Genomic DNA, 56497 nt, shown 5'->3' with positions numbered 1-56497 from the left:
ACCAGGGCGCCGGCGCAGTCCGCGCTGCCGCCCGCCATGCCGCCGGCCACGGGGATGTCCTTGGCGATGTGCAGGTGCACGTCGGGTTCGCGGCCGTACCGCTCGGCGAGGGCGAGGGCGGCGCGCGCCGCGAGGTTGGTGCGGTCGAGCGGGACCTGGTCGGCGTCCGGGCCCTCGCAGGTGACGCGCAGGGCGCCGGCCGGGGTCGCGGTGACCTCGTCGTACAGGGAGACCGCGAGGAAGACGTTGGCCAGGTCGTGGTAGCCGTCGGCGCGGGCGGCGCCGACCGCGAGCTGGACGTTGACCTTGGCGGGGACGCGGACCGTCACGCTCACTTGCTCGTCACTCCTTGTGTTCGGCGATACGCGCGAACTCTTCCACGGTCAGCGCCTCTCCGCGCGCCTGCGGCGACACGCCCGCGGCGACGAGGGCGGCCTCGGCGGCGGCGGCCGACCCGGCCCAGCCGGACAGGGCGGCCCGCAGGGTCTTGCGGCGCTGGGCGAAGGCGGCGTCGACGACGGCGAACACCTCGCGCCGGGACGCGGTGGTCTTCAGCGGCTCGGTCCGCCGGACGAGTGACACCAGTCCGCTGTCGACGTTCGGCGCGGGCCAGAAGACGTTGCGGCCGATGGCGCCGGCCCGCTTCACCTCGGCGTACCAGTTGGCCTTCACGGACGGCACGCCGTACACCTTCGAGCCGGGTCCGGCGGCGAGCCGGTCGGCGACCTCGGACTGGACCATGACGAGGGTGCGCTCGATGCTCGGGAAGGTCTCGAGCATGTGGAGGAGGACGGGCACGGCCACGTTGTAGGGCAGGTTGGCGACCAGCGCGGTCGGGGCGGGGCCCGGCAGCTCGGTCACCTGCATGGCGTCGGAGTGGACGAGCGCGAACCGGTCGGCTCGCCCGGGCATCCGGGCGGCGACGGTGGCGGGCAGGGCGGCGGCGAGGACGTCGTCGATCTCGACGGCGGTGACCCGGTCGGCCGCCTCGAGGAGGGCCAGGGTGAGCGAGCCGAGACCCGGTCCCACCTCGACCACCACGTCGTCGGGGCGTACCTCGGCGGTGCGGACGATACGGCGGACCGTGTTCGCGTCGATGACGAAGTTCTGGCCGCGCTGCTTGGTGGGGCGCACGCCGAGGGCGGCCGCGAGTTCACGGACGTCGGCGGGGCCCAGGAGGGCGTCGGGGGTGGGGCTGCTCACCCGGCAAGGGTAGCCGGGGGCGCTCCCCGGCCGTCCGGGGCGGCCGGGCAGCGCCGCTCAGTAGCCGAAGGCGCGGGCCGTGTTCGCCGCGAGGGCCTTGGCCAGGGCGTCCTCGTCGATGCCGCGCACGGCGGCCATCGCCCGCACCGTGACCGGCACCAGGTAGGGGGCGTTGGGACGGCCCCGGTAGGGGGCAGGCGTCAGGAACGGCGCGTCGGTCTCCACCAGGACCAGCTCCAGCGGGGCGACCGCGAGGGCCTCGCGCAGGTTCTGCGCGTTCTTGAAGGTGACGTTGCCGGCGAAGGACATGTAGTACCCGGCCTCGGCGCAGATCCCGGCCATCTCCGCGTCGCCGGAGTAGCAGTGGAAGACGGTGCGCTCGGGGGCGCCCTCCTCCTCGAGGACGCGCAGGACGTCGGCGTGGGCGTCGCGGTCGTGGATGACCAGGGCCTTGCCGTGCCGCTTGGCGATCTCGATGTGGGCGCGGAAGGACCTCTCCTGGGCCTCCTTGCCCTCGGGCCCGGTGCGGAAGTAGTCCAGGCCCGTCTCGCCGACCCCCTTGACCTGCGGCAGCGCGGCCAGCCGGTCGATCTCCGCGAGGGCCTCGTCCAGTGCCGCGTCCCCGCCGGGCTGCCGCGCGCCCTGCCGGGACCAGCCGTCGGGATCGCCGTGGACGATGCGCGGGGCCTCGTTGGGGTGCAGGGCGACGGTGGCGTGGACGGCCTCGTGCTCCGCCGCCGTCTCGGCCGCCCAGCGGGAGCCGGCGAGGTCGCAGCCGACCTGGACGACCGTGGTGACCCCCACCGACGCCGCCTTCGCGAGGCCCTCCGCCACCGTGCCCGACTGCATGTCGAGGTGGGTGTGCGAGTCGGCGACCGGTATCCGCAGCGGTTCGGGGAGCGGCGGGGCGTCGTTCTTGTCGGTCCGGTCCGAGGCGTTCGAAGGCATGCCCCGATCCTACGGAAGGAGCGTGCCCGTACGGATCGCCCGAGGGCCCGGGGCGGTCAGCCGGCCCTGCGCTGGAGGTGGAGGGCCCGCAGCAGGTCGGACAGGTGCCAGTGCCGGTGCCCGGGCGAGAGCCCCGGCGCCCCCGGTCCCGGCTGCTCGGGCACCCGGGGGACCTGCAGCGGCCCGGCCGGCGGCACCCGGTGCACGCCGGCCGCGGCGCCGCGCACCGAGGCGACACGCCCCGGCCGCATGATCCGTACGACGTGGTTGTCGCAGACGGCGCACGTGGGCCGGCTCAGCGGGGAGGGCACCGGGCGGCCGTCCGCCCGGTAGAGCACGAACTCGTGGCCGTCGGCGTCCCGGTGGTGCTCTATCTCGAACGACTGCTCCCAGCCGTGCCCGCAGCGCATGCACGCGAAGGAGTACGACTCGTGGACGACGGCGGTGACCCCGGCCCGCAGGCCGGTCCGCCGGGTGATGTCACTCATGCCAGCTCCTGCTGTCCGCTGGACGCCGGGGACGGGTACGTCCCCCTTCGTCCAGTGGACGCCTCGTCCGACCGGAATGCATCAACCCTGTCGAGTATTGGAGCCTTTTTGGGCGTTCCTTGCCCGTTCGCCCCCGGCGGGCGGGCCGGGGCTTTGCCTTGCGGGCAGGCTGTTTGCCCGGCCATGGGGCGCAGGCGCGCCCGGGCGGCACTCCCCCGCGCGGGCGCCCTCGCGTCCCGCCGTCACGCGCCGGCGTGCTTGGCCGCCACCACCGCGTCGAAGACCTCCCGCTTGGGCACGCCCGCCTCGGCGGCCACCGCGGCGATCGCCTCCTTGCGCCGCTCGCCGGCCTCCTCCCGCACCCGCACGCGGCGCACCAGTTCCTCGGCGCCGACCTCCTCGGGCCCGGCGTCCGGCGCCCCCTCGACCACGACGGTGATCTCGCCGCGCACCCCTTCGGCGGCCCACGCCGCGAGCTCGCCGAGGCCGCCGCGCCTGACCTCCTCGTACGTCTTGGTCAGCTCCCGGCAGACGGCGGCCCGCCGGTCGGCGCCGAACACCTCGGCCATCGCGGCGAGGGTGTCGTCGAGGCGGTGCGGGGCCTCGAAGTAGACGAGGGTCCGGCGCTCCCCGGCGACCTCGCGCAGCCGGCCGAGCCGTTCGCCGGCCTTGCGCGGCAGGAAGCCCTCGAAGCAGAACCGGTCGACCGGAAGCCCGGACAGCGCGAGCGCGGTGAGCACGGCGGACGGGCCGGGCACGGCGGTCACCCTGACGTCCCGCTCGACGGCCGCGGCGACCAGCCGGTAGCCCGGGTCGGACACCGACGGCATGCCGGCGTCGGTCACCAGCAGCACGCGCGCGCCGCCCACCAGTTCCTCGACCAGTTCGGGCGTACGGGCGGACTCGTTGCCCTCGAAGTACGACACGACCCGCCCCCTGGGCGTCACCCCGAGCGCCTGGGTGAGCCGGCGCAGCCGCCGGGTGTCCTCGGCGGCGACGAGGTCGGCGCCCGCGAGTTCCTCGGCGAGCCGGGGCGGGGCGTCCTGGACGTCGCCGATGGGGGTGCCCGCCAGTACAAGGGTTCCAGTCACGTCCCCCATCCTCCCAGGGGTGCGCGGACGGGGACGCATCCGGACCCGTGAGGGCCGTGCGCGGGACGCGCACAGAACGGTTCCCTACGATGGCGCGGTGACCAGTACCGCGTCCTCCACGGACCTCCGGCAGGACCAGGCCCCGCCCGGCGAGGGGCCCACCTGGCAGCAGCGGCTGCGCCGCTTCGGCCACACGGCGGGGCAGCCCGCGGGCGACGTCCGCGACCGGCTGGTGCCGCCGTACACGCGGCCCGGCCCGCGGCTGTGGGTCTTCCTCGGCCTGTCGAAGGCGGCGGCCGACCGGATCGGGCGCTGGTCCGGCTGGGGCGGTCCGCTGCTGGTCGCGCTGCTGGCGGGCGTGCTGCGGTTCTGGAACCTGGGCAGCCCGAAGGCGGTGATATTCGACGAGACGTACTACGCCAAGGACGCCTGGGCGCTGATCCACCGCGGTTTCGAGGTCAACTGGGACAAGAACGCCAACGACCTGATCCTGAACTCGGGCGGGCACGTCCCGATCCCGACGGACGCGGCGTACGTCGTCCATCCGCCGGTCGGCAAGTACATGATCGGGCTGGGCGAGCTGCTGTTCGGGTTCGACCCGTTCGGCTGGCGGTTCATGACGGCGCTGCTCGGCACGCTGTCGGTGCTGATGCTGTGCCGTATCGGGCGCCGGCTGTTCCGCTCCACGTTCCTCGGGTGCCTGGCGGGCGCGCTGATGGCGGTGGACGGGCTGCACTTCGTGATGAGCCGCACGGCACTGCTGGACAGCGTGCTGATGTTCTTCGTGCTGGCCGCGTTCGGGTGCCTGGTCGTGGACCGCGACCGGGCCCGCGGCAGACTCGCCGCCGCGCTGCCGGTGGACTCCGACGGCCGGGTCCGCCCGGACGCGCACGTCGCCGGGTCGCTGCGGCTCGGGTGGCGGCCCTGGCGGCTGGCGGCCGGGGTGATGCTGGGCCTGGCCGCGGCCACCAAGTGGAACGGCCTGTACATCATGGCGGCGTTCTGCGTGATGGCCGTGCTGTGGGACGTCGGCTCCCGCCGGGTCGCGGGCGCCGACCGGCCGTACCTGGCGGTGCTCAAGCACGACCTGGGCTGGGCGTTCCTGTCGACCGTGCCGGTCGCCGTCGTCACCTACATCGCTACGTGGACCGGCTGGATCCTCTCCCCCGCCGACGGCTCCGGCGGCTACTACCGCGACTGGGCGACGGCCGGCGGGCGGACCAGCTCCTGGTCGTGGCTCTTCCCGGACTGGTGGCGCAGCCTGTGGCACTACGAGACGCAGGTGTACGAGTTCCACACCCACCTGACGTCTCCGCACACGTACCAGTCCAACCCGTGGAGCTGGCTCGTCCTGGGCCGCCCGGTCTCCTACTTCTACGAGTCGCCGGGGCCCGGCACGGACGGCTGCCCGGCCGACGCGGGCGAGAAGTGCGCCCGCGAGGTGCTGGCGATCGGCACGCCGCTGCTGTGGTGGATCGGCTGCTTCGCCCTGCTGTACGTCCTGTGGCGCTGGGCCTTCCGCCGCGACTGGCGCGCGGGTGCCATCGCCTGCGGGCTGGCGGCCGGCTACCTGCCCTGGTTCCTGTACCAGGAGCGCACGATCTTCCTCTTCTACGCCGTCGTCTTCCTGCCCTTCCTGTGCCTGGCGGTCGCGATGCTGCTGGGGGCGATCGTGGGCCGGCCGGGCTGCGGGGACACCCGGCGCGTGGCGGGGGCGACGGGCGCGGGCGTGCTGGTGCTGCTGATCGCCTGGAACTTCATCTACTTCTGGCCCCTCTACACCGGCACGGCGATCCCGATGGAGGAGTGGCGGTCGCGGATGTGGCTGGACACCTGGGTCTGACCCGGAACGTCCGGATCCCGCCCCGCCCGGGCCGGTCTCCGTTCGGCCACCATCCGAAAACATCCGTACCATCGGCCACCCTCTGCACATAGAGTGCCACCCACAACTACTTCTGAACGCGTTCAAGAAAGCGCGTGCGGGGTCGAACGGGGAGGGGACTGCCGATGGGCAGGGGGGTGAAGACCGCCGTCATAGGCGGTGTGTTCGCCGTGATGGTGGGCGGGGCCGCGTACGGGGCCTACAACGTCGTGTCGGCGCTCGACGAGGGCGGGGGCTCCGGCGCGGCCGGGGCGGCCACGAAGAGCGGGCCGCCGAGCGCGGACGAGGTCGAGGAGACCACCGGCAAGTTCTTCGCCGCCTGGGAGAAGGGCGACGCGACGACGGCGGCCTCGTACACGAACAACGCCTCGGTCGCCGGGACGCTGCTGACGGCCTACGGCCGGGCCGCGCACATCACCGGCGTCGAGATCACGCCCGGCGAGCCGACCGTGAGCGGCATGACCGTGCCGTTCACGGTGAAGGCGAAGGTCTCCTACGACGGCACGTCCAAGCCGCTGACGTACCGCAGCCAACTGACCGTGGTGCGCGGGCAGACCTCCGGGCGGGCGCTGGTCGACTGGGACCCGGCCGTCGTCCACCCGCGGCTGAAGACCGGCGACACGCTGGTCACCGAGGAGTCGGCGACCCCGCAGATCCAGGCCGTCGACCGTGACGACACCGTGCTGACGCCGCAGAAGTACCCCTCGCTCGCCCCCGTCCTCGCCACCCTGCGCGAGAAGTACGGCGACAAGGCGGGCGGCACGCCCGGCGTCGAGCTGGCGATCCGGCACGAGGCCACCCAGGCCCCGGACACCCCGCTGCTGACGCTGACCGAGGGCAGGCCCGGCAAGCTGCGGACGACGCTCAGCGCGGGCGTGCAGGCGGCGGCCGAGAAGGCCGTGCGGCGGTACGGCGAGTCCTCGGTGGTCGCCGTCCGGCCCAGCACCGGCGAGGTGCTGGCCGTGGCGAACAACCGCGCGGACGGCTTCAACGCGGCCTTCCAGGGCCGGGTCGCCCCCGGCTCCACCATGAAGATCATCACCGCCGCCATGCTCATCGACAACGGCGTGAGCTCGATGAACGGCCCGGCGCCCTGTCCGCCGGACGCCATGTGGCAGGGGCAGACCTTCAAGAACCTCACCGACATGAAGCCCGACCCGGGCGCCACGCTCGCCGACGACTTCCTGCGGTCCTGCAACACCGGCTTCATCAAGCTCATCGACGAGGAGCCGCTCGACGACGCGTCGCTGACCCAGGAGGCCCAGGAGCGGTTCGGGCTGGGCCGGGACGACTGGCAGACCGGCATCGTCTCCTTCGACGGCAGCGTTCCCGCCGTCGAGGGCCCGGACCGCGCCGCGGGCGCCATCGGCCAGGGCCAGGTCCAGATGAACCCGCTGAACATGGCGTCGGTGACGGCGACCGCCATCACCGGCGAGTTCCGCCAGCCGTACCTGGTCCCGCCCGAGCTGGACGGCCGCCGGCTCGCCACCGCCAAGGGGCTGCCGCAGAGCACCGCCTCCCAGCTCCGGCAGATGATGCGGCTCACCGCGACCCGGGGCACCGCCATGAACGCCATGTCCGGGCTGCGCGGCGACATCGGCGCCAAGACCGGCTCCGCCGAGGTCGACGGGCAGACCACGTCCAACAGCTGGTTCACCGGCTTCCGGGACGACGTCGCGGCGGCGGCCATGACCGAGGAGGGCGGCCACGGCGGTGACGCGGCCGGCCCGATCGTGGCGGACGTCCTGCGGGCCGGCGGCTGAGCGGGGTTCCCCGGGGTGGGACGCGCTGGGGGTGTCCGACGAAGCCGCGACGCCGCGGGCGTTCGTCGGACACCCCCTAGGGTGGTCGCCGTCGTGGCAAGCGTGCGGCAGCAGGGTCCCGGGATGTCCGGGCGACACGGAGGAAACGGGACGCGAGTGGGCAGCAGAAGGGCCGTCGCCGGGCGACGGAAGACGAGACCGGCCCTGGTCGGCGGGGTGGCCGCCGTGGTCGTGGGCGGCGCGGGAGTCGGCGCGTGGGCGCTGTACGGCGGCGGGGCCGCGGCCGAGGAGACCGGGCGGACGACGTCCGCGGCGGCCGAGAACAAGGCGCCGACCGGCCCCCTGACGGCGGCCGAGGTCACCACGGCCACCCAGCGCTTCCTCACCGCCTGGCAGCGCGGCGACGTCGCCGGTGCCGCCGCCGCGACCGACGACGCCGAGGCGGCCGCGGCCCTGCTGACCGGCTGGACGAAGGACGCCCGGATCACGGGCGCGACGTTCACCCCGGGCACCCCGGCCGGCGCCCGGGTGCCGTTCTCCGTCAAGGCGAGCGTGGCCTACGAGGCCGGGGCGCAGGACGGCACCTCCCGGACCGGGGGGATCAGCGTGCCGCTCGCCTACGACAGCGCGCTGACCGTCGTCCGCCGGGCCGGCGACGGCGAGCCGCGCGTCGACTGGCACGCCGCCCTCGTCCATCCGGAGCTGAAGGACGGCGACACGCTGGTCACCGGCGAGGCCGGCACGCCCCCGGTCAAGGCTCTGGACCGCGACGGCGGGGAGATCACGGCCGCGAAGTACCCGTCGCTCGGCACCGTCCTGGACGGGCTGCGCGAGAAGTACGGGAAGAAGGCCGGCGGCACCGCGGGCGTCGAACTGCGCGTGGTCCGCGGCAAGGAGTCCAAGGCGGCGAAGGCGTCCGACAAGACGCTGCTGGAGCTGAGCGAGGGCACGCCGGGCACCGTGCGGACCACCCTGGACCCCGGCCTCCAGGCCGCGGCCGAGCAGCAGGTGGCGGGCAAGGCCCGGGCGTCGGTCGTCCTGCTGCGCGCCTCGACGGGAGAGATCCTCGCGGTCGCCAACGGCGGCCACGGCTTCAACACCGCGTTCCAGGGCTCCCTGGCCCCCGGCTCCACGATGAAGGTCGTCACCGCCTCGCTGCTCATCGAGAAGGGCCTGGCCTCGGCCGACAAGCAGCACCCGTGCCCGAAGTACTTCAGCTACGGCGGCTGGAAGTTCCAGAACGACGACGAGTTCGAGATCAAGAACGGCACGTTCAAGGCCAGCTTCGCCCGCTCGTGCAACACCGCCTTCATCAGCCAGGCCCCGAAGCTGGAGAACGACGACCTGACCAGGCAGGCCCAGGAGGTCTTCGGCCTGTCGCGGAACGACTGGGCGATCGGCGTGCCCAGCTTCGACGGCTCGGTGCCGGTGCAGAGCGCGGCGCCGATGGCCGCCTCCCTCATCGGGCAGGGCGGGGTGCGGATGAACCCGCTGAACATGGCGTCGGTGTCGGCGACCGTGCGGACGGGCGCCTTCCGCCAGCCGTACCTGGTCGCCCCGTCGGTCGACGGACGCAAGGTGGCCACGGCCTCCCGCACGCTGTCCGCGTCCACGCTGGGCCAGCTGCGCGAGCTGATGTCCTACACGGCCACGAACGGCACGGCGGCCGGGGCGATGGCCGGCCTGGGCGGCCAGGCGGGCGCGAAGACGGGGTCCGCCGAGGTCGACGGACAGGACAAGCCCAACGGCTGGTTCACCGCGTACCGGGGGGACCTGGCCGCGGCGGGCGTGGTCCAGCAGGGCGGCCACGGCGGCGACACCGCGGGGCCCATCGTGGCGGCGCTGCTGAAGGCGGGCGGCTGAGCGGGCGGCCCGGCCGGGCGGCCGGACGGGTGCCGGCTCAGTGCGGCACCGGCTCGGCCGCCGCCGCGTAGGTGCGCTGCAGGAACCGGATGAGCGTCCTGGTCTCGAACTGGACGACGGAGCACCCCTGCGGGGAGTGGAACTCGACGACGGCCTGCACCCGCCCGCAGGGCCACACCCGAACCTCTCCGCTCCCGGTGGGTGCCCGCAGGCCCCGTTCGAGCAGGTCCCGGGAGAACCTCCACTCGCGCGCGGCCGTGTTCCGGCCCCGGCCGGGCAGTCCCACGGACACCGTGTCCGGATCGCGGTCGGGGTCGTAGCGCAGCACGACCGGTATGGCGCCGCCGTCGTCCTCGCCGGGAAGGTCCGCGTCCGTGAGGATGTGGGCTCGCGCGTACTGCTCGACAACGGACATGGGATCGCCCCTCACGCTCTGCGACCGTCACGGAAGCTGTGTGTCCACACAGTGCCAATGTCCCATATTTTCCGAATAACACCTTTTGACGATGCGTCACCCTCTCCCGTACGGGGTCACTCATCTCACAGATGAGATGACGAGGGCCTCGCTCTTGCGAGAGGTTCGCAACAAGCCCCTATCATCGTCTCGTGCATGTACCTGACGGATTCATCAACGCCCCGACCTCCGCCGTGACCGGAGTCGTCGCCGCCGGCGCCGTCGCGGTGAGCCTGCGCGGCGCGCGGCGCGAGCTGGACGAGCGGACGGCGCCCCTGGCGGGCCTGGTCGCGGCGTTCATCTTCGCGGTGCAGATGCTGAACTTCCCGGTCGCCGCGGGAACCAGCGGGCATCTGCTCGGCGGCGCGCTCGCCGCGATACTCGTGGGTCCCTACACCGGGATCCTGTGCGTCTCCGTCGTCCTGCTCATGCAGGGCATCCTCTTCGCGGACGGCGGCCTGACCGCGCTCGGCGTGAACATCACCGACATGGCGATCGTCACGACGGTCGTCGCCTACGCCCTCTTCCGGGGCCTGGTGAAGGTCCTGCCGCGCACCCGCCGGTCGGTCACCGTCGCCTCCTTCGTCGCCGCGCTGGTCTCCGTCCCGGCCGCCGCCCTCGCCTTCACGTTCCTGTACTGGATCGGCGGCACCACCGACGTCTCCATCGGCAAGGTCGCCACCGCGATGATCGGCGTGCACGTCCTGATCGGCATCGGCGAGGCCGCGATCACCGCGCTGACCGTCGGCGCCGTCATCGCCGTGCGCCCCGACCTCGTGTACGGCGCGCGTGGGCTCGGGCAGCGGCTGAAGCTGCGGGTGAACGGCGAACTGGTCGACGCCCCCGGCACCGAGCCGGCCCCCGCGCCCGCCGCCGCCCGCTCGCCGCGGAAGGTGTGGATCACCGGCCTGGTCGCCTCCCTGGTCCTCGCCGGCTTCGTCAGCTTCTACGCCTCCGCCAACCCCGACGGCCTGGAGAAGGTCGCGGCCGACAAGGGCATCGACAAGAAGGCCGAGGAGCACGCCAGCGCCGACTCCCCGCTCGCCGACTACGGCGTCAAGGACATCGCGAACACCCGCGTCTCCGGCGGTCTCGCGGGCGTCATCGGCGTCGGCGTCACCGTCGTCGCGGGCAGCGCGGTGTTCTGGGCGGTGCGCAGGCGGCGTGCCGACGACAACTCGCCGAGCGGCACGACGACCGGCACCACCCACGACACGAGCGTCTGAGATGGGCGCCGGGCACGCGCACAGGCTCTACCGGCACGGGCACTCCCCCGTGCACGGTCTGCCGCCGCACACCAAGCTCGCCGCGGTCTTCGCCTTCGTGGTCGTCGTGGTGTCGACGCCGCGCGAGGCGATGTGGGCCTTCGGCCTGTACGCCCTCCTGCTGGCGACGGTGGCGTACGCGGCCCGCGTCCCGGCCGGGTACCTGCTCAAGCGGCTCCTGATCGAGGTGCCGTTCGTCGCGTTCGCGGTGCTGATGCCGTTCGTGGCCGAGGGCGAGCGGGTCGGCGTCCTCGGCATGTCCTTGAGCGTGAACGGCCTGTGGGGCGCCTGGAACGTGCTCGCCAAGGGCACCCTGGGCGTCGCCGCCTCCGTGCTCCTCGCCTCCACCACCGAGCTGCGCGAGCTGCTGCTCGGCCTGCAACGGCTGAGGCTGCCGCCGCTGCTGGTGCAGATCGCCTCCTTCATGATCCGGTACGGGGACGTCATCACCGACGAGATGCGCCGGATGCGGATCGCCCGGGAGTCGCGCGGCTTCGAGGCGAAGGGCGTCCGCCACTGGGGCGTGCTCGCCAAGTCAGCCGGGGCCCTGTTCATCCGCTCCTACGAACGCGGCGAGCGCGTCCACCTGGCGATGGTCAGCCGCGGGTACGCCGGTTCGATGCCGGTGATCGACGAGGTGACCGCGTCCCGGGCGCAGTGGTCGTACGCACTGGCCCTCCCGTGTGCGGCGCTGGTCGTCTGTCTGCTGGGATGGGTGCTGTGACAGCTTCTCTGGAGGTCTCCGGCCTCGCCTTCGCCTACCCCGACGGGCACCAGGCCCTCTTCGGCGTGGACTTCTCCGTCGCCCGCGGCGAGCGGGTCGCGCTGCTCGGCCCGAACGGCGCCGGCAAGACGACCCTGGTGCTCCACCTCAACGGCATCCTGTCCGGCGGCACCGGGACGGTCACCGTGGCCGGGCTGCCCGTGGACAAGCGGAACATGGCGGAGGTCCGGCGCCGGGTCGGCATCGTCTTCCAGGACCCCGACGACCAGCTCTTCATGCCGACCGTGCGCGAGGACGTGGCCTTCGGGCCGGCGGCGGCCGGGCTGAAGGGGGCCGAGCTGGAGGCGCGCGTGGACCGGGCGCTCGGCCTGGTCGGCATGGCCGCGTACAAGGACCGGCCCCCGCACCACCTCTCCTTCGGCCAGCGGCGCCGGGTGGCGGTCGCGACCGTGCTCGCCATGGAGCCGGAGATCCTGGTCCTGGACGAACCCTCCTCCAACCTGGACCCCGCCTCCCGCCGCGAACTCGCCGACATCCTGCGCTCGCTCGACGTCACGGTCCTGATGGTCACCCACGACCTGCCCTACGCCCTGGAGCTGTGCCCCCGCGCCCTCGTCCTCAGCGACGGCGTGATCGCGGCGGACGGCCCCACCGGCGACCTGCTCTCCGACGACACGCTGATGCGCGCCCACCGTCTGGAACTGCCCTTCGGCTTCGACCCGCGCTCGGTGTCGACGGGTACATGAGGAATCGCCGGCGGTCGGTGGCTGTTGCACCCACTGCCGCAGGCGACGGGCCGGAACAGGCCGGGGCATCGGGAAGGGACGCAGGGAAGTGGACGCGAGCGTGGACGTGCAGGGCACAGTGGCCGGGGGCTTCGAACCGGTCAGGGACGCGTTCGCACGGAACTTCACGGCGCTCGGGGACCGGGGCGCGGCGGTCGCCGTCTACCGGGACGGGCGCAAGGTCGTCGACCTGTGGGGCGGCACGCGCGACGTCGACGGCACGGCACCGTGGCGCCGGGGCACCGCCCAGGTCGTGCGCTCCGCGACGAAGGGCGTCGCCGCCGCCGTACCGCTGCTGCTGCACCAGCGCGGGGAACTGGACCTGGACGCGCCGGTGGCCGCGTACTGGCCGGAGTTCAAGGCGCATGGCAAGGAGCGGGTGCTGGTCCGGCACGTGCTGAACCACCGGGCCGGACTGCCGGTCCTGGACCGTCCGCTCACGCCCGAGGAGGCCCTCGACCCGCTGCGGGGCCCCGAGGCGGTCGCCGCCCAGGAACCCGTCTGGGAACCGGGCACCGACCACGGCTACCACGCGCTGACCTACGGCTGGCTGCTCGACGAACTGGTGCGCAGGGTGACGGGCGGGCGGAGCACGGGCGAGTGGATCGCCGACGAGATCGCCGGCCCGCTGGGCCTGGACCTGTGGCTCGGCCTGCCCGCCGAGGAGGAGACGGCGGGCCGCGCGGGCCGGGTCGGCCGCCTCGAGGAGCCCGCGTCCTCCGGGGGGCCGCGCCTGCGCCCCAAGCGCTCGGTCACCGAGGCCTACGAGGACCCGGACTCCCTCACCCGCCGCGCCTTCGCCGCGATCACGCCGTTCCCGGATCAGAACGACCCGGCGTACCGGGCGTCCGCCCTCCCGGCGACCAACGGCATCGCGACGGCCGACGCGCTGGCCCGCTTCTACGCGGCGCTGACCGGCGACGTCGACGGCGTGACACGGCGCGTGCGGCTGTTCGACGCGGCGACGACGGAACGGGCCCGCGCGGAGGAGTCGGCGGGCCCGGACCGCGTGCTGGTCGTGAACACCCGTTTCGGGCTCGGCTACATGCTGCACGGCAGCGCGTCCCCGTTCCTGTCCCCCGGTTCCTTCGGCCATCCCGGCCGCGGCGGCGCCCTCGGCTTCGCCGACCCCGAGGCGGGGATCGCGTTCGGCTACGTCACCAACGGCTTCCGCCGGTCCGTGACCGCCGACCCGCGGGCCCAGGCCCTGGTGCGGGCGGTGCGGACGTCGCTCGAGGCGGCCTGAGACCCGGCGGACGCGGCCGGCCCGCCGGGATCCCGCTCACACGTGGATCGGGTGGGACACCCTCCCCGACGCGTCGTCGATCTCGCCGTGCGCCTTGGTGAGCAACTGCATGGCGAGCTCGTTCAGCGCCCGCGCTCCGGCGACCTCCTCCCCGACGCGGGGCTGCTGGGAGTCCACCTGGTGACGGCTGGCGTGGCCGTTCGCCCGCACCTCCGTGCCGTCGGGCAGCCGCACCATCGCGGCGGCGCGGGTGTGCTGGTCGTCCTCCATGAACTCCATCTCGACGTGCCATCCCACAGCGGTGTGCATCATGACGATCACCTCCGGAACACCTGCTTCCAGGGTGCGCCTCGTCGCCGCCGCACGCACTATCCCGCGTGCAGCATCAGCCCGATCCCCACGACCAGGAGTCCCGCCGCGGCGATCCGGGGCGCGCCGAACCGCTCCTTGAAGAAGAGGGCCCCGATCGCGGCGCCGACCAGGATGGAGGACTCGTGCAGCGCGGCGACCGGCGCGAGTGCGGCGCGGGTCTGCGCCCACAGCACCAGGGCGTAGGCGGCGACGGACAGGGCCGCGCCGAACAGACCGAGTCCGGCCCGCGGGCGCAGCAGCGCCCAGGCGCCGGCGCGGTGGCGGTAGAGGAAGTACGCCGGGAGGGCCGTGCCCTGCACCGCCATCAGCCAGGCGATGTAGCCGAGGGAGGACCCGGAGGCGCGGACGCCCAGCCCGTCCACGACGGTGTACACCGCGATGGTCACCCCGGTCGCGAGGGCCGCGCCGATCGCCGCCCAGTCGGGCCGGCGTCCGCGCAGCCCCCACAGGGCGACGCCGGTCAGTCCGGCGCAGGACAGCGCGATGCCCGCGGTCGCCCAGCCGTCGGGCACCTCGTGCGCGAAGACGGCGGCCAGGACGGTGACCAGCAGGGGCGCGCTGCCCCGGGCGATCGGGTAGGCCTGCCCGAAGTCGCCGAGCCGGAAGGAGCGCATCAGCAGGGTGTAGTAGGCGACGTGGACGGCGGCGGAGACGAGCAGGTAGGGCCACGCCCCGGCCGCGGGGAGCGCCGTGAACGGCAGCAGCGCCAGCCCGATGAGGAGTCCGCCGCCCGAGATCAGGGTGAAGCCGGTGAGCTTGTCGGTGATCCGGTGGGCGATGGCGTTCCAGCCGGCGTGCGTGACGGCCGCGAGCAGGACCGCGGCCGTCACCAGCGGGGTCACGCGGCGGGCTCGCGGACGTCCACGAGGGTGGCGCCGGCGGTGGCGACGAGCTCCTTGGGCTCCATGGGGAAGACGCTGTACGGCGTGCCGGCGGCGGCCCAGACGACCTCGTGCGCGAGCAGGGACCGGTCGGCGAGGACGCGGGTCCTGCTGCGGTGCCCGAAGGGCGGCACGCCGCCGATGGCGTACCCGGTGGTCTCCCGTACGACGTCGGCCTTGGCCCGGGTGACCTTCCCGGCGCCGAGCTCCGCTCGGACCCGCTCCACGTCGACGCGGGAGGCGCCGTCCATGAGGACCAGCACGGGGACCCCGTCCGCGGCGAAGATCAGCGACTTGCAGATCTGGCTCAGCCCGCACCCGATCGCGGCGGCGGCCTCCGCGGCGGTCCGCGTGGAGTCCGGGAAGAGCCGGACCTGCCCGACCAGGTCGTCGAGGCCGAGTTCTCGCAGGGCGGCGGCGAAACGGGGGTGGGCGCCGGAGGCGTCGTCGGTCGTCGTCATGGTGGGCACCGTAGCGGTACGTGCAGCGTGCACGCGACCGGGTTCGCGGGCCCCGCGCACGGCGGAGCCGGTGAGGGCCGTCCCGTCCCCACGGGGCCCTCACCGGCTGGTCTGCTACCGGGTGCGGTGTGTCAGGTGCGGGCCGGCACCCGGTCCTCGTCGGGGTCCGAGCCGCGTCCGGCGTCGCCGGCCGTGCGCAGGCCCTCGCCCTCGACGTCCACGTTGGGCAGGGCGCGGTCCAGCCACTTCGGCAGCCACCAGGCCCGCTTGCCCAGCAGGGCGAGGACGGCCGGGACGATGGCCATGCGGACCACGAACGCGTCGAAGAAGACGGCGATCGCCAGGCCGAAGCCGATCATCTTGACCATGGACTCGCTGGAGCCGATGAAGCCCGCGAAGACCGCCATCATGATCACCGCGGCCGCGGTGACGACGCGGGCGCCGTGCTTGAAGCCGGTGACGATCGCCTGGTTCGGCTTCTCGCCGTGGACGTACGCCTCCCGCATGCGGGTGACCAGGAAGACCTCGTAGTCCATGGCCAGGCCGAAGACGACGCCCACCATGAAGATCGGCATCATCGACATGACCGGGCCGGTCTCCTCGACGCCCATCAGGCCGGACAGCCAGCCCCACTGGAAGACCGCGACGACCGCGCCGAGCGCCGCCATGACCGACAGCAGGAAGCCCAGGGCCGCCTTCAGCGGGACCAGGATCGAGCGGAAGACCACGATCAGGAGGAGGAAGGCCAGGCCGACGACCAGGACCAGGTAGGGCAGCAGCGCGTCGTTGAGCTTCTGGCTGACGTCGATGTTCATCGCCGTCGAGCCGGTGACCAGGGTCTCCGCGCCGGTGTCCGCCTTGATGTCGCCGCCCGCGTCGCGGATGGCGTGCACCAGGTCCTCGGTCTGCACGGAGGACGGCTTGGAGTCCGGGATCACGGTGATCGTCGCGGTGTCGCCGGCCTTGTTGGGCGCGGGCGGGGTCACCGCCACGACGCCGTCGAGGCCCTCGATCCCGTCGGAGACGTCGGTGAACACGTCCTTCGGGGCGTCGCTGCCCTTCGCGTCCACCACGACCATCAGCGGACCGTTGAAGCCGGCGCCGAAGCCCTCCGACAGCAGGTCGTACGCCCGGCGCTGGGTCGTGGACGTCGGCTGGGAGCCGTCGTCGGGCAGGCCCAGTTCGAGGGAGGCCGCGGGGATCGCGGCGGCACCGAGGCCGAGGACGCCGAGCAGCAGGACGGCGACGGGACGGCGGACGACGAAGCTCGCCCAGCGGGTGCCCATGTTGGCCTTGACGGGCCTGCCGTCCTGGTTCTTCGCGGCGCGGCCGCCGCCCAGCAGCTTGCTCTTGGCGCCGGCCGGCTTGACCCTGCGGCCCGCGTAGCCGAGCAGCGCGGGGATCATCGTGAGGGCGATCAGGACCGCGATGGCGACCGTGCCGGCCGCCGCGACGCCCATCTTGGTCAGCATCGGGATGTTGACGACCGCCAGGCCCACCAGGGCGATGACGACGGTGAGGCCGGCGAAGACCACGGCGGAGCCGGCGGTGCCGACGGCCCGGCCGGCCGCCTCCTCGCGCTCGCGGCCCTCGGCGAGTTCCGCGCGGTAGCGGGAGACGATGAACAGGGCGTAGTCGATGCCGACCGCGAGGCCGATCATCATGGCCAGGATGGACGTCGTGGAGCCCAGCTCCAGCGCGCTCGCCAGCGCGGTGATCGTCGAGACGCCGATGCCGACGCCGATCAGCGCGGTGAGCAGCGGCAGCCCGGCCGCGACCAGCGAGCCGAAGGTGATGACGAGGACGACGGCCGCGACCGCGATGCCGATGACCTCCGTGGCTCCGGTCTCGGGCACGGCCTGGAGCGCGTCGCCGCCGATCTCGACGGTCAGCCCGGCGTCGCGGGCCTGCTGCGCCGCGTCCTCCAGGGCCTCCTTGGTGGACTCCTCCAGCTCCATGCCGGAGACGTCGTACCGCACCGAGGCGTAGGCGATCGTGCCGTCCTTGCTGACGGCGTTCCCCTGGTAGGGGTCGGCGACGGAGGCGACCTCGGAGCCGTCCGACAGTTCGTGGACGGTCTTCTCGACGGTCGCCTTGTGGCCGGCGTCCGTCATCTTCTCGCCGGACGGTGCCTTGAAGACGACGCGTGCGGTCGCCCCGTCGGCGCTCTGGCCCGGGAAGCGCTGTTCGAGCAGGTCGAAGGCCTTCTGGGCCTCGGTACCGGGGATGGAGAAGGAGGAGTTGCCGGCGGGCGGGGCGCTGGCCGCGCCGACACCGGCGAGCGTCAGCAGCGCCACCCAGAGCAGGGCGACGAAGTGCCGCCGCCGGAAGGCGAGCCGGCCGAGTTTGTAGAGGAATGTGGCCACGAGGGCGTACTCCCGGTCAGGTCGTGGGTCTTCAGGGCAGGGGTGATCAGCCCGACGACGTGAGCGGTGACGTCAGCTGGGGCTCGAACGGGGGCGCAGGTGGGGCCTGGCCGAGGGACGTGTCAGGAGACTCGGACGCCGAGGGCGGGGAGGATCACGGCGTCGATGTACGAGGTGAGGAAGGCCCGGGTGGGCGGCTGGTCCTCGAGCAGCGTGCGGGTGGCGAAGGCGCCGACCAGCATGGGCACGAGGAAGTCCAGGGCGGGACAGTCCGGTCTGATCTCGCCCCGGTCGACCGCTCGCTGGAGCAGCCGGCGGAACTCCGCCATCTCCGGTTCGATGAGCTGTTCCCGGAACGCCTGGCGCAGGTCCGGATTCTGGTGGAGCGCCATGGCGACGCCCCGCATCAGCGCGGAGTTCTGCTCCATGGTGCAGTCGTCCTCGCGGGCCATCAGGGCGTGCAGGTCGCCCCGGAGGGAGCCGGTGTCGACCTCGCCCGTCTCACCGGGCTTGTTGTGCCGGATGGCCTTGACGACCAGCTCGGGCTTGCCGCCCCACTGACGGTAGAGCGTCGCCTTGCTGGACCGGGTGCGGGCGGCCACGGCGTCCATGGTGAGGGCGTCGTAGCCGACTTCCCGGAGCAGGTCGAGCACGGCGCCGTACAGCTCGGCCTCGCGCTCGGGAGTGATCCGACTGCGGCGCGCGGTCGCGACCTCGGTCATCTCGCTCTCCCCTCTCCGATCAGAACGACACCGTTTCGTACATGATGAATGTACCCCAGCCGCTATCGAAACGAAACGGTTTCGTTCGTGTCGTGGGTCACGGTTGTCAGCTCCCCATAAGTTGCCGGTGCCCTGCCCGCGGCAAAGCATGGGAGGGGTGAGTTATCTGCGCCTTCCCCACCTCAGCGGCGACCGGATCTGCTTCGTGGCCGAGGACGACCTCTGGATCGCCGGTCTCGACGACCCCCACCCCGCCTGGCGGCTCACCGTCGACCGCACCAAGGCGGGCCACCCGCGCTTCTCGCCCGACGGCCGCCACATCGCCTACACCACCTGGCGCACCCTGGTCCCGGAGGTCCACCTCGTGCCGGTCGGCGGCGGGCCCGCGCGCCGGCTCACCCACTGGGGCGGCTTCGACACCCGCGTCTGCGGGTGGACGCCGCCCGACCCCGACGGCAGCAGCGCCGTCCTCGCCGTCGCCTCCCACGGCGAGCCCTTCTCGCACCTGACCTGGGCCTACAAGATCGCCCTCGACGGCGACCCGGGCCGCAAGCTGCCCTGGGGGCCGGTCACCGACATCCAGGTCGCCGATCTGGCCGGCGAGCGCAGGACGCTCCTGCTCACCGGCACCCCGCCGCACGAGCCGGCCTCCTGGAAGCGCTACCGGGGCGGTGCCACGGGACGGCTGTGGCTGCACGGGCAGCGGCTGCTCGCGGACCTGGACGGGCACCTCTCCTGCCCCATGTTCACCGGCGGCCGGATCGCGTTCCTCTCCGACCACGAGGGCGTCGGCAACCTCTACTCGTGCGCCCACGACGGCTCCGACCTGCGCCGCCACACCGACCACGACGCCTTCTACGCCCGCCACGCCGCCGGCGACGGCACCCGCGTCGTCTACCAGTGCGCGGGCGACCTCTGGATCGTCGACGACCTCTCGCCCGGCTCGGTGCCGCGCCGGCTCGACGTCCGGCTGAGCGGACCGCGCGCGGGACGGCGTACGTACCAGGTGCCCGCCGCCCAGAACGTGGGCGGTGTCTCCGTCGACGAGACGGGCCGCGCGAGTGCCGTCGTCGTCCGCGGCAGTTTGTACTGGCTCACCCACCGCGACGGCCCGGCGCGCACCCTCGCCGACACCCCGGGCGTACGGGTCAGGCTCCCCGAGATGCTGGGGGCGAGCGGCCGGGTCGCCTACGTGACGGACGCGGACGGCGAGGACGCCGTCGAGCTCTCCTTCCTGCCGCGGGCGACGGGGGGCCGGGCGCCCCGGCGGCTGGCCTCCGGCAGGCTCGGCCGGGTGCTGGAGCTGGTCTCGGACCCGGCGGGCGAGCGCCTCGCCGTCGCCTCGCACGACGGGCGGCTGCTGCTGATCGACGTCCCGGAGGGGACGCTGACCGCCGAGACGCCGGAGCCGGCCGAGGACGGCGGCGAGGTCACGGGCGAGGACGCGGACGCCGTCGGTGGGGACGCCCCGGACGACCGCGCCCCCGGCGACGTCACCGAGCTGATCCGGTCGGACAACGGCCCCGTCCGCGACCTCGCCTTCTCCCCCGACGGGGCCTGGCTGACCTGGTCCCACCCGGGCATCGGGCGGTCGTTGCGGCAGATCAAGATGGCCCGCATCGACGGAGCGGACGGGCCGGTCGTCGTCGACGTGACCAACGGCCGCTTCGAGGACGAGAACCCGGTGTTCACCAGCGACGGCCGCTATCTCGCGTTCCTGTCCTGGCGCGGCTTCGACCCGGTGTACGACGTGCACACCGGGGACCTGTCCTTCCCGCTGGGCTGCCGGCCCTACCTGGTGCCCCTGTCGTCGGCGACCCCCTCCCCGTTCGCGCTCAACCCGGAGGGCCGCCCGGCCGCCGGCGGTCTGGACCCGCTGGAGGACGAGGCCGGCGAGGGCGGCCCGGTGACCGTGGAGGCGGAGGGCCTTGAGGCCCGCGTGACGCCGTTCCCGGTGACCGCCTCGAAGTACTCGGCGCTGCACCCGGTCGCGGGCGGCGGCCTGGTCTGGCTGCGCTGGCCGATCTCGGGCGCGCTCGGCGAGACCTTCGCCAACCCCGACGACCCGAGCGAACGCCCCACCCTGGAGCACTTCAGCCTCGCCAAGGCGAAGAAGTCCGAACTCGTCAACCATCTCGACTGGTTCCGGGTCAGCGGCGACGGCACCCGGCTGGTCGTGCTCGACGAGGGCGACCTGCGCGCCGTACCGGCGACCGAGGCGGGCGACGGGGACTCCACCACCTGGATCGACCTGCGCCGCATCCTGCACGAGGCCGACCCCGCCGCCGAGTGGCGCCAGGCGTACGCCGAGGCCGGCCGCCTGATCCGCGCCTACTTCTGGGACCCCGGCATGTGCGGCATCGACTGGGACGCGGTGCTCGACCAGTACCGCCCGCTGGTCGAACGGGTCGCGTCCCCGGACGAGTTCGCCGACCTGCTGCGTGAGGTCCTCGGCGAACTCGGCACCTCGCACGCCTACGTCGCCGCCGCCCGGCGCAACGAGGGCCCCGCGCACTACCAGCGCTGGCAGGGGCTGCTCGGCGCCAACTTCGTGTGCCGGGACGGCCGCTGGACCGTCAAGCGGATCCTGCCCGGCGACTCCTCCGACTCCAAGGCCCGCTCGCCGCTGGCCGGCACGGGCATCCGCGAGGGCGCCGTCCTCACCCACGTGGACGGCCGCCCGGTCGACCCGGTCGCCGGGCCGTCCCCGCTGCTCGCCGGCGCCGGCGCCACGACCGTGGAGCTCACCTTCGTACCGGCCGGGGACGGCCCGGGCCCCGCCCGCCGGGTCGCCGTCGTCCCGCTGATCGACGAGCGGCCGCTGCGCTACCAGGACTGGGTGACCAAACGCCGCGAGGTGGTACGGCGGTTGAGCGGCGGACGCTGCGGCTACCTGCACATCCCCGACATGGGCGGCTCGGGCTGGGCCCAGTTCAACCGCGACCTGCGCATGGAGGTTTCCATGCCCGCGCTGATCGTGGACGTCCGCGGCAACGCGGGCGGGCACATCAGCGAGCTGGTCATCGAGAAGCTGACCCGCACGATCCTCGGCTGGGACCTGACGCGCGACGCACAGCCGGTGTCGTACACGTCCAACGCCCCGCGCGGGCCGGTGGTGGCGCTCGCTGACGAGGCGACGTCCTCCGACGGCGACATGATCACGGCCGCCTTCAAGCTGCTGCGGCTCGGCCCGGTGGTCGGGCAGCGCACCTGGGGCGGAGTGGTCGGCATGACCGGCCGGCACCGGCTGGGCGACGGCACGGTGATCACGGTGCCGATGAACGCGGCCTGGTTCGACGCGTACGGCTGGTCCGTGGAGAACTACGGCGTCGCCCCCGACGTGGAGGCGCTGCGCACCCCGCTGGACTGGGCGGAGGGCCGCTACCCGGTACTGGACGAGGCGGTGCGGCTCGCCCTGGAGCTGCTGGAGACCAACCCGCCCGCCACGCCTCCCGGTTACGGCGACGCGCCGGACCGGTCCCGGCCCCCGCTGCCGCCGCGGCGGTGACACCCGCGCCGCCCGTGCGGTGCGCGGACGCCCAGAAGGCGCCCTCCGTGCGGCGGAGGGCGCCTTCCCGGATCAGCCGCGACGCGTCAGGCGTCGTAGCTCTCCTCGAACCGCTCGTCCGCGTCCCGGCGGCGCGAGGACGGGTCCATCTCGTCCTGGTCGCGGCGGCGGTCGCGGTTGTGCATCTGGTCCTTGGCCTGCTCCGCGCGCTGCTTGCCCTGCTCGGCACGCTGCTTGCCCTGCTCGGCACGCTGCTTGCCCTGCTGCTGCATGCGCTCGGCCTTGTCCTGGAACTGGTCCTTGATACCCATGTGGGCTCACTCCTGTGGTCTTTCGGGCCGGCCGGTTCGGCCGGGCCCGATCAGATTCACACGGGCGGTGACCCTGCGCATGTCGATCAGTGACGGACCGTAGCGGAGGTCGTCCGGTGCTCCTCGTCGGCCGCTCCGCCGGCGCCCACCAGCCCCGTGCGCATGCCGTTCAGCCGGTCCGCGAAGCGCCGCATCTCGCGCTGGCCGACGGTGCCGATGACGGCCGGCAGGTAGCCGCGCACACCCTGCATGCCGCGCAGCCACCACTGCCCGTACACGTGGCTCGAGCGCCGCTCGATGCCCTCCACCAGCCGGTCCACCGCCGGGCCCAGCGGATAGGTCTTGTTCGACGGCCACGGCAGCCGCTGCCGCAACTCCCGCATGACGTCGTCCTGGTCCGCGCCGCGCACCATGTCGGTGTCGGTCCAGGACAGGTAGCCGACACCAACCCTCACGCCCCGGTGGCCGACCTCGGCGCGCAGGCTGTGCGCGTACGCCTCCACACCGGACTTGGAGGCGCAGTAGGCGGTCATCATCGGCGCGGGCGTGATGGCGGCCAGGGACGCGATCTGGAGCAGGTAGCCGCGGCTCTCCGTCAGCGCCGGCAGGAAGGCGCGGGCCGTCACCGCCGAGCCGATGAGGTTGACCTCGATGACCCGCCGCCAGGACTCCGGATCGGAGTCGACGAACGGACCGCCGGTGGCGACACCGGCGTTGGCGACGACGACGTCGATCCGGCCGAACCGCTCCTTCACCTCGCCGGCCACCCGGGCCATCACCTCGTGGTCGGTGACGTCCGCGTGCCAGACCTCGCTCTCGGTGTGCAGCCGCGCCGCGACCTGCTTGAGCCCCTCCGGCTCCAGCCCGACCAGGGCCACCTTCACCCCGCGCGCGGAGAGCTTGCGGGCCAGCAGCTCCCCGACGCCCCGCGCCGCCCCGGTGACGACGGCGACGCGTCCTTCCAGGCTCACCCTGCTCATGCGCTCTCCTCGGCGTGTACGGCGTCCGTCTTCGCGGACGCGTCGGAAATGTGGGCGGCGGCCAGCGCGCGGATCTTCCCGGTGACCAGCTCCGGCGCCTCCACCGGCGTCATGTGGCCGGCGCCCGGAAGCTCCGTCAGACCCACGCAGGAGGGCAGCGCCGCCGCCAGCGCGCGGGCGTGCACGGGCGGGGTCAGCCGGTCCGCGGTCCCGACGACCACCTCGACCGGCATCCGCAACTCCCGTACGCCGTGGTCGAGGTCGAGCAGGTCGAGCACCCGCGACCAGGCGTGACGCGCCCTGCGCGGGCAGGCGTGCACGATGCGGGCGCAGGCCTCGACCATGTGGGGTGCCGAACCGGGGCCCATCGTCCCGTACTTGAGGATCCTGAGCGCCAGGGGCGTGACCGGCCCGAGGGGCGCCCGCGAGCCGAGCAGGCGCCGGGTCAGCCAGGTCCGCACCCGGCCCTCCCGCAGCGGCAGCACGGTCGCGGACGCCACCAGCCGCGAACTGCCCGTGCTGCACAGCAGGACGGCCGCGGCGTGCTCGCGCAGCGCGGGCCGTGCGGCGGCGGCCAGGACCGTCATCCCGCCCATGGAGTGCCCGGCGATCACCGCGCGTTCGCCCGGCGCGAGCGTGGCCCCGAGGACGGCCTCGAGGTCGTCGGCGAGGGCGTCGGTCCCGCACACCCGGCTCGCCGGGCTGCGGCCGTGACCGCGCTGGTCGTAGGCGATGACCCGGTGGTCGGCGGACAGGGCGCGGATCTGCGCCGCCCAGAAGGCGGTCGAGCAGGTCCAGCCGTGGGAGAGGACGACCGCGGGCGCGTCCTCGGGGCCGTGCACCTCGACGTGCAGCCGGGCGCCGTCCGCGGAGACGACGGTCAGCTCGCGGGCCGGCACGGGCGGGGCGTAGGGGCCGGAGGCGACGTGCGCGAGGCGGCTCACGCGCCCACCTCCGCGCTCTCGGAGGCGGGGGCCTTCCGGGCGGCCGGGACGCGCAGCACCTCGTACTCGGCGAGGTCCACGCGCCGCGTCGCCCGCCTGAACTCCGCGGTCGTGCCGGGCCAGATGGTGGTGTTGCGGCCGCTCGGGTCCAGGTACCAGCTGGTGCAGCCGCCGGTGTTCCACACGGTGCGCTTCATGCGCTCCTGCACCCGGTGGTTCCAGCCCCGCACGGCGGTGGGGCGGGCGTCGAGGGCGACCCTGCCGCCGAGCACGTTCAACTGGCGCAGGTAGTCGGCCATGTAGTTCAGCTGGGACTCGATCATGAGGATCATGGAGGAGTTCCCGAGGCCGGTGTTGGGCCCGATGACCGTCATGAAGTTGGGGAAGCCGGCCGCCGAGGCACCGCGCAGGGCCTCCATGCCGCCCTTCCAGGTCTCGGCGAGGGTCCGCCCGTCCGCGCCCACGACGCGCTCGGCGATGGGCATGTCGGTGACGTGGAAGCCGGTGCCGAAGATGATCGCGTCGGCCTCGGCCTCGGTGCCGTCCGCGGCGACGAGGGTGCTGCCGCGGACCTCGCTCAGACCGCTGGCGACCACGTCCACGTTCGGCCGGGCGAGCGCCGGGTAGTACGCGCTCGACAGCAGGATCCGCTTGCAGCCGATGCGGTAGTCGGGGGTGAGCTTGGCGCGCAGGGCCGGGTCCTTGATCGCGGAGGCGATGTTGCGCCGGGCGATCGCCTCGACGAAGCCCAGCTCGTCGGGGTGCTTGGTGAAGGCCTGCACCTGGAGCTCCCGGATGCCCCACAGCAGGCCGCGGCGCAGCTTGGTGGTGACGGGCAGCGCCCGGTGCAGGGCGCGCTCGGCGGCGCTGATCGGCCGGTCCATGCGGGGCATCACCCAGGCCGGGGTGCGCTGGAAGAGGGTGAGCCGGCCGGCCTCGGGCTGGACGGCCGGCACGATCTGGATGGCCGAGGCGCCGGTGCCGATCATGGCGACCCGCTTGCCGGTGAGGTCGTAGTCGTGGTCCCAGCGGGCCGAGTGGAAGACCTTGCCGGGGAAGGTGTCGAGGCCGGGGACGTCCGGGACCTTGGGGTCGGACAGCGGGCCGGTCGCGGAGACGACGACGTCGGCGGTCAGGTTCCCGCTCGCCGTCTCGATCTCCCAGCGCAACCGCTCGGTGTCCCACGCCATCCGCTTCACCTCCGAGCCGAAGCGGAGGTGGGGGCGCAGCCCGAAGGTGTCGGCCACGTGCTCCAGGTACGCCCGGATGTGCCGCTGCCCGGAGAAGGTGCGCGGCCACTCGGGGTTGGGCGCGAAGGAGAACGAGTACAGGTGGGACGGCACGTCGCAGGCGCACCCCGGGTAGCTGTTGTCGCGCCAGGTGCCGCCGACGCTGTCGGCCCTCTCGAGGACGACGAAGTCGGTGATCCCCTCGCGGCGCAGCCGCACGGCGGCCCCCAGCCCGCCGAAGCCGGACCCGATCACCGCCACCCGCACGTGTTCTTGAACCTGCTCGTGCTCGGCCATCCCGAAGCCTCCACGCGTCGCCTAGAACTCTGCCAGTGAACACTGGCGCAATGGGGAGAGTAGAGCAGCTCCGTACTGATGGGTAGGGGGCACGGCAAGGAAAGTTACCGGCGGTACGACATAGGCTTCCGGCGTGGCAGAAGACGCAGGAGACGCTGGACGACACGTTGGCCCCCGCGAGTACCGCATGGAGGAACTGGCCCGGCTGGCCGGCATCACGGTGCGCACCCTGCGCTTCTACCGCGAGCGCAAGCTGATCCCGCCGCCCCGCCGCGAGGGCCGTATCGCCTGGTACGACGACCACCATCTGGCCCGCCTGCGCACCATCGCGGCCCTGCTGGAACGCGGCCACACCCTCAACGGCATCGCCGAGCTCGCCGACGCCTTCGACCACGGCCGGGACGTCGGTGACCTGCTCGGCATCGGCGAGCCCACCGAGGAGACCCCGGTCCGCCTCACGCCCGAGGAGCTCGCCGCCCGCTTCGAGGGCGAGGTCACCCCGGAGAACCTCGCCGCCGCGATGGAGCTGGGCTACCTCGGCACCGACGGCGACGAACTCGTCCACATCAGCCACCGCCTGCTGGACGTCTCCTCGGCCCTGGTCCGCGAGGGCATACCCCTCGCCGCGGTCCTCGACGCCGGCAAGCGCGTCCGCGAACACGCCGACGCCCTGGCCGCGCTCTTCGCCGACCTGATCTCGCGCCACGCCCCCGAACAGGACCTCCAGCGCCTGCGTCCACTGGCCCGCAGCGTGGTGGAGGCGGAACTCTCCCTCGCCCTGGACCGACGGCTGCGGCCGGGGCCCGAGGAGGGTCAGCGCCCGTAGACGACGGTCACCGGCGCGTGGTCCGACCACCGCTCGGCGTGCGTTGCGGCCCGCTCGACGTATCCCTTGACGGCCCGGGCGGCCAGTCCCGGGGTGGCCGCATGGAGGTCGATCCTCCATCCTGAATCGTTGTCGAAGGCCCGACCCCGGTACGACCACCACGAGTACGGCCCCTCGGCGTCCGGGTGCAGCGCGCGCACCACGTCCACGTAGCCGCCGTCCGCCGGGTCGAGCACGCGGCCCAGCCACTCGCGCTCCTCCGGGAGGAAGCCGGAGCTCTTCTTGTTGGCGCGCCAGTTCTTCAGGTCGGCCTCGCGGTGCGCGATGTTCCAGTCGCCGCAGACCAGCACTTCGCGGCCCTCGGCGGCGGCGCGCTCGCGCAGTCCCTTCAGGTAGGCGAGGAACTCGCCCATGAAGCGGACCTTCTCCTCCTGGCGTTCGGTGCCGACCTCGCCGGAGGGCAGGTAGAGGGAGGCGACGGTCACACCGGGCAGGTCGGCCTCGACGTACCGGCCTGCGGTGTCGAACTCCGGCGACCCGAAACCGACCTGCACGCGGTCGGGTTCGCGGCGCGTGTAGAGGGAGACGCCGGCGCGGCCCTTGGCGGCGGCGGGGGCGTGCGTGACGTGCCAGCCGTCGGGCGCGCGGACGGGCTCGGGGAGCTGGTGGGGCTCGGCGCGTACCTCCTGGAGGCACAGCACGTCGGCGGAGGTGCCCGCGAGCCATTCCACGAAGCCCTTCTTCGCGGCGGCGCGCAGACCGTTCACGTTCACGGAGGTCACGGTGTACAAAAAACTCTCCCAGGGGTGCGGGGACGTACGTTACGCGAGCCGCCGCTCACCCCTGGGAGGGACCCTCGGGCCGGCGCCGCGCTGGTCGAGGACCGCGGCGAGGCCGGCAGCGCACGAAAAAAGGCCCAGCCGAGAGGGCTGGGCCATAAAATTCCGTCACCCCGGGTGATCAGGTCCGGAGTGACGGTTCAGCCTAGTTGATCAGAAAAGGCGCAACCATATATTTAAAGTGATATCTACACTTTGCCGGCGGCTGAAGCGTCGCCGCGCGACTCACACAGAATGCTGTTGAAGAAATTATTTTCGGTGATCGTGTCGAAGGCACACAGGCCACCACGGTCGTGAATGTCTTCGACGGCGATCAACAGACCGGCGGCACCTCGGGCCAGGGCGACGAGCATGACGACGCCACCGAAGACCTTGCCGATCCTGATCCTCCTCCTGACTCGGTTGCCGTCCGAACGATGTGGACTTGGCCGGGCCGAGGAATCCATGTTCACTGTTGAGTTTTCTTCGACACCACTGCCGGCGCGACCGAACAGCCGCGCAACAGTCTCTCTGATATTCATTTTCTCTCCATTCATCGGGAATTGCGGCGAATGCCGCACAGGGGTGGAGCTCACCCGATGGATGAACCCCCTGCGCGGCACTCGCCCCCGGTGAAGGGAGCGGTGCGAGTGACCTCTGACGGAGCAGGCACTCCCTGAGATCCTAGAGGCCGCCGCGATGCGCACGCCATCCTCCGTACGGATGATGCGACCTGCACACTGGGCGACGCCCCTCTTCGCACAATGTATCAATATACGGTAGGAAGCATGAACATACGCCGGGTCGCCTTCGACCACCCCGACGCCGTGAAGCTGAACGACGAGGTCCAGGCGGAGTACGACGTCCGCTACGGCGACGGCGGCGACGCCACGCACCTCGACCCGGCGGACTTCACGCCGCCGAACGGCCTGTACCTGATCGCGTACGACGAGAACGACGTCCCGGTCGCCTCCGGCGGCTGGCGCAGTCAGGACGCCAACGACGAGGGCAACCGCGACGGGGACGCCGAGCTCAAGCGGATGTTCGTGATCGAGCAGGTGCGCGGTCGGGGACTGGCCCGCCGCATCCTGGCCGCCCTGGAGGAGGACGCCCGCGCGGCCGGACGGACCCGCATGGTCCTGGAGACCGGCACCAAGCAGCCGGAGGCCGTCGCCCTGTACCTCTCCAGCGGCTACGAGCCCTGCGAGAAGTTCGGCTACTACCGCTTCCACCGGGACAGCCTCTGCTACGCGAAGGACCTCCAGGTCCCGTAGGCCCGCAGGACGTACCCGGCGAGGTATGCCTGGCCCCACCCCAAGTCTCGTCCCTGCCGCACCGACCCGGAGGGTGCCGGCGCGGTTTCGTGGACCCCACGAGAACACCGGACGAGTGGGGGCGGCGAAGGACATGGGCATCGGGACCAGTGCGGTCGAACTGCGGGACGTGCGCAGGCGGTACGGCTCGGGCGGCGGCCGGGTGGCCGCCCTGGACGGGGTGACGCTCGCCTTCCCGGCCGGCAGCTTCACCGCCGTCATGGGCCCGTCCGGCTCGGGCAAGTCGACACTGCTGCAGTGCGCGGCGGGCCTCGACCGGCCCACCTCGGGCTCGGTACGGCTCGGGGAGACGGAGCTGACCGCGCTGAGCGAGCGGCGGCTGACGCTGCTGCGCCGGAAGCGGATCGGGTTCGTCTTCCAGGCGTTCAACCTGCTGCCGTCCCTGACGGCCGAGCAGAACGTCGCCCTGCCGCTGCGCCTGGCCGGGCGCCGCCCGCGCGGGTCCGAGGTGCGGGAGGTGCTGCGGCGGGTCGGACTCGGCGAGCGTGCCCGGCACCGCCCGTCCGAGCTGTCGGGCGGCCAGCAGCAGCGCGTGGCGCTGGCCCGGGCGCTGATCACGCGGCCCGAGGTGCTGTTCGGCGACGAGCCGACCGGCGCGCTCGACTCGCGGACGGCCCGCGAGGTGCTGGCGCTGCTGCGGGGGATGGTCGACGACGACGGCCGCACGGTGGTGATGGTGACCCACGACCCGCTGGCCGCGTCGTACGCGGACCGGGTCGTGTTCCTGGTCGACGGACGGGTGCACGGGGAGCTGGCGGCCGCCGCGCCCGGGGAGATCGCCGCGCGGATGGCCGTGCTGGAGGCCGCAAGGCAGGAGGCCGTGCCGTGCTGACCGTCGCCCTGCGCACCCTGCGCGTCCGCTGGACCGCCTTCGCCGGCGGATTCGTCGCCCTGGCCCTCGGGGTCGCCCTGCTCGCGGTGACCGGCCTGGCCCTGGCCTCCTCGCTGAACGCCCCCGAGCGCGCCCCGGAGCGGTTCGCGGCGGCGCCCGTGGTGGTGCGGGGGCAGGACACGCTGCGCGTACCGACGGCGCACGGTGTCGGGACGCAGCCGCTGGCGCACCCCCGCCCGGTGCCGGCCGGCACGGTGGCGGCGCTGCGCGCGCTGGGTCCGGTGACCGAGGACCGTGCCTTCCCCGTGCGGGTGGAGGGCGAGCCCGGCGCACTGGTGGGGCACCCGTGGTCGACGGCGGCCTTCGCCCCGTACGAGCTGAGCGGGGGGCGCGCGCCTGAGGCCGCCGGCGAGGTGGTGGTCACGGGCGGCTGGGCGGCCGTGGGCGAGCGGCTGCGCACCTCCCACGGGACCGTGCGCGTCGTCGGCACGACGGTGGACCTCGGTTTCGAGCGGGCCGTCTTCTGGACGGACGCCCGCGCGGCACGGCTGTCGCCGCCGAGTGCGCAGCTGGTGGTGGACGCGGACGCGGCGGACGTGCGGCGCGTGGTGGGGGACGACGCCCAGGTCCTGACCGGTACGGCGCGCCGGCTGGCGGACGCCCGTCCGGACCGGGACCGGGAGGCGGTGACGGCGCTGAACGCCCTGTTCGGGACGGCTGGCGGGGTGGCCGCCTTCGTGTCGGTGTTCGTGGTGGCGTCGACGTTCTCCTTCACGGTGGCGCAGCGGCGCCGGGAGTTCGGTCTGCTGCGCACGGCGGGTGCGACACCGGGCCAGGTGCGCCGGCTGGTGGCCGCCGAGGCGCTGCTGCTGGGGGTCCTCGCGTCGGCGACGGGCTGCGCGCTGGGCGCGTACGCGGCCCCGCGGGTGGCCGTGTGGGTGGTCGGGCGAGGTCTGGCGCCCGGCTGGTTCGCGATCGGCGACCAGGCGTGGCCGTACCACCTGGCCTTCTGGACGGGTCTGCTGGTGGCCCTGTGCGGGGTGGTGGCGGCGTCCTGGCGGGCGGGGCGGACCGGGCCGGCCGAGGCGCTGCGCGAGGCGGCCGTGGACACCGGGACGCTGACCCGGGGCCGTCTGGTGTGCGGTGCGGCCCTGCTGCTGACGGCGGCCGTGACACTGGCCTGGGCGCTGCTGACCGACCCGGGGGACCTGCTGCACCGCAAGACGTACATCGTCCGGCCGATGCTGCTGATCACGGCGGTGGCGTTGCTGGCGCCGCTGCCGGTGCGCCCGCTGGTCCGGCTGCTGGCCTGGGGGCCGTCGCGGCTGCCGGGCGCGGGCGGGACGCTGGTGCGGGAGAACGCCGCCGCGGCCGTCCGGCGCACGGCGTCCGTCGCGGCGCCGGTGCTGGTGACGGTGGCGCTGACCGGGTCGCTGCTCGGGGCGACGGCCACGCTGGACGGGGCGCGGGCGGCCGAGGCCCGGGAGCGGACGCGGGCCGACCTGGTGGTGACGGCGGACGGCGGCCTCGACCGGGACGCGGTGCGGCGGCTGCGCGCGGTGCCCGGTACGGCGGCCGTCTCGGCGACCGCGCCGACCGCCGTGTACGTCGTGGAGGAGGGCGTGGCCCTGATCCGCTCCGAGGCCCGGGCGGCCGACCCGGGGGCGCTGGCGGCGACCGCGCGGATCCCGTTGACGGGCGGCCGGATCGGCGACCTGGACGACGACTCGATCGTCGTCAACGAGGAGTGGGAGCGGCACGCCGTGGGGCAGCGCGTGACGGTCCGGCTCGGCGACGGGACCCGGCGCTCGCTGCGGATCGCCGCGGTGATGCCGGTCGGCACCGGCGACAACGGGGCGTACGTCACCCCGGCGAACGCGCGGGGCGCGGTCGTCGACCGGGTGGAGGTGACGGTGGCGCGGGGCGCGGACCCGGGGGCCGTGGCGGCGGGGCTGCGGGAGGCGGTGCGGCCGTCGGGCGGGCAGGTGCTGACCCGGCGGGCGTGGCTGGAGGCGTCGGCGCCCGGGGCGGACGGGACGGCCCGCACGGGGCTGCTGCTGGTGCTGGGGATCGCCCTGCTGTACGCGGTGATCTCGCTGGCGGCCACCCTGGTCATGGCGACCTCCGACCGGCTGCGCGAGCTGGGCACCCTGCGGCTGGCGGGCGCCACCCGGGGGCAGGTGCTGCGGCTGGTGGCGGCGGAGTCGGTGGCGGTGGTGGCGGTCGGCACCGTGCTGGGTGTGGTGGTGGCGGCCCTGAACCTGGGCGGGATGCGGGGCGCGCTGGCCCTGTTGTCGGCCCCGGCCGCCCCGCTCGCGCTGCCCTGGCCGGCGCTGGGCGCGGTGGCGGGTGCGTGCGCGGTGGCCGCCGTGCTCGCGGCGACGGTTCCGGCGGCGGTGGCGCTGCGGCGCGGCACGGGTGAGGGGCTGTCAGTCCGCGCGGCGGGCTGAGACCCGGGGGGGGTCGCCGGGGTCCCGGAACACGATGAAGCCCCTGTCAGTGATCTGACAGGGGCTTCATGCTGCGTGGACCTGAGGGGATTTGAACCCCTGGCCCCCTCGATGCGAACGAGGTGCGCTACCGGACTGCGCCACAGGCCCTTGCAACGAGTGAAACTTTAGCACCCCGATCGGCCTGCTCAAAAATCCCTTCCCGGAGGCCGGGCGGGGGCGCGGTCCGGGTGCGCTACTCGTTGGCCGCGCGGGGTCGGTCGCCGTCCTCGTACTGGTCGAACAGCGGGGTCCGGCCCCGCCCCCGGCCGCGGCGGGCGGACGCGCCGCGGCGGGCGCCGCCGCGGCCGGTGCCCTCGGGCCGGTCCTCGGCGCGGTCGGCCGGGGGGTCAGGTGCGGGCCGTTCCGCCGCGTCCCTCCGGTCCGTCCGGTCCGGGGCGACGGCGCTGGAGCGGGCCGAGCTCCACGCGTCGGGCGCCGCGAGGTCCACGTCGGGGGTGGCGCGGGGGGCGACCGGCGCGGTGACGTAGGTGGGCAGGGGGACCGGCACGGGGTCCCAGCTGTCGCCCTGGCCGGGCCGGCGCTGCCGTTCGCGCTGCTGGTCGACCCACTCGGCGTGGTCGGTCTGCTCCACCAGCGCCCGGCGGTCCGCGGCGAGCGCGGAGAGTCCGGGGTCGGGTGCGGCGTCGGACGTCTCGTCCGGTTCCTCGGCGTCGGGGTCGCCGGTGAGGTCGGCGGGGGCGTGCCGGCGCGGCTGGCGGTCGCGCAGCCGCTGGGCGGCGACCTCGGCCTGGCGGCGGTCCATGTGGAAGGCGAACCGGCGGCGTTCCTGGGTGCGCAGGTGGACGATGTAGGCGCTCAGCAGTATCGCGGGCACGCCGGGCGCCCACAGGAAGGCCAGTCCGCCGACCGCGGCGACGACCGAGCCGAGGGTGAAGGCCAGGAAGAGCATCACGGTGGTGCGCCGGCGGCGGGCGAGCACCTTGGTGCGGCGGGCGCGGGCCGCCGCCGGTGAGCCCGGGGCGGGCCGGGGGGCGGGCACCCGCCTGCGGGCCGGTGCGGCCCCGGACTCGGAGGCCCGGGCGGATCCGGCGCGGTCGGTGCGCGCATCCGTGTCGCCGCGGTCCGGCGCGGGCCGCTCCGCGGCGTCCTGCGGGACGGGCCGGGTGTGCCGGCGGGTCTGGGACACGGCGAAGGCCCGGACGTCCACCGAGTCGGTGACGGCGTCCGGGGCGTCGGCGTCGGGCTCCGCCTCGTCGGCGGAGCGCGACCGGAGGTCCTTGGCGTACCGGCGCTCCATGCCCGCCCGGCCGGAAAGCAGCCGGATGGCGGTGCTGAAGCGTTCCGTCGGACGGGCCTCGTTCAGCTCGTCCTGCCTACGGAGCCACATCGGCACCAAGTAGGCGGCCCAGGCCCCGACGATGACTGCGTAGATGAGGCCGCTGCTGCTCACGCCTCACACGGTAGAGGGGTTCGCGCGGGGCCATCCGCCAATTGGGCCGGTGTGTCGCACGATCCGGCTGATATTTCGAACTTTTTTTGCGACCGATGCGACCAGCTGACTGTCAGGGACGCGAAATACCCGCTACCGCGTGGTCGCGACCCGATCAATTTCGAACATTTATTCAATTCCGGTGCCGGGCCGGGCCGGATTCCCCGAGGTGTTCCGCGCGCTCCGGTCCCGTGACCGGTGCCAGCGCCGCAGCAGCCCCTCCGGGACCTCCTCGGCGGTGAGGGCGAACACGAGGTGGTCGCGCCAGCCGCCGTCGATGTGGAGATAACGCGGCCTGAGCCCCTCCTCGCGGAATCCGAGTTTCTCCACCACCCGGCGGCTGGGCCCGTTCTCCGGGCGAATACAGACCTCGACGCGGTGCAGGCCGACGGTGCGGAAACAGTGGTCCACGGCCATCGCGACGGCCGTGGGCATCACCCCGCGCCCGGCCACCGCCGCGTCCACCCAGTAGCCGACGTGGCCGGAGCACATGGACCCCCAGGTGATCCCGGCCACCGTCAGCTGTCCGGCCAGCCGCCCCTGGTACTCGATGACGAAGGGGAGCATCCGGCCCGCGTTCGCCTCGGCCCGCAGGTGGCGGACCATCTGGCGGTACGTCGGCCGCTGCGCGAGCGGCCCGCCGGGCGCGGGCGGCGGAATGGTCGCCTCCCAGGGGCGCAGCCAGTCGCGGTTGCGCCGGTTGACCTCGCGCCACGCCCGCTGGTCGCGCAGCTTTATGGGCCTCAGGACGATGTCGCCGTCCACCAGCTCGACGGGCCAGGATGGGCTGTTCAGCTCGCACCCCCGCTTCCGGACGCCGTGGGGTGGTCACCGCCGCGCAGCTGGTCCACGGCGTGCTTCAGCAGCGGCTCCAGGACCGCGAGGCCGTCCTTCACGCCGCCGGTGGAGCCCGGCAGGTTGACGATCAGCGTCCCGCCCGCCACCCCGGCCAGGCCGCGGGAGAGCGCCGCGGTGGGCACCTTGTCGCGTCCGTACGCCCGGACGGCCTCCGCGATGCCCGGGACCTCGCGGTCGATCACCGCCCGGGTCGCCTCGGGGGTGCGGTCGGTGGGCGAGATGCCGGTGCCGCCGGTGGTGACGATCACGTCGTAGCCCGCGGCGACGCCCTCGCGCAGGGCGGCCTCGACGGGGTCTCCGTCGGGGCGGACCCGGGGACCGTCGACGGCGAAGCCGAGGCGGCCGAGGCCCTCGGCGATCAGGGGACCGCCCCGGTCCTCGTAGACCCCGGCGGCGGCCCGGTTGGAGGCGGTGACGACCAGGGCGCTGTAGGGCGCGGACAGGGCGCCGCCCACCGGCGCGTCCGGTGTCACGACCGGCTCCAGTCGCCCGACTTGCCGCCCGTCTTCTCCTCCACGCGCACGTCCGTGATGACCGCTCCCTTGTCGACCGCCTTGACCATGTCGATCACGGTGAGCGCGGCGACGGAGACCGCGGTGAGCGCCTCCATCTCGACACCCGTGCGATCCGTCGTCCGCACCGTGGCGGTGATCTCCACGGCGTCGTCCGCGACCGACAGGTCCAGTTTCACACCGGAGAGCGCCAGGGGGTGGCACAGCGGGATCAGATCCGGGGTGCGCTTGGCGCCCATGATGCCCGCGATCCGGGCGGTGGCCAGGGCGTCGCCCTTGGGGACGCCCTCGCCGCGCAGCAGCTCGACCACGCGGGGCGCGACCAGGACGCGTCCGCTGGCGCGCGCGGTGCGCGCGGTCACGTCCTTGGCGGACACGTCGACCATGCGGGCGGCGCCCGCCTCGTCGATGTGCGTCAGCCGGCCCTGCGTGTCCTGGCCGTCCTTCGGGGGTCGGTCCTGCGTGCTCATGCTGTGTGGCGCTCCCGGTCCTGGCCCGGCGCGGTGCGGCGCGTGGGCCTGCTGTGCGCGACACGGTACCGCCAACCGGGCGGGGTCAGCGGAGCAGGACCACCTCGACCTCGGTGCCGGGCTCGACCGATTCGACATCCTCGGGGACGACGATCAGCGCGTCGGCCTGTGCGAGGGCCGCCACCAGGTGGGACCCGGCGCCGCCGACCGGGGTGACCGACCCGTCGGCGCAGGTGCCACGCAGGAACTGCCGCCGGCCCTTGGGCGAGCTCAGCGCCTTGTCGGCGGTGAGGGTCGCGGTGACGGTCGGGCGGTGGACGTCGGTGAGGCCCATGAGGGTGCGGATGGCGGGGCGGACGAACAGCTCGAAGGAGACGTACGACGACACCGGGTTGCCGGGCAGGGCGAGCAGCGGGGTGTGGTCGGGGCCGATGGAGCCGAAGCCCTGGGGCTTGCCGGGCTGCATGGCGAGCTTGCGGAACTCCACGCCGCTGCCCGGCTCGTCCTCGTCGGCGACGTGCGCCAGCGCCTCCTTGACCACGTCGTACGCCCCGACGCTGACCCCGCCGGTGGTGACCATCAGGTCGGCGCGGACGAGCTGGTCCTCGATGGTGTTCCGCAGCGTGTCGGCGTCGTCGTCGACCGCGCCCACGCGGTAGGCGATGGCGCCGGCGTCGCGGGCGGCGGCGGTGAGGGCGAAGCTGTTGGAGTCGTAGATCTGGCCGTGGGCCAGTTCCTCGTCGGGCTGGACGAGTTCGCTGCCGGTGGACAGCACCACCACGCGCGGGCGGGGGTGCACCCGGACCCTGCCGCGCCCGATCGCGGCGAGCAGGGCGATCTGCGGCGGCCCGAGGACCGTGCCGGCCTCCAGGGCGCGGTCGCCGGACTTCACGTCGCTGCCCGCGGCGCGCACGTGGGCGCGCGCCTCGGCCGGCCGGTACACCCGGACCTGCCCCTCGGCTCCCTCGGGGGCGAGGCTGCGGGCGCGCATCCCGGTGACCGGGCCCTCGCCGAGGCCGCCGTCCGTCCACTCGACGGGGACGACGGTCTCGGCGCCGGGCGGCAGCGGGGCGCCGGTCATGATGCGGGCGGCCTGGCCGGGGCCCACGGACGGCGGGTCGGCCTGGCCGGCGGCCACGTCGCCGACGACCTCCAGGGCGGCGGGGAACTCCTCGCTCGCGCCGGCCACGTCGGCGACCCGCACCGCGTACCCGTCCATGGAGCTGTTGTCGAACGGCGGCAGCGAGACCGGCACCGTGATGTCGTCGACCAGGACGCACCCCTGGGCGTCGAGCAGGTTCAACTCGATCGGTTCCAGGGGGCGGACGGTGGCGAGGATGTCGTCCAGGTGGTCCTGCACCGACCACAGCCGGTCCGGACCGAAGTCCGCGGCGGCGTCGTGGCCGGTGTCACGGGGCGCGGCGCTGCTCAACGTCGTTACATCTCCTCGGCTACGTAACTGCGGAGCCAGGACCGGAAGTCGGGGCCCAGGTCCTCACGTTCGCACGCCAGTCTGACAATGGCACGCAGATAGTCGCCGCGGTCGCCGGTGTCGTAGCGGCGGCCCTTGAAGACGACGCCGTGCACGGGGCCGCCGACCTTCTCGTCCGCGGCGAGCTGCTGGAGGGCGTCGGTGAGCTGGATCTCGCCGCCGCGGCCGGGCTCGGTCTTGCGCAGTATGTCGAAGATGTTCGGGTCGAGGACGTAACGGCCGATGATGGCGTAGTTGGAGGGGGCGTCGGCCGGGTCGGGCTTCTCGACCAGTCCGCTCACCTTGACGACGTCGCCGTCCTCGGTGGCCTCGACGGCGGCGCAGCCGTAGAGGTGGATCTGCTCGGGCGCGACCTCCATGAGGGCGATGACGCTGCCGCCGTGCCGCTCCTGCACGTCGATCATGCGCTGCAGCAGCGGGTCGCGCGGGTCGATCAGGTCGTCGCCGAGCAGGACCGCGAAGGGCTCGTCCCCGACGTGCGGGGCGGCGCACAGCACCGCGTGGCCGAGGCCCTTGGGGTCGCCCTGGCGGACGTAGTGGATCATGGCGAGGTCGCTGGACTCCTGGACCTTGGCCAGCCGGCCGGCGTCGCCCTTCTTCTGGAGGGCGGACTCCAGCTCGTAGTTGCGGTCGAAGTGGTCCTCCAGCGGGCGCTTGTTGCGGCCCGTGACCATGAGGACGTCGCCGAGACCCGCGGAGACGGCCTCTTCGACCACGTACTGGATCGCCGGCTTGTCGACGACCGGCAGCATCTCCTTGGGAGTGGCTTTGGTGGCCGGCAGGAACCGGGTACCAAGTCCGGCTGCGGGGATGACAGCCTTGCTGATCCTGGGGTGGGACTGAGTCATGCCCGCCACCATATCCGGTGACTTTGGGAGAATCCGCAACTCGGGATCGCCCTTGCTCACATGAGCACACGAGAACGGTACAGGAGTCACCTTTGACGTTCAGCGGACGTTCCGACGAGTCCGGCAAGCGGGCCCTGCGGCGGGAGTTCCTCGGGGCGAGGGCCGCTCTGACGGCGGACGACGTGCGGGACGCGGCCGACGCCCTGGCCGGCCGGGCGCTGGCGCTGCCCGAGGTCGCGGAGGCGGGCGTCGTGGCGGCGTACGTCTCCGTCGGCACCGAGCCGGGCACCCTCGCGCTGCTGGACGCGCTGCGCGCGCGGGGCGCGCGCGTGCTGCTGCCGGTGCTCCTGCCCGACAACGACCTCGACTGGGGCGTCTACGCCGGGGAGGACGCCCTAGCGCGCGTGCGGCACGGCGGGCGGATGGCCCTGTACGAACCCGCCGGCGAGCGTCTCGGCCCGGACGCGGTGACCGCGGCCGGCGTCGTGCTGCTGCCGGGCCTGGCGGTCGACGCGCGCGGCATGCGGCTGGGCCGCGGCGGCGGGTCCTACGACCGGGTCCTCGCCCGGCTGGAGCGGGCGGGCGCGCGGCCCGCGCTGCTGGTCCTGCTGTACGACCGGGAGGTCGTCGCGCACGTCCCCGAGGAGCCGCACGACCGGCCGGTGGACGCGGTGGTGACGCCGTCGGGGGTGCGCAGGTTCCGCTGAGACCGCTCCCGACGACGGGAACGGCCCCCACGCACGCGTGGGGGCCGTTCGTCGTTCCGGTCGTTCCGGTGCGCCGCGCTACGGCTTGAGCACCAGGGTGTCGCTCGTGCTGCCCTCGACCGCCTTCGCGGAGAAGGACCACGGCAGCAGCTCACCCGCGGCCCACTTGTCCGTCTGGTCGGTGTAGTGGGCGCTGTAGGCGTGTCCGGAGGCGCCGGTGAGGTTGATCCACCGGGACTTGTCGAGGTCGCCGAGGTTGACCACCATCCGCATGGACGGCACCCACACCACCCCGTAGCCGCCGGCCGCGTTCCAGCCGGTGGCGTTGACCGCCGCCTCGCCGCCGCTGAGCTTCCACGGGCCGCGGTTCAGGACGTACTTCACGAAGCCGGGGCCCTCGGTGCCGAGGGTCTGGTTCTTCAGGAACAGGCGGTGCAGCCGGCCCCAGTTCCAGCTGTCGATGTCCTTGCCGAGCTTGGCGGTGAGCTCCCAGCGGGCGTCGACCATGGCGCGCTTGAACAGGTCGTCGCGGTTGTGGTCGGCGCCCTTGCGGGTGCCGTTCGCCGGGGTCGTCCACCAGTCGCTCTTCGGCTTCTCCATCAGGGTGCGCACGACCTCGAACCAGCGGTCGCCGCCGTCCGGCTGCGCCTGGCCGGCGTCGCGCTGACCGCACTCGTAGACCTTGCTGATCTCGTCCGCGGGCCCGGTGCTGTTGACCGGGTCGACCCACAGGCACTGGCCCTCGACCCGCAGCTCCTTGGGCAGCTTGTTGCCGAAGGCGAGCTTGAGGACGTTGCGCCACACCGCGTTGAAGTAGGCGGCGGCGGCCGAGTCGGCGTCCTGGGTGTAGTCCCAGCCCTCGAGCAGCTTCTGGGCCTCGCGCACGTCCTTGTCGGCGATGTCGATCTTCAGCAGCTGGGGCACGAGCAGCTTGGCCATCTCGCTGCTGTTGTCCAGCTGCATCTGCCGCATGTCGTCCGTGGAGATCTTGCCGCCGTCCTTGATCTTCTGCTCGATCAGGGCGGTGATCCGCTGACTGCGGGTGCCGTAGCCCCAGTCCGTCGTCAGGGTGTACGGGTACTTGTCCTCGTCGATCACGGCCTGGTTGGCGGTGACGATGTAGCCGCGGTCGGGCTCGTACTCGTAGGGCAGTTCGTCCGGCTCTATGTACTTGCCGGTCCAGTGGTACCTGGAGTCCCAGCCCGGCGCCGGCACGGAGCCGTCGTGGCCCTTGGCACGGATCGGGATCCGGCCCGGCAGCGTGTAGCCGATGTGGCCCTCGGTGTCGGCGTAGACCAGGTTCTGGGACGGCACGTCGAACAGGGCCGCGGCCTCGCGGAAGGTGTCCCAGTCCTTGGCGCGGTCGATCGCGAAGACGGCGTCCATCGTGGTGCCCGCCTCCAGCGCCGTCCAGCGCAGGGAGACGCCGTAGCCGTCGGCGCGGTCGGGCGCCGCGGTGTTCACGGTGGCCTTCTTGCCGACCTTGACGAGTTCGTCGTCGCGGTCGGACAGGAGGGGGCCGTTGTTCGTCTCGCGGACGACGATCTTCTTCGGCTCGCCGCCGGCGACCTTGATGGTCTCCTCGCGGGTCGTGAAGGGCACGACCTTGCCGTCGTACTGGTAGCCCTCGCCGGTGATCTTCTCCAGGTACAGGTCGGTCACGTCGGCGCCGGAGTTGGTCAGGCCCCAGGCGACGTCCTGGTTGTGGCCGATGACGACGCCGGGCATGCCCGCGAAGGTGTAGCCGGTGACGTCGTACTGGCACTTGGCCGAGACGGTGCGGCAGTGCAGGCCCATCTGGTACCAGACGGAGGGCAGCGAGGGCGACAGGTGCGGGTCGTTGGCCAGCAGCGGCTTGCCGGTGATGGTGTGCTCGCCGGAGACGACCCAGGAGTTGGAGCCGATGCCGTTGCCGTTGACGCCGACGGCGGTGGGCAGGTCGTCCAGGACGTTCTGCAGACTCGCCAGTTGGCTCTCCAGCGCGCTGCCGCTGCCCGTGCCCGTACCGGTGCCCGTGCCCGTACCCGTCCCGGTGCCCGTGCCGGTGCCGTCCGAGGAGCCGGCCGCGCCGCCCTCGAACGTCTCGGTGAGCTCGTCGTACTGGCCCTCCTGGACGATGGCCTTGTTCCGGCTGTACGGGTACGCCGGGTACAGGTCGGCGATCTGCTTGGGGCCGAGACGGCTGGTCATCAGGGCGCGGTCGACCTCGTCCTGCATGTTGCCGCGCAGGTCCCAGGCCATCGCCTTCAGCCACGCCACCGAGTCGACCGGGGTCCAGGCCTGCGGCGCGTAGTCGTTGGTGAAGCCGAGGGCCGCGTACTCCAGCGAGATGTCCGCGCCGTCCTTGCCCTCGAGGTAGGCGTTGACTCCCTTGGAGTACGCCTCGAGGTACTTCTTCGTGGAGGGCGACAGCTTCTCGTCGTACTCCTTCTTCGCCACCCGGTCCCAGCCCAGGGTGCGCAGGAACTCGTCGTTGTCGACCTGGCCCTTGCCGAACATCTCCGACAGGCGCCCTGAGGTCATGTGCCGGCGCACGTCCATCTCGTAGAACCGGTCCTGCGCCTGGACGTAGCCCTGCGCCATGAACAGGTCCTCCTCCGAGGAGGCGTAGACCTGCGGGATCCCGTAGCCGTCGCGCTTGACGTCGACCGGACCGGACAGGCCCTTCAGCGTGAGGGAGCCCTTGGTCTGCGGGAAGGAGGCGCGGACGGTGCTGATGGACCAGTACGCCCCGTAGGCGAGGCCGCCGATGATGGCCAGCACCAGCACGAGGACGAGAAGGCGTGCTTTGCGCCCCTTCTTCCTGCCGGACTTGCCGGGCTGCTGACCCGAAGAGGCGGTGTTGGTGGGGGGCATCGCTGTCCTTGCTGTCCTAACACGAGCGGCAGGGGCGGGCTGTGCTGCGTACTGAGCGCTGGAGCAACTGTAGGCGCAGGGCCCGCTCCCCCTTGACGCGGAGTCGGGTACGGGCGGGCACGGGCGTTCGATCTTGCCAAGCCGAGCGTCAAGAAAGCGTCAAGAGTTAGGTAAGGTAACGAAGTAGTTGGCCGCGGACTCCCGCGGCTTCGTGTGCCATGTATGTGCGCTCGCGCGCGCTGTGTCCGCACACCGACCCGCGCCTCGTGGCGTGCGCACCGGCGACCGCGCACCCGCGCGCGGGCCCTCGGTGCACCGCGACGCGCGCGGGTGCCCGTGCGCCAGGGAAGGGAACGGCCGCTGACTGTCCACCACCTCAACCAGCTCCTGCTCGTCTGCTCGCTCGTCCTGCTCATCGCCGTCGCGGCGGTCCGCATCTCCTCGCGCAGCGGGCTCCCCAGCCTGCTCGTCTACCTGGCCATCGGCGTCGCCATGGGCCAGGACGGCATCGGCCACATCCAGTTCGACAGCGCCGAACTGGTGCAGGTCATCGGGTACGCGGCCCTGGTCGTGATCCTGGCCGAGGGCGGTCTGGGCACGAAGTGGAAGGAGATCAGGCCGATCCTGCCGTCCGCCTCCGCGCTGGCGCTGGTCGGCGTCGCGGTGAGCGTCGGCGTGACCGCCGCGGGCGCGCACTACCTGACCGGGCTGGAGTGGCGGCAGGCGTTGATCGTCGGAGCGGTGGTGTCCTCCACGGACGCGGCGGCGGTCTTCTCGGTGCTGCGCAGGATCCCGCTGCCCGCACGCATAACGGGCACGCTGGAGGCGGAGTCGGGCTTCAACGACGCCCCGGTGGTCATCCTCGTCGTCGCCTTCTCCGCGGCCGGACCGATCGAGCACTGGTACCTGCTGCTCGGCGAGATCGCCCTGGAGCTGGCCATCGGTGCGGCCATCGGACTCGCGGTGGGCTGGCTGGGCTCGTGGGGGCTGCGGCACGTGGCGCTGCCCGCCTCCGGCCTCTACCCCATCGCCGTCATGGCCATCGCCGTCACCGCCTACGCGGCCGGTGCCATGGCGCACGGCAGCGGCTTCCTCGCCGTGTACCTGGCCTCGATGGTGATGGGCAACTCGCGGCTGCCGCACTGGCCCGCCACCCGCGGCTTCGCGGACGGGCTCGGCTGGCTCGCCCAGATCGGCATGTTCGTGCTGCTCGGCCTGCTGGTCACCCCGCACGAACTCGGCGACGACATCGTCCCCGCCCTGGTCATCGGGCTGGTGCTGACGATGGTGGCGCGTCCGCTGAGCGTCGTGCTGTGCCAGCTGCCCTTCCGGGTTCCCTGGCAGGAGCAGGCCCTGATGTCCTGGGCCGGGCTGCGCGGCGCCGTGCCCATCATCCTCGCGACGATCCCCATGGTGGAGGGCGTCGCGGGCAGCCACCGGATCTTCAACATCGTCTTCGTCCTGGTCGTCGTCTACACCCTGATCCAGGGCCCGACCCTGCCCTGGCTGGCCCGCAAGCTGCACCTGGGCAAGGGGGACGAGGCCGCCGACCTCGGCATCGAGTCGGCACCCCTGGAGCGGCTGCGCGGACACCTGCTGTCCGTCACCATCCCCGAGGGCTCCCGGATGCACGGCGTCGAGATCAGCGAACTGCGGCTGCCCGCCGGGTCCGCCGTCACGCTGGTCGTGCGGGACGGCACGTCGTTCGTGCCGCTGCCGACGACCGGGCTGCGGCGCGGCGACGAGCTCCTCGTGGTCGCCACCGACCCCGTCCGGGACGCGGCCGAGGCCCGGCTGCGCGCGGTCGGACACGGCGGCAAGCTCGCCGGCTGGCTCGGCACCGCGGACACCGGCACGAAGGGCGGGTGAGCGGGGTCGGGGTGCTCGCTTTCACAGGTGGCGACCTGGTTGCCCCCTGTACGATGAAGGCGGCACCTGATCGAACCAACTCTGCCTGAAGCAGAGCTGGCGCGACCGTATGGCGGCCGGAACGTCCCGCGAGCCGGGCTCCGGTATCTACCGCAGTCCGCGCAAGAGGACAGCTCTCGGCGCTCCCGCACGGCGACAGCCACGAGGCGGACCGGCGCTACCAGGCGGCAGAAAGGCACGGCCGTGGCATCCACGGTCACCCCGTCGAAGAAGTCGCCGGAGGGGACGCCGCACACCGCGTCCTCCCGCCCCGGATACGGACCGCTGCTGCGCACCCGCGGCGCCTGGACGTTCCTGCTTCCCGGCTTCGCGGCCCGCCAGCCGTTCGCCATGCTGACGATCTCCATCGTGCTGCTGGTGCAGCACACCACCGGCTCGTACGGCGTCGCGGGCGCCGCCGCGGCCGTCACCGGCGTCTCCATGGCCCTGTTCGCCCCCTACAGCGGCCGGCTCGCCGACCGTCTCGGCCAGCGCGCCGTCCTGCTGCCCGGCGTGCTCGTGCACGCCCTGTCCGGCCTGACCCTGACCGTCCTCGCCCTCTCGGACGCCCCGCTGTGGGCGCTGTTCGCGGCGGCCGTGCCCACCGGTGCCTCGGTGCCGCAGATCGGCCCGATGGTGCGCGCCCGCTGGGGCGTGAAGCTGGGGGGCTCGCCGCTGATGAGCACGGCCGCGGCCTTCGAGTCGGTCACGGACGAGCTGACCTTCGTCCTCGGCCCGCTGCTGGCGACCGCCCTGTGCACGGCCGTGGACCCGGCCGCCGGCCTGGTCACCGAGGCCGCGCTGACGCTGGTGGGCGGTCTGCTGTTCGCCGCGCAGAAGAGCACCCAGCCGCGGGTCGGCGGTGGCGACGGCGGCCACGCGCGCGTGGCGCACGTCCCGGCGCTGCGGGTGCCCGGCGTGCGGGTGCTGGCCGTGATCTTCCTGGGCATCGGTTCCGTGTTCGGCGGCATGCAGGTCTCGCTGGCCGCGTTCACCGAGTCGATCGGCGAGCCCGGCATGAACGGCGTCCTGTACGGCGTCTTCGCCGCGGGCAACATGCTCTCCGGCCTGGTCTGCGGCGCCGTCGCCTGGAAGGTGGCCCCGCAGCGGCGCCTCCTCGTCGGCTACACCGCCCTCGCCCTGACCGCCTCGGGTCTGTGGGCCGCGCACTCGGTGCCCGTGCTGGCGGGCCTCGGCCTGCTGGTCGGCATGTGCATCGCGCCCGCCCTGGTCACCGGGTACACGCTGGTCGAGGACCTGGTCCCGGCGGGCGCCCGCACCGAGGCCTTCACCTGGCTGACCGGCGCCGTGGCGCTCGGCCAGGCGGCGGCCGTCACGATCGCCGGGCAGCTGGAGGACCGGTTCCGGGACGGCGCCGGGTTCCTGGTCCCGATGGGCGGCACGGTGCTCGCGCTGGCGGTGCTGGTGGCCCTGCGCTCCCGGCTGGCGACACCGTCCCGCGACCGGACGGTCGCACGTGGCGTGGGTCACCGCACGCCCGCCACAGTGGACTGAGCCCCAGGAATACGTCACTATGGACCGTCGTTAGCACTCATCGAGTGAGAGTGCCAGGAGGAAGACAGTGCCGACGTACCAGTACCAGTGCACCGAGTGCGGCGAGGGCCTCGAGGCGGTGCAGAAGTTCACCGACGACGCCCTGACCGAGTGCCCGAACTGCAAGGGACGCCTGAAGAAGGTCTTCTCCGCGGTCGGCATCGTCTTCAAGGGCTCCGGCTTCTACCGCAACGACAGCCGCGGCAGCTCGTCCAGCAGCTCGCCGGCGTCGTCGTCTTCGTCGAAGCCCGCCTCGACGTCCTCGTCGTCCTCCTCGGACTCGGGTTCGTCGGCCGGCACGGGCTCGTCGAGCTCCGGCAGCTCCTCCTCGAGCACCACCGCCGCGTAGCACGTTCCACCGGACACCCTGTCGTCGTGCGACGACAGGGTCTTCGGCGTTCCCGCGTCCCCCGAACGGGGGGCGGTTAGGGTGCGGGCATGGCGAACATGGTGAATGCCGAGATCGGTGTGATCGGCGGCTCCGGTTTCTACTCGTTCCTCGACGACGTGACCGAGATAGAGGTGGACACGCCGTACGGGCCGCCCAGCGACTCCCTCTTCCTCGGCGAGATCGCCGGCCGGCGGGTCGCGTTCCTCCCCCGGCACGGGCGCGGCCACCATCTGCCGCCGCACCGGATCAACTACCGGGCCAACCTGTGGGCGCTGCGCTCGGTCGGCGTGCGCCAGGTCCTCGGCCCGTGCGCGGTGGGCGGGCTGCGCCCCGAGTACGGGCCGGGCACGCTGCTGGTGCCGGACCAGTTCGTCGACCGGACGCTGTCCCGCGCGTCGACGTACTTCGACGGGCTGCCGCTGGCCGACGGCACGGTGCCCAACGTGGTGCACGTGTCGCTGGCCGACCCGTACTGCCCCGCCGGGCGGGCGGCCGCGCTCAAGGCGGCGCGGGGGCGGGACTGGGAACCGGTGGACGGCGGCACCCTGGTCGTGGTCGAGGGGCCGCGCTTTGGGACCCGTGCGGAGTCGTCCTGGCACCGGGCGCAAGGTTGGTCGGTGGTCGGCATGACCGGCCACCCGGAGGCCGCGCTCGCCCGTGAGCTGGAGCTCTGCTACACCTCGATGACCCTGGTCACCGACCTGGACGCCGGGGCCGAGAGCGGTGAGGGCGTCTCTCACGAGGAGGTGCTGCGGGTGTTCTCGGCCAATGTGGACCGGCTGCGGGGCGTGCTGTTCGACGCGGTGGCGGCGCTGCCGGCGGCCGGGGAGCGGGACTGCCGGTGCGGGCAGGCGCTGGGCGGGATGGACCCGGGCTTCACGCTGCCGTAGCGGGCGGGCGGAACGCCTCGATCGGGTGACGGAGTTCTCCACAAGCGGCCGGTGGTCCACGGGCCCCGGCGGGAATCGGCGGGACGGCCCATCGTGGTGTCCGCCAGCCGATCCCTCGTCACAGGTGGTGCCCGCCGTGTCCCGTTCCGCCGTTCCCTTCCCGCAGCCGCTCGGCGCCGACGCCCCGCCCACCTGCGAGGTGCCGCACTTCGCTCCCGTGCGGGTGCGCGGCGGACGCCATCAGCTGCACCGGCTCGTCCGGGACCGGCGGCGCGCCGTGGCCGCCGGTCTCGCGGTCACCGCGGCGGCGCTGGTGGCGGCGGGCCCGCATCCGGGCACCGGGGCACAGGACGGCGGCCGGGCGCGGGGGCATCCGGTGTCCGACCGGGCGCGTGAGCGGGCGGCCGGCCCGGTGGCGGCGCCCGTGCGGATCGCCGACGCCGCGACGGTGCGGCTGCTCGCACCGGGTGACCATGTCGACGTCGTCGCGTCCGGGGAGGGCGCGGACGGCGGTGCGTCCGTGATCGCGCGGCGGGCGCGGGTGGTGGAGGTGCCGGAACCCGCCGCCGGGGTGGCGGGGGACGGAGCACCGGAGGCCGGGGCGCTCGTCGTGCTGTCGGTGCCGGCCGCCACCGCGCACCGGCTGGTCGGCGCGGGCGTCCGGGCGCGGCTGGCGGTGACGCTGTGCTGACCCTGCCGGGCACCTCCACCGAGGGGACGGACTGGACAGCACCGCCGGGCGTCGGCGTAGGTTGCGGAGCGGTTTGTTCCACAACCTGTTCATGTGAGGAGTGCCCCCGAGGTGAGCGCGAAGAAGGATCCGAGCGTCTGGCAGGGCTTCAAGGCCTTCCTGATGCGCGGGAACGTCGTCGATCTGGCGGTCGCGGTGGTCATCGGCGCCGCCTTCACCAACATCGTCAACTCGTTGGTGAAGGGCATCATCAATCCGCTGGTCGGTGCGTTCGGCACGCAGAACCTCGACAGCTACAGCTCCTGTCTGAAGGGCCCGTGCACCGGGACGGGCGACAGCGCGACCGGCGTCCGGATCCTGTGGGGTTCGGTGCTCGGCGCCACCCTGACCTTCCTGATCACGGCGGCCGTCGTCTACTTCATGATGGTCCTGCCCATGTCGAAGTACCTGGCCCGCGTGGAGGCCCGCCGCAAGGCGCGGGAGGGCACGCAGGAGGTCGTCGAAGTGTCCGAGCTGGAGGTGCTCAAGGAGATCCGCGACGCGCTGATCGCGCAGCGGGGTCCGGACCGCGACCGCACCTAGCGCCCGCGGGGGTCACAGGTGGTGGGGCGGCTTCTCGTCGAGGAAGCGCTTCAGGTCGGCCGCGCTGTCGGCGTCGGGCCGCTCACCCCACCCCCGGTCGGTGTCGTCCGAGGACTGCTGGTCGAGCGGGTCGTCGAAGACCAGCGCGGGCTTCGGCGCGCGCGGCTCGGGTTCGGGGGCGGTGCTCATGGAATCCAGGGTACGACCCGCCCCCGCGCGCGCTCCCGCGTCCCGTCTCTGGTGTGCTGTGACCCATGACGTCCAGTCCCGTTCCCCCGCCCGAGTCCTCCGCCCCGGCCGCCGGTCACCGGCCGCTGCGCAGGCTCACGGCCCGGCCCCGTCACGAGTCCCATCGCGTCGCCTCGTCGCTGGAGCTCTTCTTCGACCTGTGCTTCGTCGTGGCCGTCGCCCAGGCGGGCGTGCAGCTGGTGCACGCCGTCGCCGAGGGGCATGCGGGCGAGGGGGTCCTGTACTACGCGATGGTCTTCTTCGCCATCTGGTGGGCGTGGATGAACTTCACGTGGTTCGCCTCCGCGTACGACAACGACGACGTGCTCTACCGGATCGTCACCCTGGTGCAGATCGCCGGTGTCCTGGTCCTCGCCGCCGGGATCTCCCGGGCCTTCGAGGACCACGACTTCACGGTCATCGTGCTGGGCTACGTGATCATGCGGCTCGCCATGTCGGCGCAGTGGCTGCGGGCCGCGCGCGGTGCCGGACCGGCGGAACGCGCGATGACCCTGAGGTACGCCGGCGGCGTGCTGCTCTGCCAGATCGGCTGGGTGGGGCTGCTGTTCGTGCCGGCCGCCGGGCGGGCGTGGCTGTTCCTGGTGATGGCGCTGCTGGAGATGTGCGTGCCGACGCTCGCGGAGAAGGACCACCAGTCGTCCTGGCACCCGCACCACATCTCCGAGCGGTACGGGCTGTTCACGATCATCGTGCTCGGCGAGACCATCGCCGCCGCCACGGTCGCGGTGAAGTCGGGCATCGACGAGAACGACGCCCTGGGCGAAGTGCTGCCGATCGCGGTGGGCGGGCTGCTGATCGTCTTCGCCGCCTGGTGGATCTACTTCGTGGTGCCCATCCACGGGCACCTGCGCACGAGCAGGCAGGCGTTCGTGTGGGGTTACGGCCACTACCTGGTCTTCGCCTCGGCGGCGGCGATCGGCGCGGGGCTGGAGGTGGCGGTGGAGCAGGCCGTCGGCCAGGCGCACATCTCGACGCTCGCGGCGTCCGCCGCGGTGACCCTGCCGACGGCGACGTTCCTGCTCACGGTCTGGGTGCTGCACGCGCGCCACTTCAAGGTGGGCGTCGCGCAGCAACTGGTCCTGCCGGCCGCCGCGCTGCTGGTGGTCGGCTGCACGTTCCTCGGGGAGGCGGCCGTGCTGGTGGCGGGCATCGTCCTGGCGCTGGCGGTCGCGGCCGGGGTGGTACTGACGGCCCGCGCGGGCGTGCCGGACCGGGGGACGACGACACCGGCCGCGTGAGCGCACGCCGCGGCCCGGGGTGCCGGGGACCGGCCGACACTGGGGGCATGACAGTTGACGCATTGACGGACGTCGCCGGGGTCAGGGTCGGGCACGCGACGCGGGCCGGCGACGGGTGGCTCACCGGCACGACGGTGGTGCTCGCGCCGGAGGGCGGGGCTGTCGCCGCCGTGGACGTGCGCGGCGGCGGCCCCGGCACCAAGGAGACCGACGCGCTCGATCCGCGCAATCTGGTGCAGAGGGTCGAGGCGGTCGTGCTGACCGGCGGCAGCGCCTACGGGCTCGACGCGGCGTCCGGGGTGATGGCCTGGCTGGAGGAGCGGGGGCGCGGGGTGCGGGTCGGACCCGACCCGGCGCACGTCGTGCCGGTGGTGCCCGCCGCCTGCGTCTTCGACCTGGGGCGGGGCGGCGACTTCCGGGCCAGGCCGGACGCGGCGACCGGTCGGGCGGCCGTGGAGGCGGCGCACGCGAGCGCACCGGGTGCGCGGGTGGCCGAGGGAGGGGTCGGGGCCGGCACGGGAGCCGTGGTGGGGCTCCTGAAGGGCGGGGTCGGCACCGCGAGCACCGTGCTGGAGTCGGGCGTCACGGTGGCCGCGCTGGTGGTGGCCAACGCGGCGGGGTCGGCGGTGGATCCGGAGACGGGCGTGCTGTACGGGGAGTTGTTCGGGGGACGGCGCGTGGCGTATCCGGCGGCGGACGTGCACGAGGCTGCGCGGCGGCGCCTCGCCGAGGTGGCGGCCCGCAACGCCCCGCCTCCGCTCAACACGACGGTCGCCGTGGTCGCCACCGACGCCGGGCTGTCCAAGGCGCAGGCGCAGAAGCTGGCCGGCACGGCGCACGACGGCATCGCACGTGCCGTGCGTCCGGTGCACCTGCTCAACGACGGGGACACGGTGTTCGCCCTGGCGACCGGTGAGCGCCCGCTCGACGCGGCGCTGCCGCTCGCGCTGAACGAGGTACTCGCGGCGGGCGCGGACATGGTCACCCGGGCGATCGTGCGCGCGGTGCGCGCCGCCGGGCCGGTGGACGGGCCGGGCGGATCCTGGCCCTCGTACGACGCGTTGTACGGGGTCCCCTCGGACGCGGAGACGCGCGGGGCGTCGTAGCGGAGCGGGGTCCGGCGGGGTCAAGTGCAAGGCGGCGAGGGGCGATTGTCGCGGTTCTGTCACTGATCGCCTTTTCCGGCGGCCGGCGGGAACCCCGCCCGGCGCCGGGCCGCTCTTCAGGGCTGAAGCGGAAACGCACATCACCTGAAAACATGGAGCAGCCCGTGACAACGCAGGACATATCAGCGCGTCGCGCACTGGTGGCCTGCGCCGCCCTCGTGGTCGGCGCCCTGACCCTCACCGCCTGCGGCGGCAGCGCCAGCGCCGACGACAAGAGCGGCGGAGACGGCAAGGGCGGCACGGGCTCGGTGAAGACCTCCGTGGCGAAGGTCGTGATCTCCGCGAAGGACGGTTCGACCGGCGCGTCGATCAACGCGACCGGCGTGAAGGTCAGCGACGGCCGGCTGACCGAGGTCAGGATGACGGTGGCGGGGACGGGGACGGCCGTACCGGGCTCGGTGTCCGCCGACGGCGCGAGCTGGAAGCCGAAGGAACAGCTGGAGCGCGGCACCAAGTACCGGATCAGCGCGACGGCGAAGGACGCGGACGGCCTGCCGTCCTCGGCCGACTCGACCTTCACCACCGTCTCCTCGGACAACAGCTTCATCGGCACGTACACCCCCGACGGGGGCGCCACGGTGGGTGTGGGCATGCCGGTGTCGTTCACGTTCGACAAGGAGATCGGCGACAAGAAGGCCGTGCAGTCGCACATCACGGTCACCTCCAGCAGCGGGCAGGAGGTGGTCGGGCACTGGTTCGGCGCGCAGCGGCTCGACTTCCGGCCCGACGACTACTGGAAGGCCGGCTCCAAGGTCACGATGAAGATCGACCTGGACGGGGTGGAGGGCGCCAACGGCGTCTTCGGCGTGCAGAAGAAGACCGTCACCTTCACCGTGGGCCGCTCGCAGGTCTCCACGGTGGACGTGAACACGCAGACCATGACGGTCGTGCGCGACGGCGAGACGGTCAAGTCGATCCCGATCTCGGCGGGCAGCGCCGAGAACCCGACGTACAACGGGCAGATGGTGATCTCCGAGAAGTCCCTCCAGACGCACATGGACGGCTCGACGGTCGGCTTCGGCGGCGAGTACGACATCCCGGACGTGCCGCACGCGATGCGGCTGAGCAGCAGCGGCACGTTCATCCACGGCAACTACTGGTACGCGAAGGGCAATCCGCCCTTCGGCAACCAGGGCACCAGCCACGGCTGCGTGGGACTGCGCGACGTGCAGGGCGGCCAGGGCGACACGCCGAGCAAGTGGTTCTACGACCACTCGCTCATCGGGGACGTCGTCGTCGTCAAGAACTCCCCGGACGACACGATCGCGCCCGACAACGGCCTCAACGGCTGGAACATGGGCTGGAGCGAATGGGTCGCCGGCAGCGCCGTCTGACCGGCCCACCGGCTCGCTGAACAGCAGGTTCTGACGGATCGCCGGGTCGCGCGGGAACATCTCGCGCGGCCCGGGCGTTTTTCGTGCGTACGTTTTCCCGGTTCCCAAACATGATGTCCGACCGAGGGGCTACGGTATGCACCCACCAGGTGACATGCAGCAACGCCGGGAGAAACCTTGAGCGTTCCGTACGAGACGGCAGCGTACGAACCAGCCGAGTCGCCCGAGTCTCCGGAGGAGCACCTCATGCGACTGCTCGGCCGCGCCCTGAACTCGTTCGAGCTGCCCGACGAGACGATAGGGCGGCTGGACTGCGCCCTGGCGCACGACGGTTCGCTGCACTCCGCGCACCACAGCGCCGGACTGCACCGCGAGACCTACAGGCACACGTGGCTGCTCGCCGACGGCTCGGCCCTCACCCTCTGGGAGCTCGTCCACAACACCGCCCCGGGCGGCGAGGCGCAGCACGAGGTGTACGTCGACGAGGAGGAGCTGCGCGCCGCCACCGCGAGGCTGGCGCTGCCGCCGGACACGCCCGACTTCGAACTGCCGGTGCCGGTGCAGCTGTCGCCGATCCCCACCCCGCGGCACGTCTACGTCCAGGGCGGCTCCGCGGACCACGCGCGCCGGCTGCTGCGCCGTGCGGAGAACGCGGACCGGCCCGGCGCGGACACCGCCGCCCTGCTGGCCACGGCGTCCGCGCACCAGATCACGCAGGCCTTCGGCGCCCCCGGCCGCACGGGCCGCGCCGCGATCGGCTTCTCGCTCTACGAGCACGCCTTCCTGCTGCGGGACGGCGCCGAGGTCTCCCTGTGGGAGGTCGAGCACACGGCCACGCCCGACGGGCGGCACATGTGCGAGGTGTACGTGAGCGAGGAGGCGGCCCGCCGGGCCATGGAGCGGCGGGCGGCGCAGCCCTCCTGAACCGCCGTCACGGACCGGCCGCGGAACGGCGCGATGCGCCGGGCCTGGTCGGAGAAGGATCCGGCCCGGCGCATCGCACGGTCGGCCGCCGTCTCACGCCGCCACCGGCTGCTCCGTCCCGGCCGTGGAGGCCGACGGGCCCGCGTCGGCGCTTCCCGGTGCCGCGGCCGCGGGCGTCTGCCCGCGCAGGCCCTTGAGGACGACGACCAGGGCCGTGGTGACGCAGACTCCGGCCGCGACGGCGACCAGGTAGAGCAGCGGGTTGCCGATCAGCGGGACCACGAAGATGCCGCCGTGCGGGGCCCGCAGCGTCGCGCCGAAGGCCATCGACAGGGCGCCGGTGAGCGCGCCGCCCGCCATCGAGGCGGGGATGACCCGCAGCGGGTCGGCCGCGGCGAACGGGATCGCGCCCTCGGAGATGAAGGAGGCGCCCAGCACCCAGGCGGCCTTGCCGTTCTCGCGTTCGGCGGCGTTGAAGAGCCGGCCGCGCACGGTCGTGGCCAGGGCCATGGCCAGCGGCGGGACCATGCCGGCCGCCATGACCGCCGCCATGATCTTCATCGCCGAGTCGCTGGGGTCGGCGACCGCGATGCCGGCCGTGGCGAAGGCGTAGGCGACCTTGTTGACCGGGCCGCCGAGGTCGAAGCACATCATCAGGCCGAGCAGCGCGCCGAGCAGGACGGCGTTGGTGCCGGAGAGTCCGCTCAGCCAGTCGGTCATCGCCTTCTGCGCGGACGCGATGGGCTTGCCGATCACCACGAACATCAGGAAGCCGACGACCGCCGAGGAGATCAGCGGGATCACCACCACCGGCATGATGCCGCGCAGCGCAGCCGGGATCGGCACCCGCTGGATCGCCATCACCACGGCACCGGAGATCAGACCGGCCGCCAGACCGCCGAGGAAGCCCGCGTTGACGGTCAGCGCGATCGAGCCGCCGACGAAGCCGGGGACGAGGCCCGGCCGGTCGGCCATGCCGTAGGCGATGTACCCGGCCAGGACCGGGACGAGGAAGCCGAACGCCACGCCGCCGATCTGGAACAGCAGCGCCGCCCAGCTGTCGGCCTGCGTCCACACGAAGTGGTCCATCACCGACGGCGCCTTGTTGATCTCGTAGCCGCCGATGGCGAAGCCCAGGGCGATGAGCAGACCGCCCGCCGCGACGAAGGGCACCATGTAACTGACGCCGGACATCAGCCACGTGCGCAGCTTGGTGCCGTAGCCCTCGCCGGGTTCGCCGCCGCGTTCGACGGGCGTCGCACCCGGCGTCGCGGAGGTGACCTCGCCGCGGGCCGCCTTGCCGCGGACCTCGGTGATCAGCTCGCCGGGGCGGTTGATGGCCGCCTTGACGCCGGTGTCGACGGTCGCCTTCCCTGCGAAGCGGTCCTTGTCCCGCACGGGCACGTCGTGGGCGAGGATCACGCCGTCCGCCGCCTGGATCACCGCCGGGTCGAGCCGGGTGAAGCCGGCCGAGCCCTGGGTCTCGACGACGAGGTCGACGCCCGCCTCGCGGCCCGCGTTCTCCAGCGACTCGGCCGCCATGTAGGTGTGCGCGATGCCGGTGGGGCAGGAGGTGACGGCGACGATGCGGAAGGGCCGCTCGGCCTCCGCCGCCGCCTCGCCGGCACCCGCGCTGCCGTCCGCGGTGCCGTCCGCGGTGCCGTCCCCGGTGCAGTCCGCGGTGCTGCCCGCGGCGGCCCCGGCGGAGGCCGCCGCCGGGACCGCCACGGAGTCCTCGTCGCCGTCGGGGGCGGCCGGTTCTTCCCCGCGGATCAGCGCCGCGGCGGCCGGGGCGTCGCCCACCGAGCGGAGCGCGGCCGTGAACTCGGCGTTCATCAGCTGCCGGGCCAGCGAGGAGAGGATCGTCAGGTGGGCGTCGTCGGCGCCCGCCGGAGCGGCGATCAGGAAGATCAGGTCGGCGGGGCCGTCCGCCGCGCCGAAGTCGATGCCGAGCGCGCTGCGGCCGAAGGCGAGGGTCGGCTCGGTGACGTGCGCGCTGCGGCAGTGCGGGATGCCGATGCCGCCGTCCAGGCCGGTCGGCATCTGTGCCTCGCGGGCGGCCACGTCGGCGAGGAAGCCCTCCAGGTCGGTCACCCGGCCCTGGGCCACCATCCGTTCGGCGAGGGCGCGGGCCGCCGCTTCCTTGGTGTCGGCGGACAGGTCGAGGTCGACCAGGTCCGCGGTGATCATGTCGGTCATCGCGGGCTCCTTAGCTCGCGTATCGCCCGGTACGCGGGGTGACGGGCGAGGGCGGGGACGGGGGTGCTGCGGGGAGGGGTGACGCGTCGGGGAGGAACGGGCACCGGGGTGCCTCCGTGCGGGCCGGGGCCGCGCGGGCCGGTCATGGGACCGGCTCCCGCAGCGGGCGGTCCACCGGCACCTGGTCCGTGACCGTGACCGCGGCCGGGTCCAGGTCGGCCGGAGTCGGCATGACGCTGCCGGGCAGCCGGACGGCGGCGGCGCCGTGCGCGACGGCGGAGGCCAGGGCCTCGGGTCCGCCGCCGCCGGCGAGGAGGAAACCGGCGAGCGAGGAGTCACCGGCGCCGACGTTGCTGCGTACGGCGTCCACGCGGGCGCTGCCGAACCAGGTGCCCGCGTCGTCCACGAGGAGCTGCCCGTCGGCGCCCAGGCTGGCGAGCACGGCACGCGCGCCCAGTTCCCGCAGCTCCGCGGCGGCTTTCAGGGCGTCGCCGATGGTGGCGAGGGGGCGCCCGACGACCTCCGCGAGCTCCTCGGCGTTGGGTTTGACGACGTCCGGCCGCTCGCGCAGCGCCTCGCGCAGGGCGGGTCCGGAGGTGTCCACGGCGACGCGTACTCCGGCGGCGTGCGCCCGGGCGACGAGGGCGGCGTACCAGGACGGGGCGAGTCCGCGGGGCAGGCTGCCGCAGCAGGCGATCCAGTCGGCGCCGCGCGACTGCCGCCGTACGGTCTCCAGGAGGAGTTCCCGTTCGGCCGCCGACAGGTCGGGGCCCGGTGCGTTGATCTTCGTCAGGACCCCGTCGGCCTCGGCGAGCGCGATGTTGGAGCGGGTGGCGCCGGCGACGGGCACCGGCGCGACCTCGATGCCCTGGGCGTCCAGCAGGTCGGCGACGAGGGCGCCGGGTGCGCCGCCGAGGGGCAGCACCGCGACGGTGCGCCGCCCGGCCGCCGTGACCGCGCGCGAGACGTTCACGCCCTTGCCGCCCGGGTCGACCCGCTCGCCGGTGGCGCGGACGACCTCGCCGCGGTCCAGGGCGGGGACCTCGTAGGTCCGGTCCAGCGACGGGTTGGGGGTGACGGTGAGGATCATGCGCGTACTACTTCCGTGCCGTCGCGCTCGATGGCGGCGGCGTCCTCGGGGCTCAGCCCGCTGTCGGTGATCAGCAGGTCCACGTCGCTCAGGGCGCCGAAGCGGGCGAAGTGCTCCTGGCCGTGCTTGGCGGAGTCGGCGAGCAGCACCACGCGCCGGGCCGCGGCGACGGCGGCCCGCTTGACCGCGGCCTCGGCGAGGTCGGGGGTGGTCAGGCCGTGCTCGGCGGAGAAGCCGTTGGCCGCGACCATCAGCACGTCGGCGCGGATCTCGCCGTAGGCGCGCAGCGCCCAGGCGTCCACGGCGGCCCGCGTACGGTGCCGCACGCGCCCGCCGACCAGGTGGAGCTGGATGCCGGGGTGGTCGGCGAGGCGGGCCGCGATGGGCAGGCTGTGGGTGACGACGGTGAGCCGTGCCTCGGGCGGGACGGCGGCGGCCAGGCCGGCCACCGTCGAGCCGGCGTCGAGGATGACGGTGCCCTCGGCGGGCAGTTCCGCGAGGGCGGCCCTGGCGATCCGCTCCTTCTCGCCGGCCGCGGTGGACTCGCGCTCGGCGAGGTCCGGCTCGAAGTCGAGGCGTCCGGCGGGGATCGCGCCACCGTGCACTCGGCGGAGCAGGCCGGCGCGGTCGAGGGCCTTGAGGTCGCGGCGGATGGTCTCCGCCGTCACCTGGAACTCCTCGGCCAGCGACACGACGTCCACCCGGCCGCCGTCACGGGCGAGCCGGAGGATCTCCTGCTGCCGCTCCGGTGCGTACATGCCTGTTCACCTTCACCTTGTGCCCGAACGTGTGGTTTCACCGGAGGCTACGTGCGGTTTTCCGCAATGTAAACAGGCAAGCGGAATCGATCAGACACAACCGGGCACGAACGGGCGTCCCCGTGTCCGTTTCCGCGGCCGCCTTCATGTCGGTCTCCGTCGCGTCCGTCCGTGTCCGTACCGGTGTCCGGTTCACGGGCCGAGGACGCCGCAGCGGGACGCGGGTGGGCCCGGCACCGAAGTGC

General features: G+C 73.4%; 51 protein-coding genes and 1 tRNA gene (1 of these 52 cut by a window edge). 23 read left to right on the top strand and 29 right to left on the bottom strand.

Features of this window, described 5'->3' with window-relative positions:
• From ACFWJB_RS23420 to rsmI, 5 genes are all read right to left on the bottom strand, one after another.
• Positions 1 to 335, bottom strand: the 5' portion of a protein-coding gene (locus tag ACFWJB_RS23420; protein WP_385465638.1) for a 4-(cytidine 5'-diphospho)-2-C-methyl-D-erythritol kinase. It extends 565 nt beyond the left edge of the window; only the first 335 of its 900 coding nucleotides appear in the window; it begins with the start codon at positions 333 to 335; its stop codon lies off the left edge, out of view.
• 7 nt (positions 336 to 342) lie between these two features.
• Positions 343 to 1203 (bottom strand): 16S rRNA (adenine(1518)-N(6)/adenine(1519)-N(6))-dimethyltransferase RsmA, encoded by an 861-nt coding sequence (rsmA, locus tag ACFWJB_RS23415; protein ID WP_385465635.1) that lies wholly within the window; start codon positions 1201 to 1203, stop codon positions 343 to 345.
• A gap of 57 nt (positions 1204 to 1260) precedes the next feature.
• A complete protein-coding gene (locus tag ACFWJB_RS23410; RefSeq protein WP_386924545.1) occupies positions 1261 to 2151 on the bottom strand; it encodes a TatD family hydrolase in 891 nt (296 codons plus the stop codon).
• 56 nt (positions 2152 to 2207) lie between these two features.
• The gene (locus tag ACFWJB_RS23405; RefSeq protein WP_385465630.1) at positions 2208 to 2639 is read right to left on the bottom strand and encodes a hypothetical protein; all 432 of its coding nucleotides are present in this window, start codon (positions 2637 to 2639) and stop codon (positions 2208 to 2210) included.
• A 242-nt stretch (positions 2640 to 2881) separates the two neighbouring features.
• Complete coding sequence (gene rsmI / locus ACFWJB_RS23400; RefSeq protein ID WP_386924543.1) at positions 2882 to 3730, bottom strand: 16S rRNA (cytidine(1402)-2'-O)-methyltransferase; 849 nt, start codon at positions 3728 to 3730, stop codon at positions 2882 to 2884.
• 97 nt (positions 3731 to 3827) lie between these two features.
• Between rsmI and ACFWJB_RS23395 the strand changes: the two genes are divergently transcribed.
• The 3 genes from ACFWJB_RS23395 (at position 3828) to ACFWJB_RS23385 (ending at position 9238) form a co-directional block, all read left to right on the top strand.
• A complete protein-coding gene (locus ACFWJB_RS23395) occupies positions 3828 to 5573 on the top strand; it encodes a dolichyl-phosphate-mannose--protein mannosyltransferase (protein ID WP_386924541.1) in 1746 nt (581 codons plus the stop codon).
• Positions 5574 to 5737: 164 nt separating this feature from the next.
• Positions 5738 to 7375, top strand: a complete 1638-nt coding sequence (locus tag ACFWJB_RS23390) for a penicillin-binding transpeptidase domain-containing protein (protein ID WP_386924539.1) — start codon at positions 5738 to 5740, stop codon at positions 7373 to 7375.
• A 156-nt stretch (positions 7376 to 7531) separates the two neighbouring features.
• Complete coding sequence (locus ACFWJB_RS23385; protein WP_386924537.1) at positions 7532 to 9238, top strand: penicillin-binding transpeptidase domain-containing protein; 1707 nt, start codon at positions 7532 to 7534, stop codon at positions 9236 to 9238.
• Positions 9239 to 9275: 37 nt separating this feature from the next.
• Here the strand turns inward: ACFWJB_RS23385 and ACFWJB_RS23380 are convergent, their stop codons facing one another.
• Positions 9276 to 9653 (bottom strand): SsgA family sporulation/cell division regulator, encoded by a 378-nt coding sequence (locus tag ACFWJB_RS23380; protein ID WP_386924535.1) that lies wholly within the window; start codon positions 9651 to 9653, stop codon positions 9276 to 9278.
• A 191-nt stretch (positions 9654 to 9844) separates the two neighbouring features.
• On the opposite strand from ACFWJB_RS23380, the gene ACFWJB_RS23375 reads away from it, so the two are divergent.
• The 4 genes from ACFWJB_RS23375 to ACFWJB_RS23360 all read left to right on the top strand — a co-directional run bounded on the left by ACFWJB_RS23375 (position 9845) and on the right by ACFWJB_RS23360 (position 13712).
• Positions 9845 to 10918, top strand: a complete 1074-nt coding sequence (locus ACFWJB_RS23375; RefSeq protein ID WP_385471083.1) for an energy-coupling factor ABC transporter permease — start codon at positions 9845 to 9847, stop codon at positions 10916 to 10918.
• 1 nt (position 10919) lies between these two features.
• Positions 10920 to 11681: a cobalt ECF transporter T component CbiQ gene (gene cbiQ, locus ACFWJB_RS23370; protein WP_385471085.1), complete on the top strand. Its 762-nt coding sequence runs from the start codon at positions 10920 to 10922 to the stop codon at positions 11679 to 11681.
• Complete coding sequence (locus ACFWJB_RS23365; RefSeq protein ID WP_385471087.1) at positions 11669 to 12427, top strand: energy-coupling factor ABC transporter ATP-binding protein; 759 nt, start codon at positions 11669 to 11671, stop codon at positions 12425 to 12427. Before cbiQ ends, ACFWJB_RS23365 begins: the two co-directional genes overlap by 13 nt.
• A gap of 100 nt (positions 12428 to 12527) precedes the next feature.
• Positions 12528 to 13712 carry a serine hydrolase domain-containing protein gene (locus ACFWJB_RS23360; RefSeq protein WP_386924575.1) on the top strand — a complete coding sequence of 395 codons (1185 nt, stop codon included), beginning with the start codon at positions 12528 to 12530 and terminating at the stop codon, positions 13710 to 13712.
• Between the two features lie 36 nt (positions 13713 to 13748).
• Here the strand turns inward: ACFWJB_RS23360 and ACFWJB_RS23355 are convergent, their stop codons facing one another.
• The 5 genes from ACFWJB_RS23355 to ACFWJB_RS23335 form a co-directional block, all read right to left on the bottom strand.
• Positions 13749 to 14024: a DUF1876 domain-containing protein gene (locus ACFWJB_RS23355; RefSeq protein ID WP_385471089.1), complete on the bottom strand. Its 276-nt coding sequence runs from the start codon at positions 14022 to 14024 to the stop codon at positions 13749 to 13751.
• Positions 14025 to 14080: 56 nt separating this feature from the next.
• Positions 14081 to 14926 carry an EamA family transporter gene (locus ACFWJB_RS23350; protein WP_386924532.1) on the bottom strand — a complete coding sequence of 282 codons (846 nt, stop codon included), beginning with the start codon at positions 14924 to 14926 and terminating at the stop codon, positions 14081 to 14083.
• On the bottom strand, positions 14923 to 15426 hold the full coding sequence (locus ACFWJB_RS23345; protein WP_386924530.1) for a YbaK/EbsC family protein: 504 nt from the start codon (positions 15424 to 15426) through the stop codon (positions 14923 to 14925). The genes ACFWJB_RS23350 and ACFWJB_RS23345 overlap by 4 nt, the downstream gene beginning before the upstream one ends.
• 131 nt (positions 15427 to 15557) lie before the next feature.
• Entirely contained in the window at positions 15558 to 17792 is a 2235-nt protein-coding gene (locus ACFWJB_RS23340; protein WP_386924528.1) for an MMPL family transporter, read from the bottom strand.
• 122 nt (positions 17793 to 17914) lie between these two features.
• Positions 17915 to 18514, bottom strand: coding sequence for a TetR/AcrR family transcriptional regulator (locus tag ACFWJB_RS23335; protein ID WP_385471096.1), 600 nt, complete (start codon positions 18512 to 18514; stop codon positions 17915 to 17917).
• A gap of 148 nt (positions 18515 to 18662) precedes the next feature.
• Here ACFWJB_RS23335 and ACFWJB_RS23330 point away from each other — a divergent pair, with 148 nt between their 5' ends.
• Positions 18663 to 22022 (top strand): S41 family peptidase, encoded by a 3360-nt coding sequence (locus tag ACFWJB_RS23330; RefSeq protein ID WP_386924525.1) that lies wholly within the window; start codon positions 18663 to 18665, stop codon positions 22020 to 22022.
• 86 nt (positions 22023 to 22108) lie between these two features.
• Here ACFWJB_RS23330 and ACFWJB_RS23325 read toward each other — a convergent pair whose 3' ends face one another.
• The 4 genes from ACFWJB_RS23325 to ACFWJB_RS23310 form a co-directional block, all read right to left on the bottom strand.
• Positions 22109 to 22333, bottom strand: a complete 225-nt coding sequence (locus tag ACFWJB_RS23325; protein ID WP_385462205.1) for a hypothetical protein — start codon at positions 22331 to 22333, stop codon at positions 22109 to 22111.
• An 86-nt stretch (positions 22334 to 22419) separates the two neighbouring features.
• The gene (locus ACFWJB_RS23320) at positions 22420 to 23313 is read right to left on the bottom strand and encodes an SDR family oxidoreductase (protein WP_385462202.1); all 894 of its coding nucleotides are present in this window, start codon (positions 23311 to 23313) and stop codon (positions 22420 to 22422) included.
• The gene (locus tag ACFWJB_RS23315; protein WP_386924523.1) at positions 23310 to 24257 is read right to left on the bottom strand and encodes an alpha/beta fold hydrolase; all 948 of its coding nucleotides are present in this window, start codon (positions 24255 to 24257) and stop codon (positions 23310 to 23312) included. Before ACFWJB_RS23315 ends, ACFWJB_RS23320 begins: the two co-directional genes overlap by 4 nt.
• Complete coding sequence (locus tag ACFWJB_RS23310; RefSeq protein WP_385462196.1) at positions 24254 to 25783, bottom strand: flavin-containing monooxygenase; 1530 nt, start codon at positions 25781 to 25783, stop codon at positions 24254 to 24256. Before ACFWJB_RS23310 ends, ACFWJB_RS23315 begins: the two co-directional genes overlap by 4 nt.
• A gap of 187 nt (positions 25784 to 25970) precedes the next feature.
• Here ACFWJB_RS23310 and ACFWJB_RS23305 point away from each other — a divergent pair, with 187 nt between their 5' ends.
• Positions 25971 to 26609 (top strand): MerR family transcriptional regulator, encoded by a 639-nt coding sequence (locus tag ACFWJB_RS23305; RefSeq protein WP_385462266.1) that lies wholly within the window; start codon positions 25971 to 25973, stop codon positions 26607 to 26609.
• Here the strand turns inward: ACFWJB_RS23305 and ACFWJB_RS23300 are convergent.
• Positions 26597 to 27400: an exodeoxyribonuclease III gene (locus tag ACFWJB_RS23300; RefSeq protein WP_385462193.1), complete on the bottom strand. Its 804-nt coding sequence runs from the start codon at positions 27398 to 27400 to the stop codon at positions 26597 to 26599. The genes ACFWJB_RS23305 and ACFWJB_RS23300 overlap by 13 nt on opposite strands.
• Positions 27401 to 27636: 236 nt before the next feature.
• On the bottom strand, positions 27637 to 27969 hold the full coding sequence (locus tag ACFWJB_RS23295; protein ID WP_386924520.1) for a hypothetical protein: 333 nt from the start codon (positions 27967 to 27969) through the stop codon (positions 27637 to 27639).
• A gap of 246 nt (positions 27970 to 28215) precedes the next feature.
• On the opposite strand from ACFWJB_RS23295, the gene ACFWJB_RS23290 reads away from it, so the two are divergent.
• The 3 genes from ACFWJB_RS23290 to ACFWJB_RS23280 all read left to right on the top strand — a co-directional run bounded on the left by ACFWJB_RS23290 (position 28216) and on the right by ACFWJB_RS23280 (position 32043).
• Positions 28216 to 28701 (top strand): GNAT family N-acetyltransferase, encoded by a 486-nt coding sequence (locus ACFWJB_RS23290; RefSeq protein WP_385462187.1) that lies wholly within the window; start codon positions 28216 to 28218, stop codon positions 28699 to 28701.
• A gap of 133 nt (positions 28702 to 28834) precedes the next feature.
• Positions 28835 to 29593, top strand: a complete 759-nt coding sequence (locus ACFWJB_RS23285; RefSeq protein WP_386924517.1) for an ABC transporter ATP-binding protein — start codon at positions 28835 to 28837, stop codon at positions 29591 to 29593.
• On the top strand, positions 29587 to 32043 hold the full coding sequence (locus ACFWJB_RS23280; protein ID WP_386924515.1) for an FtsX-like permease family protein: 2457 nt from the start codon (positions 29587 to 29589) through the stop codon (positions 32041 to 32043). The genes ACFWJB_RS23285 and ACFWJB_RS23280 overlap by 7 nt, the downstream gene beginning before the upstream one ends.
• Positions 32044 to 32119: 76 nt before the next feature.
• Here ACFWJB_RS23280 and ACFWJB_RS23275 read toward each other — a convergent pair.
• From ACFWJB_RS23275 to galU, 7 genes are all read right to left on the bottom strand, one after another.
• A tRNA-Ala gene (locus ACFWJB_RS23275) sits at positions 32120 to 32193 on the bottom strand.
• 85 nt (positions 32194 to 32278) lie between these two features.
• Positions 32279 to 33496: a gephyrin-like molybdotransferase receptor GlpR gene (gene glpR / locus ACFWJB_RS23270; protein WP_386924513.1), complete on the bottom strand. Its 1218-nt coding sequence runs from the start codon at positions 33494 to 33496 to the stop codon at positions 32279 to 32281.
• A gap of 168 nt (positions 33497 to 33664) precedes the next feature.
• Complete coding sequence (locus ACFWJB_RS23265) at positions 33665 to 34303, bottom strand: GNAT family N-acetyltransferase (RefSeq protein WP_385462263.1); 639 nt, start codon at positions 34301 to 34303, stop codon at positions 33665 to 33667.
• A 23-nt stretch (positions 34304 to 34326) separates the two neighbouring features.
• Positions 34327 to 34866, bottom strand: coding sequence for a molybdenum cofactor biosynthesis protein B (locus ACFWJB_RS23260; protein WP_385462178.1), 540 nt, complete (start codon positions 34864 to 34866; stop codon positions 34327 to 34329).
• A complete protein-coding gene (gene moaC, locus ACFWJB_RS23255) occupies positions 34863 to 35375 on the bottom strand; it encodes a cyclic pyranopterin monophosphate synthase MoaC (RefSeq protein WP_385462176.1) in 513 nt (170 codons plus the stop codon). Before moaC ends, ACFWJB_RS23260 begins: the two co-directional genes overlap by 4 nt.
• 85 nt (positions 35376 to 35460) lie before the next feature.
• Complete coding sequence (gene glp / locus ACFWJB_RS23250; RefSeq protein WP_385462173.1) at positions 35461 to 36807, bottom strand: gephyrin-like molybdotransferase Glp; 1347 nt, start codon at positions 36805 to 36807, stop codon at positions 35461 to 35463.
• Between the two features lie 5 nt (positions 36808 to 36812).
• Positions 36813 to 37715, bottom strand: a complete 903-nt coding sequence (gene galU, locus ACFWJB_RS23245) for a UTP--glucose-1-phosphate uridylyltransferase GalU (protein ID WP_385462170.1) — start codon at positions 37713 to 37715, stop codon at positions 36813 to 36815.
• A 92-nt stretch (positions 37716 to 37807) separates the two neighbouring features.
• Here galU and ACFWJB_RS23240 point away from each other — a divergent pair, with 92 nt between their 5' ends.
• Positions 37808 to 38422, top strand: a complete 615-nt coding sequence (locus tag ACFWJB_RS23240) for a 5-formyltetrahydrofolate cyclo-ligase (RefSeq protein WP_386924510.1) — start codon at positions 37808 to 37810, stop codon at positions 38420 to 38422.
• 78 nt (positions 38423 to 38500) lie between these two features.
• Here the strand turns inward: ACFWJB_RS23240 and ACFWJB_RS23235 are convergent, their stop codons facing one another.
• The gene (locus tag ACFWJB_RS23235) at positions 38501 to 41278 is read right to left on the bottom strand and encodes a penicillin acylase family protein (protein ID WP_385462165.1); all 2778 of its coding nucleotides are present in this window, start codon (positions 41276 to 41278) and stop codon (positions 38501 to 38503) included.
• 330 nt (positions 41279 to 41608) lie between these two features.
• Here ACFWJB_RS23235 and ACFWJB_RS23230 point away from each other — a divergent pair, with 330 nt between their 5' ends.
• The 6 genes from ACFWJB_RS23230 (at position 41609) to mscL (ending at position 47294) form a co-directional block, all read left to right on the top strand.
• Positions 41609 to 43147, top strand: a complete 1539-nt coding sequence (locus ACFWJB_RS23230; protein ID WP_385462162.1) for a potassium/proton antiporter — start codon at positions 41609 to 41611, stop codon at positions 43145 to 43147.
• 243 nt (positions 43148 to 43390) lie between these two features.
• Positions 43391 to 44701, top strand: a complete 1311-nt coding sequence (locus ACFWJB_RS23225; protein ID WP_385462159.1) for an MFS transporter — start codon at positions 43391 to 43393, stop codon at positions 44699 to 44701.
• Between the two features lie 67 nt (positions 44702 to 44768).
• Complete coding sequence (locus ACFWJB_RS23220) at positions 44769 to 45089, top strand: FmdB family zinc ribbon protein (protein ID WP_385462156.1); 321 nt, start codon at positions 44769 to 44771, stop codon at positions 45087 to 45089.
• Positions 45090 to 45178: 89 nt separating this feature from the next.
• Complete coding sequence (locus tag ACFWJB_RS23215; RefSeq protein WP_385462153.1) at positions 45179 to 46021, top strand: S-methyl-5'-thioadenosine phosphorylase; 843 nt, start codon at positions 45179 to 45181, stop codon at positions 46019 to 46021.
• Between the two features lie 136 nt (positions 46022 to 46157).
• Positions 46158 to 46712, top strand: coding sequence for a hypothetical protein (locus ACFWJB_RS23210; RefSeq protein ID WP_386924506.1), 555 nt, complete (start codon positions 46158 to 46160; stop codon positions 46710 to 46712).
• Between the two features lie 111 nt (positions 46713 to 46823).
• Complete coding sequence (gene mscL, locus ACFWJB_RS23205; RefSeq protein ID WP_386924504.1) at positions 46824 to 47294, top strand: large conductance mechanosensitive channel protein MscL; 471 nt, start codon at positions 46824 to 46826, stop codon at positions 47292 to 47294.
• Between the two features lie 12 nt (positions 47295 to 47306).
• Here the strand turns inward: mscL and ACFWJB_RS23200 are convergent, their stop codons facing one another.
• Positions 47307 to 47483 (bottom strand): hypothetical protein, encoded by a 177-nt coding sequence (locus tag ACFWJB_RS23200; RefSeq protein ID WP_386924502.1) that lies wholly within the window; start codon positions 47481 to 47483, stop codon positions 47307 to 47309.
• Positions 47484 to 47548: 65 nt separating this feature from the next.
• Here ACFWJB_RS23200 and ACFWJB_RS23195 point away from each other — a divergent pair, with 65 nt between their 5' ends.
• The 4 genes from ACFWJB_RS23195 to ACFWJB_RS23180 all read left to right on the top strand — a co-directional run bounded on the left by ACFWJB_RS23195 (position 47549) and on the right by ACFWJB_RS23180 (position 52205).
• The gene (locus tag ACFWJB_RS23195; protein WP_386924500.1) at positions 47549 to 48781 is read left to right on the top strand and encodes a low temperature requirement protein A; all 1233 of its coding nucleotides are present in this window, start codon (positions 47549 to 47551) and stop codon (positions 48779 to 48781) included.
• Positions 48782 to 48828: 47 nt separating this feature from the next.
• Positions 48829 to 49887: a P1 family peptidase gene (locus ACFWJB_RS23190; protein ID WP_386924498.1), complete on the top strand. Its 1059-nt coding sequence runs from the start codon at positions 48829 to 48831 to the stop codon at positions 49885 to 49887.
• 164 nt (positions 49888 to 50051) lie between these two features.
• A complete protein-coding gene (locus ACFWJB_RS23185) occupies positions 50052 to 51281 on the top strand; it encodes an Ig-like domain-containing protein (protein ID WP_386924496.1) in 1230 nt (409 codons plus the stop codon).
• A 177-nt stretch (positions 51282 to 51458) separates the two neighbouring features.
• Positions 51459 to 52205: a DUF6227 family protein gene (locus ACFWJB_RS23180; RefSeq protein WP_386924494.1), complete on the top strand. Its 747-nt coding sequence runs from the start codon at positions 51459 to 51461 to the stop codon at positions 52203 to 52205.
• 93 nt (positions 52206 to 52298) lie between these two features.
• Here the strand turns inward: ACFWJB_RS23180 and ACFWJB_RS23175 are convergent, their stop codons facing one another.
• The 3 genes from ACFWJB_RS23175 to ACFWJB_RS23165 all read right to left on the bottom strand — a co-directional run bounded on the left by ACFWJB_RS23175 (position 52299) and on the right by ACFWJB_RS23165 (position 56252).
• Entirely contained in the window at positions 52299 to 54404 is a 2106-nt protein-coding gene (locus ACFWJB_RS23175; RefSeq protein WP_386924492.1) for a fructose-specific PTS transporter subunit EIIC, read from the bottom strand.
• A 142-nt stretch (positions 54405 to 54546) separates the two neighbouring features.
• Complete coding sequence (gene pfkB, locus ACFWJB_RS23170) at positions 54547 to 55494, bottom strand: 1-phosphofructokinase (protein WP_386924490.1); 948 nt, start codon at positions 55492 to 55494, stop codon at positions 54547 to 54549.
• Positions 55491 to 56252 carry a DeoR/GlpR family DNA-binding transcription regulator gene (locus ACFWJB_RS23165; RefSeq protein WP_385473582.1) on the bottom strand — a complete coding sequence of 254 codons (762 nt, stop codon included), beginning with the start codon at positions 56250 to 56252 and terminating at the stop codon, positions 55491 to 55493. Before ACFWJB_RS23165 ends, pfkB begins: the two co-directional genes overlap by 4 nt.
• Positions 56253 to 56497 lie beyond the last annotated feature (245 nt).

This window comes from Streptomyces sp. NPDC127100, from assembly GCF_042724095.1.
Lineage (GTDB): Bacteria > Actinomycetota > Actinomycetes > Streptomycetales > Streptomycetaceae > Streptomyces.
Note: the sequence above shows the minus strand (reverse complement) of the source record. Positions and strands in the feature narration are given on the sequence as shown.

What these genes read in the sequence shown, in the direction of transcription:
- pfkB (WP_386924490.1), bottom strand. Translation starts at nt 55,494, where the DNA reads ATGATCCTCACCGTCACCCCCAACCCGTCGCTGGACCGGACCTACGAG.
- ACFWJB_RS23295 (WP_386924520.1), bottom strand. Translation starts at nt 27,969, where the DNA reads ATGAATATCAGAGAGACTGTTGCGCGGCTGTTCGGTCGCGCCGGCAGT.
- ACFWJB_RS23355 (WP_385471089.1), bottom strand. Translation starts at nt 14,024, where the DNA reads ATGATGCACACCGCTGTGGGATGGCACGTCGAGATGGAGTTCATGGAG.
- ACFWJB_RS23175 (WP_386924492.1), bottom strand. Translation starts at nt 54,404, where the DNA reads ATGACCGACATGATCACCGCGGACCTGGTCGACCTCGACCTGTCCGCC.
- ACFWJB_RS23305 (WP_385462266.1), top strand. Translation starts at nt 25,971, where the DNA reads ATGGAGGAACTGGCCCGGCTGGCCGGCATCACGGTGCGCACCCTGCGC.
- ACFWJB_RS23365 (WP_385471087.1), top strand. Translation starts at nt 11,669, where the DNA reads ATGGGTGCTGTGACAGCTTCTCTGGAGGTCTCCGGCCTCGCCTTCGCC.
- ACFWJB_RS23190 (WP_386924498.1), top strand. Translation starts at nt 48,829, where the DNA reads ATGACAGTTGACGCATTGACGGACGTCGCCGGGGTCAGGGTCGGGCAC.
- ACFWJB_RS23335 (WP_385471096.1), bottom strand. Translation starts at nt 18,514, where the DNA reads ATGACCGAGGTCGCGACCGCGCGCCGCAGTCGGATCACTCCCGAGCGC.
- ACFWJB_RS23330 (WP_386924525.1), top strand. Translation starts at nt 18,663, where the DNA reads ATGGGAGGGGTGAGTTATCTGCGCCTTCCCCACCTCAGCGGCGACCGG.
- ACFWJB_RS23405 (WP_385465630.1), bottom strand. Translation starts at nt 2,639, where the DNA reads ATGAGTGACATCACCCGGCGGACCGGCCTGCGGGCCGGGGTCACCGCC.
- ACFWJB_RS23325 (WP_385462205.1), bottom strand. Translation starts at nt 22,333, where the DNA reads ATGGGTATCAAGGACCAGTTCCAGGACAAGGCCGAGCGCATGCAGCAG.
- ACFWJB_RS23200 (WP_386924502.1), bottom strand. Translation starts at nt 47,483, where the DNA reads ATGAGCACCGCCCCCGAACCCGAGCCGCGCGCGCCGAAGCCCGCGCTG.
- ACFWJB_RS23345 (WP_386924530.1), bottom strand. Translation starts at nt 15,426, where the DNA reads ATGACGACGACCGACGACGCCTCCGGCGCCCACCCCCGTTTCGCCGCC.
- ACFWJB_RS23410 (WP_386924545.1), bottom strand. Translation starts at nt 2,151, where the DNA reads ATGCCTTCGAACGCCTCGGACCGGACCGACAAGAACGACGCCCCGCCG.
- ACFWJB_RS23285 (WP_386924517.1), top strand. Translation starts at nt 28,835, where the DNA reads ATGGGCATCGGGACCAGTGCGGTCGAACTGCGGGACGTGCGCAGGCGG.
- ACFWJB_RS23215 (WP_385462153.1), top strand. Translation starts at nt 45,179, where the DNA reads ATGGCGAACATGGTGAATGCCGAGATCGGTGTGATCGGCGGCTCCGGT.
- cbiQ (WP_385471085.1), top strand. Translation starts at nt 10,920, where the DNA reads ATGGGCGCCGGGCACGCGCACAGGCTCTACCGGCACGGGCACTCCCCC.
- ACFWJB_RS23310 (WP_385462196.1), bottom strand. Translation starts at nt 25,783, where the DNA reads ATGGCCGAGCACGAGCAGGTTCAAGAACACGTGCGGGTGGCGGTGATC.
- ACFWJB_RS23235 (WP_385462165.1), bottom strand. Translation starts at nt 41,278, where the DNA reads ATGCCCCCCACCAACACCGCCTCTTCGGGTCAGCAGCCCGGCAAGTCC.
- galU (WP_385462170.1), bottom strand. Translation starts at nt 37,715, where the DNA reads ATGACTCAGTCCCACCCCAGGATCAGCAAGGCTGTCATCCCCGCAGCC.
- ACFWJB_RS23195 (WP_386924500.1), top strand. Translation starts at nt 47,549, where the DNA reads ATGACGTCCAGTCCCGTTCCCCCGCCCGAGTCCTCCGCCCCGGCCGCC.
- ACFWJB_RS23165 (WP_385473582.1), bottom strand. Translation starts at nt 56,252, where the DNA reads ATGTACGCACCGGAGCGGCAGCAGGAGATCCTCCGGCTCGCCCGTGAC.
- ACFWJB_RS23290 (WP_385462187.1), top strand. Translation starts at nt 28,216, where the DNA reads ATGAACATACGCCGGGTCGCCTTCGACCACCCCGACGCCGTGAAGCTG.
- ACFWJB_RS23390 (WP_386924539.1), top strand. Translation starts at nt 5,738, where the DNA reads ATGGGCAGGGGGGTGAAGACCGCCGTCATAGGCGGTGTGTTCGCCGTG.
- ACFWJB_RS23320 (WP_385462202.1), bottom strand. Translation starts at nt 23,313, where the DNA reads ATGAGCAGGGTGAGCCTGGAAGGACGCGTCGCCGTCGTCACCGGGGCG.
- ACFWJB_RS23380 (WP_386924535.1), bottom strand. Translation starts at nt 9,653, where the DNA reads ATGTCCGTTGTCGAGCAGTACGCGCGAGCCCACATCCTCACGGACGCG.
- moaC (WP_385462176.1), bottom strand. Translation starts at nt 35,375, where the DNA reads ATGAGCACGCAGGACCGACCCCCGAAGGACGGCCAGGACACGCAGGGC.